At 71.3% G+C, this 57,671-nt stretch carries 33 protein-coding genes (2 of these 33 cut by a window edge); 16 read left to right on the top strand and 17 right to left on the bottom strand.

The window, feature by feature from the left end:
• Positions 1 to 261 carry the 3' end of an NAD(P)/FAD-dependent oxidoreductase gene (locus KYK13_RS28355; RefSeq protein WP_223635819.1) on the top strand. It extends 1,236 nt beyond the left edge of the window, so 261 of the gene's 1,497 nt are visible here — the last part of the coding sequence; its start codon lies beyond the left edge, outside the window; it ends in the stop codon at positions 259 to 261.
• 3 nt (positions 262 to 264) lie between these two features.
• Here the strand turns inward: KYK13_RS28355 and KYK13_RS28350 are convergent, their stop codons facing one another.
• Positions 265 to 804 carry a hypothetical protein gene (locus KYK13_RS28350; RefSeq protein ID WP_223635816.1) on the bottom strand — a complete coding sequence of 180 codons (540 nt, stop codon included), beginning with the start codon at positions 802 to 804 and terminating at the stop codon, positions 265 to 267.
• Between the two features lie 118 nt (positions 805 to 922).
• Here KYK13_RS28350 and KYK13_RS28345 point away from each other — a divergent pair, with 118 nt between their 5' ends.
• Positions 923 to 2,989 (top strand): carbon starvation CstA family protein, encoded by a 2,067-nt coding sequence (locus KYK13_RS28345; protein ID WP_223635813.1) that lies wholly within the window; start codon positions 923 to 925, stop codon positions 2,987 to 2,989.
• A gap of 11 nt (positions 2,990 to 3,000) precedes the next feature.
• Positions 3,001 to 3,192, top strand: coding sequence for a YbdD/YjiX family protein (locus KYK13_RS28340; RefSeq protein WP_223646807.1), 192 nt, complete (start codon positions 3,001 to 3,003; stop codon positions 3,190 to 3,192).
• 40 nt (positions 3,193 to 3,232) lie between these two features.
• On the opposite strand, the gene KYK13_RS28335 is transcribed toward KYK13_RS28340, so the two are convergent.
• From KYK13_RS28335 to KYK13_RS28315, 5 genes are all read right to left on the bottom strand, one after another.
• Entirely contained in the window at positions 3,233 to 13,528 is a 10,296-nt protein-coding gene (locus KYK13_RS28335) for a non-ribosomal peptide synthetase (RefSeq protein ID WP_223635810.1), read from the bottom strand.
• A gap of 12 nt (positions 13,529 to 13,540) precedes the next feature.
• The gene (locus tag KYK13_RS28330; protein WP_223635808.1) at positions 13,541 to 14,779 is read right to left on the bottom strand and encodes an MFS transporter; all 1,239 of its coding nucleotides are present in this window, start codon (positions 14,777 to 14,779) and stop codon (positions 13,541 to 13,543) included.
• 94 nt (positions 14,780 to 14,873) lie between these two features.
• Complete coding sequence (locus tag KYK13_RS28325; RefSeq protein ID WP_223635805.1) at positions 14,874 to 15,953, bottom strand: HAMP domain-containing sensor histidine kinase; 1,080 nt, start codon at positions 15,951 to 15,953, stop codon at positions 14,874 to 14,876.
• A complete protein-coding gene (locus tag KYK13_RS28320; RefSeq protein WP_223635802.1) occupies positions 15,950 to 17,419 on the bottom strand; it encodes an ATPase domain-containing protein in 1,470 nt (489 codons plus the stop codon). Before KYK13_RS28320 ends, KYK13_RS28325 begins: the two co-directional genes overlap by 4 nt.
• Positions 17,420 to 17,645: 226 nt before the next feature.
• Positions 17,646 to 18,986, bottom strand: a complete 1,341-nt coding sequence (locus tag KYK13_RS28315) for an MFS transporter (RefSeq protein WP_223635800.1) — start codon at positions 18,984 to 18,986, stop codon at positions 17,646 to 17,648.
• Between the two features lie 185 nt (positions 18,987 to 19,171).
• Here KYK13_RS28315 and KYK13_RS28310 point away from each other — a divergent pair, with 185 nt between their 5' ends.
• The 4 genes from KYK13_RS28310 to KYK13_RS28295 all read left to right on the top strand — a co-directional run bounded on the left by KYK13_RS28310 (position 19,172) and on the right by KYK13_RS28295 (position 26,759).
• Complete coding sequence (locus KYK13_RS28310; protein ID WP_223635798.1) at positions 19,172 to 20,446, top strand: serine/threonine-protein kinase; 1,275 nt, start codon at positions 19,172 to 19,174, stop codon at positions 20,444 to 20,446.
• Positions 20,447 to 20,489: 43 nt separating this feature from the next.
• Positions 20,490 to 21,575, top strand: coding sequence for a PEGA domain-containing protein (locus KYK13_RS28305; protein WP_223635795.1), 1,086 nt, complete (start codon positions 20,490 to 20,492; stop codon positions 21,573 to 21,575).
• A 170-nt stretch (positions 21,576 to 21,745) separates the two neighbouring features.
• Positions 21,746 to 23,743 (top strand): TonB-dependent siderophore receptor, encoded by a 1,998-nt coding sequence (locus KYK13_RS28300; RefSeq protein WP_223635792.1) that lies wholly within the window; start codon positions 21,746 to 21,748, stop codon positions 23,741 to 23,743.
• A 70-nt stretch (positions 23,744 to 23,813) separates the two neighbouring features.
• The gene (locus KYK13_RS28295; protein WP_223635789.1) at positions 23,814 to 26,759 is read left to right on the top strand and encodes a DEAD/DEAH box helicase; all 2,946 of its coding nucleotides are present in this window, start codon (positions 23,814 to 23,816) and stop codon (positions 26,757 to 26,759) included.
• Positions 26,760 to 26,768: 9 nt separating this feature from the next.
• Here KYK13_RS28295 and KYK13_RS28290 read toward each other — a convergent pair whose 3' ends face one another.
• The 5 genes from KYK13_RS28290 to KYK13_RS28270 all read right to left on the bottom strand — a co-directional run bounded on the left by KYK13_RS28290 (position 26,769) and on the right by KYK13_RS28270 (position 32,657).
• Positions 26,769 to 27,527: an immunity 52 family protein gene (locus tag KYK13_RS28290; RefSeq protein ID WP_223635787.1), complete on the bottom strand. Its 759-nt coding sequence runs from the start codon at positions 27,525 to 27,527 to the stop codon at positions 26,769 to 26,771.
• A 12-nt stretch (positions 27,528 to 27,539) separates the two neighbouring features.
• A complete protein-coding gene (locus KYK13_RS39115; protein WP_223635785.1) occupies positions 27,540 to 29,027 on the bottom strand; it encodes a restriction endonuclease fold toxin 5 domain-containing protein in 1,488 nt (495 codons plus the stop codon).
• 115 nt (positions 29,028 to 29,142) lie between these two features.
• Positions 29,143 to 30,408 (bottom strand): hypothetical protein, encoded by a 1,266-nt coding sequence (locus tag KYK13_RS28280; protein ID WP_223646804.1) that lies wholly within the window; start codon positions 30,406 to 30,408, stop codon positions 29,143 to 29,145.
• A gap of 155 nt (positions 30,409 to 30,563) precedes the next feature.
• Positions 30,564 to 31,670 carry a winged helix DNA-binding domain-containing protein gene (locus tag KYK13_RS28275; RefSeq protein ID WP_223635782.1) on the bottom strand — a complete coding sequence of 369 codons (1,107 nt, stop codon included), beginning with the start codon at positions 31,668 to 31,670 and terminating at the stop codon, positions 30,564 to 30,566.
• Positions 31,671 to 31,694: 24 nt separating this feature from the next.
• A complete protein-coding gene (locus tag KYK13_RS28270; protein ID WP_223635780.1) occupies positions 31,695 to 32,657 on the bottom strand; it encodes a TIGR03885 family FMN-dependent LLM class oxidoreductase in 963 nt (320 codons plus the stop codon).
• 158 nt (positions 32,658 to 32,815) lie between these two features.
• Between KYK13_RS28270 and KYK13_RS28265 the strand changes: the two genes are divergently transcribed.
• Complete coding sequence (locus KYK13_RS28265; RefSeq protein WP_223635778.1) at positions 32,816 to 34,480, top strand: alpha-amylase family protein; 1,665 nt, start codon at positions 32,816 to 32,818, stop codon at positions 34,478 to 34,480.
• 43 nt (positions 34,481 to 34,523) lie between these two features.
• Here KYK13_RS28265 and KYK13_RS28260 read toward each other — a convergent pair whose 3' ends face one another.
• Complete coding sequence (locus KYK13_RS28260) at positions 34,524 to 37,157, bottom strand: M12 family metallopeptidase (RefSeq protein ID WP_223635776.1); 2,634 nt, start codon at positions 37,155 to 37,157, stop codon at positions 34,524 to 34,526.
• A 111-nt stretch (positions 37,158 to 37,268) separates the two neighbouring features.
• Here KYK13_RS28260 and KYK13_RS28255 point away from each other — a divergent pair, with 111 nt between their 5' ends.
• From KYK13_RS28255 to KYK13_RS28225, 7 genes are all read left to right on the top strand, one after another.
• Positions 37,269 to 38,045, top strand: a complete 777-nt coding sequence (locus KYK13_RS28255) for a CPBP family intramembrane glutamic endopeptidase (RefSeq protein ID WP_223635774.1) — start codon at positions 37,269 to 37,271, stop codon at positions 38,043 to 38,045.
• A 50-nt stretch (positions 38,046 to 38,095) separates the two neighbouring features.
• Complete coding sequence (locus KYK13_RS28250; protein ID WP_223635771.1) at positions 38,096 to 39,760, top strand: DUF262 domain-containing protein; 1,665 nt, start codon at positions 38,096 to 38,098, stop codon at positions 39,758 to 39,760.
• Between the two features lies 1 nt (position 39,761).
• Entirely contained in the window at positions 39,762 to 41,759 is a 1,998-nt protein-coding gene (locus KYK13_RS28245; protein ID WP_223635768.1) for a HipA domain-containing protein, read from the top strand.
• 53 nt (positions 41,760 to 41,812) lie between these two features.
• Entirely contained in the window at positions 41,813 to 43,663 is a 1,851-nt protein-coding gene (locus tag KYK13_RS28240; RefSeq protein ID WP_223635765.1) for an OPT family oligopeptide transporter, read from the top strand.
• A gap of 15 nt (positions 43,664 to 43,678) precedes the next feature.
• A complete protein-coding gene (locus KYK13_RS28235) occupies positions 43,679 to 47,485 on the top strand; it encodes a serine/threonine-protein kinase (RefSeq protein ID WP_223635762.1) in 3,807 nt (1,268 codons plus the stop codon).
• 118 nt (positions 47,486 to 47,603) lie between these two features.
• Complete coding sequence (locus KYK13_RS28230) at positions 47,604 to 49,178, top strand: hypothetical protein (protein WP_223635759.1); 1,575 nt, start codon at positions 47,604 to 47,606, stop codon at positions 49,176 to 49,178.
• A 3-nt stretch (positions 49,179 to 49,181) separates the two neighbouring features.
• Positions 49,182 to 50,597, top strand: coding sequence for a serine/threonine-protein kinase (locus KYK13_RS28225; protein ID WP_223635757.1), 1,416 nt, complete (start codon positions 49,182 to 49,184; stop codon positions 50,595 to 50,597).
• Positions 50,598 to 50,613: 16 nt separating this feature from the next.
• Here KYK13_RS28225 and KYK13_RS28220 read toward each other — a convergent pair whose 3' ends face one another.
• Together KYK13_RS28220 and KYK13_RS28215 are read right to left on the bottom strand one after the other, a co-directional pair.
• Entirely contained in the window at positions 50,614 to 52,029 is a 1,416-nt protein-coding gene (locus KYK13_RS28220) for a sigma 54-interacting transcriptional regulator (RefSeq protein ID WP_223635755.1), read from the bottom strand.
• 87 nt (positions 52,030 to 52,116) lie between these two features.
• Positions 52,117 to 52,914, bottom strand: a complete 798-nt coding sequence (locus KYK13_RS28215; protein WP_223635752.1) for a ZIP family metal transporter — start codon at positions 52,912 to 52,914, stop codon at positions 52,117 to 52,119.
• Positions 52,915 to 53,422: 508 nt separating this feature from the next.
• Here KYK13_RS28215 and KYK13_RS28210 point away from each other — a divergent pair.
• Positions 53,423 to 54,853, top strand: coding sequence for a right-handed parallel beta-helix repeat-containing protein (locus KYK13_RS28210; protein WP_223635750.1), 1,431 nt, complete (start codon positions 53,423 to 53,425; stop codon positions 54,851 to 54,853).
• Positions 54,854 to 55,139: 286 nt separating this feature from the next.
• On the opposite strand, the gene KYK13_RS28205 is transcribed toward KYK13_RS28210, so the two are convergent.
• The 3 genes from KYK13_RS28205 to KYK13_RS28195 form a co-directional block, all read right to left on the bottom strand.
• Complete coding sequence (locus KYK13_RS28205) at positions 55,140 to 56,114, bottom strand: HEAT repeat domain-containing protein (protein WP_223635747.1); 975 nt, start codon at positions 56,112 to 56,114, stop codon at positions 55,140 to 55,142.
• Positions 56,114 to 57,280: a HEAT repeat domain-containing protein gene (locus KYK13_RS28200; protein ID WP_223635745.1), complete on the bottom strand. Its 1,167-nt coding sequence runs from the start codon at positions 57,278 to 57,280 to the stop codon at positions 56,114 to 56,116. The genes KYK13_RS28205 and KYK13_RS28200 overlap by 1 nt, the downstream gene beginning before the upstream one ends.
• A 101-nt stretch (positions 57,281 to 57,381) precedes the next feature.
• Positions 57,382 to 57,671 carry the 3' portion of a peptidase M23 gene (locus KYK13_RS28195; protein ID WP_223635743.1) on the bottom strand. It continues 256 nt past the right edge of the window, so the window shows 290 of its 546 coding nt (coding positions 257–546); its start codon lies beyond the right edge, outside the window; the stop codon is at positions 57,382 to 57,384.

Here is a 57,671-nt window from a genome sequence, read left to right as displayed (position 1 = left end):
TACCTGGAGGCCCGGGGTGCCGCCGCCGTGGAGCCGGATCCGAAGGCACAGGACGCCTTCGTGCGGGACCTGGACGCGCGCCTGTCCCGCACGGTGTGGAACCAGGGCGGATGCCGGAGCTGGTACATGGACGCCACGGGGCGCAACTCCGCCCTCTGGCCCGGCACCACCGCGGCCTTTCGTCACCGGGTGGAGCGCTTCGAACCGTCGGACTACGTCACGCTTCCCCGGCCGGCCGCGACCCGCACGCTCCGGCCGTGAGGCTCAGGACTTCTTCGTGCGCTTCCGGGCCGCGGTCTTCCTCGCGGTCGAGGACGTGCGCTGTCTCGTCGTGGCGCGGTGGGCCGCCGCTGGGGGCCGCGTCTTCTTCGTGCCGGAGCGCTTGGCGGGGCGGGCTCCTCTGGACGGCGCTGGAGGCTTCCGGTGGAGCGGTAGGTCCGCGCGTCCGGAAAGGCGCGGCGTGACAGACCACCTGCTTCCCATGGCGCGGGTTTCGCCACCGCGGGTTCCAGTGAATCCGCCAGCGCACGGATTGCGCGCGTGGGAGTGCCAGAGGTCCTTGCCGTCGCCGAAGACGTCCAGGGGCCGTCGTGGCGGCAGGCCCCGGGCCTCGAAGTCCTGGCCCCACGCGTCGGCGTAGTGCTCGTTCGACAGGCGCACCGGCCACACGTTGGGCAGCGGCTTGACGAGCAGCCAGCCGTAGCCGCGCGAGCGCCACATGCCGTACGCGTCCGAGGTGCTGGCCTTCGACGTGGCGCGCGGCGTGGTGCGCGCGGCGAGCACGCCCGCGAGGACGAGGCGCATGGCCTTGCTCCGGCTTCTTCCACGGGGCAGTTCCCCGCGAGCGGGCCGGGGAGGCGGGGACCGTGCGCTATAAATGGCGCACGGGGTAGGGGTGGCCTGCCCGCTGATGGGAGACATCATGGGTGGAGTCGCTCGGAAGTTGGGCTGGGTCGCCCTGGCGCTGGTGGGGGCCTTCTGCCTGGGCGTGGTGGCGCTGCACCGGGGAGAGTCCATCAGCGCCATCTGGCTGGTGGTCGCCTCGGTCGCGGTCTTCATTCTGGGATATCGTTTCTACGGCCGTTTCATTGCCGAAAAGGCGCTCCAGGTAGACCCCACCCGAGCCACCCCCGCCGAACTCCGCAACGACGGCCTGGACTACGTGCCCACGGACCGGTGGGTCGTGTTCGGCCACCACTTCGCGGCCATCGCGGGCGCGGGACCGCTGGTGGGCCCGGTGCTTGCCGCGCAGATGGGCTACCTGCCCGGCACGCTGTGGATCCTCGCGGGTGTGGTGGTGGCCGGCGCGGTGCAGGACTTCGTGACGCTGTTCCTGTCCGTGCGCCGCGACGGCAAGTCGCTGGGCGACATGGTGCGCATGGAGCTGGGGCCCGCGGCCGGCGTGACGGCCATGGTGGGCGTGCTGATGATCATGATGATCATCCTCGCGGTGCTGGCGCTGGTGGTGGTGAAGGCGCTGACGCACAGCCCTTGGGGCACCTTCACCGTGGCGATGACCATCCCCATCGCGGTGGCCATGGGCCTGTATCTGCGCTACGTGCGGCCGGGCAAGGTGCTGGAGGTGTCCATCGTCGGCTTCGTGCTCCTGATGCTCAGCATCTGGCTGGGCGGTCAGGTCTCCGAGTCCGCCACCTGGGGACCCTGGTTCACCTTCGACAGCCGTGCGCTGGCGTGGCTGCTCATCGGCTACGGGTTCTGCGCGGCGGTGCTGCCGGTGTGGCTGTTGCTCGCGCCGCGCGACTACCTGTCCACCTTCCTCAAGATTGGCACCGTGCTGCTGCTGGCGGTGGGCATCGTGCTGGCGGCGCCGCACATGCGCCTGCCCGCGGTGACCCGGTTCGTGGACGGAACCGGGCCCGTGTTCTCCGGCACCCTGTTCCCGTTCCTCTTCATCACCATCGCGTGCGGCGCGGTGTCCGGGTGGCACTCGCTCATCGCGTCCGGCACCACGCCGAAGATGCTGGCCACGGAAGGGGACGCGCGGCTCGTGGGCTATGGCGCCATGCTGATGGAGGCCTTCGTGGCCATCATGGCGCTCATCGCCGCGACGGTGCTGGAGCCGGGCGTGTACTTCGCGATGAACTCGCCCGCGGCGCTCATCGGCACGGACGCGGTGAAGGCGGCGACGACGCTCAGCCAGTGGGGCTTCGTCATCACCCCGGAGGTGCTGGAGCAGACGGCGCGCGACATCGGTGAGACGACCATCCTGTCCCGCGCGGGCGGCGCGCCCACCCTGGCGGTGGGCATGGCGCAGATCCTCCACGGGCTGGTGTCCGGGCAGGGGATGATGGCCTTCTGGTACCACTACGCCATCCTCTTCGAGGCGCTCTTCATCCTCACCACCGTGGACGCCGGCACGCGCGTGGGGCGCTTCATGATCCAGGAGCTGGCGGGCCTGGTGTACGCGCCGCTCAAGCGCACGGAGTCCTGGGGCGCGAACCTGCTGGCCACCGCGCTGTGCGTGGCCGCCTGGGGCTACTTCCTCTACCAGGGCGTGGTGGATCCGCTGGGCGGCATCAACACGCTGTGGCCGCTGTTCGGCATCGCCAACCAGATGCTCGCCGCGGTGGCGCTGACACTGGGCTGCGTGACGCTGGTGAAGATGAAGCGCGAGCGCTACGTCTGGGTGCCCGGCATCCCCGCCGCGTGGCTGGTGTTGTGCACCCTCACCGCCGGCTTCCAGAAGGTGCTCGGTGGAGACGTGCGCGTGAGCTTCGTGGCCCACGCGCGGGCCTTCTCCCAGGCGGTGGCGGAAGGGCGCCTCATCGCTCCCGCGAAGTCGGTGGAGGAGATGGAGGCCATCATCCGCAATGACTACCTGGATGCGGGCCTCACCGTGTTCTTCATGGGGGTCGTCGTGGCGACGGTGCTCTTCGGTGTGCGCGCCGCGCTCCGGGCTCGGAGTTCGCCGGTGCCCACCTCGCACGAGACACCCTACGTGGCCGCCGACCTCGCGGTGAAGCCGTGAGGCGCGCATTCATCCATGTGCTCCGGAACGGCTGGCGCGAGGCCGTGCGCACCGCGCGGTCGATGATTGGCGTACCGGACTACGACACCTATGTCGCTCACATGCGTCGGCATCATCCGGACCGGCCGGTGATGACCTACGCGGAGTTCTTCAACGACCGCCTCCAGGCCCGCTACCGCGCCGGAGGCGGCCGGTGCTGCTGAAGCGCTGGGGAGGGCGGAGCCGGCGCGTGCCGGCCCATGGTCACTCGGGCACGGCCTTCGCGATGGCCTCCCGCAGCTTCGCGGCCAGCACCTGGAGGTGCGGGGGCTTGAGGAAGGAATAGTGGTCTCCAGGCACTGTGTGCGCGTCCAGTCCGCCGGGGGGCGCGTAGGCGGCCCAGCCGTGGTCCCAGCGTGAGCCCTCCGCTTCGAAGCTCGTGAACGGGCCGCTGGCCGGCGGCGGTTCGTAGACCCAGCCCGCGTTCAGGTGGACCTCGAACGCGTGGCGCAGGTGGTGCAACGACTGCTCCGCGGCGAACAGGGGCCGGCTCGCTTCTTCCAGCACCTCCTTCCACCGGCTGGAGGAGAGGCCTTCGCTCGGAGGCAGCGGCTGTCCCGAGGCTCGCAGCAGATCCTCCAGGAAGTTCGCGCTCAGCCGTGCCTTCGCGTTCAGGTCGTCCGGGTTGCCGAAGTGCAGGCTCGCGGACGAGTCGAGCAGCGCGAGCAGCGCCACCGGCTCTCCCTCGCGCCGCAGTTGGTGGGCCATCTCCCACGCGACGGCGCCTCCCAGGGACCAGCCGCCCAGCAGGTACGGGCCGTGGGGTTGGACCTCGCGCACGGCGCGCACGTACAGCGCCGCCATCTCCTCGATGGATTCACACGGTGGAGACTCACCATCCAGGCCGCTGGCCTGGAGCCCGTAGAAGGGCTGAGCCGGTCCCAGCGCACGCGCCAGCTCCGCGTAGGGCACGACGCTGCCTCCCACCGCGTGGACGCAGAAGAAGGGACGCACGTCCGCGCGGCCTTCCTGAAGCGCGACCAGGGGTGTCCAGGGCGCGGCATCCCGGAGCGTGTCCGCGAGGTGCTCCACGGTGGCGTTCTGGAACAGCGCCGCCACCGGCAGCGTCCGGCCCAGCCGGGCATGAATGGCGGACTGCACACGCAGCGTCAGCAGCGAGTGTCCGCCCAACTCGAAGAAGTTGTCGCGCACGCCAATGGGATGCACGCCCAGCACCTCTTCCCAGATGCGCACGAGCTGCAGCTCCAGGGGCGTCCGCGGGCCCACCAGCGTCCGTGTGGGCTCGCGGCCTCCCTGCGGTGCGGGCAGCGCCTTGCGGTTCACCTTGCCCGAGGGCGTCAGCGGGAACTTCTCCATCGCCACCCAGCGCGCGGGCACCATGTGTTCCGGCAGCCGCTGCTGGAGGAAGCCTCGCAGCGCGCCGACGTCTGGCGCCTTCCCGCCGGTGCCCACCACCCAGGCCACCAGTCGCTTCTGGCCGCTTCCGTCGTCCCTCGCGTCGACGATGCAGTCCCGCACCGACGGGTGCTGCGCCAGCGCTGCTTCGATTTCTCCCAGCTCGATGCGGAAGCCTCGCACCTTCACCTGCGCGTCGCGCCGGCCGAGGAACTCCAGCGTGCCGTCCGGCAGGTACCGGGCCCAGTCGCCCGTGCGGTACAGGCGGCCTCCGGGCGTGGGGCTGCGCGGATCCGGGAGGAAGCGGTCGGCCGTGAGGCCTGGCTGATCCAGGTAGCCGCGTCCGACCTGGACGCCGCCCACGTACAGCTCGCCCGTGACGCCCCGGGGCACCGGCTGGAGGTTCGCGTCCAGCACATGCACGGCCACGTTGAGCAGCGGCCGGCCGATGGAGGGCAGCGCGGGCCACGCGTCCGGGTCTCCCTTCAGCGACAGCGACGTCACCGCGTGCGCTTCGGAGGGGCCGTAGTGGTTGTGCAGCACCGCGCCCACGCGCTTGATGAAGCGGCGGATCGCCGGAGTCATTCGCAACGGCTCTCCCGCCACCATGATCTCCCGGACGCGGCTGGGAGCGCGGCCCTCGCGCTCAGCGACCTCCGCCAGGTTCTGGAGCACGACGAAGGGCATGAAGAATCGCTCGATGCGCGCGCCCTCCAGCAGGGCGAGCAGCTGGCTGGCGTCGCGGCGGAGTTCCTCGGTCAGGAGCACCAGCTCACCGCCCGCGGCCCAGGTCGCGAAGAGCTCCTGGAAGGACACGTCGAAGCTCAGCGCGGAGAACTGGAGCGTGCGCGCCCGGGGCGCCACCGAGTCCCCCAACTGCCAGTGCAGCAGGTTCACCAGCGCCTCGTGGTGCATCGCGATGCCCTTCGGCGTCCCCGTGGAGCCGGAGGTGAAGATGACGTAGGCGAGCGCCTGCGCGGTGCCCCTGGGCTCGGGGCGCGTGTCGGGTTCGCGGGCCAGCACGTCCACCTGCGTGTCCAACTCCAACACCCGGGCCGCGCTGGACCCCAGGACATCGCGCAGCTCGCGAGTGGTGAGCAGCACCGCCGCACCCGAGGCCTGGAGCATCGCGGTCAGCCGCTCTGGTGGATAGGCCGGGTCGAGCGGCACGTAGGCGCCTCCCGCCTTGAGCGTGCCCAGCACCGCCACGGGCAGCTCCAGCGAGCGCCGCAGGTGGATGCCCACGCGGACATCCGTCCCCACGCCCAGCTCGCGCAGATGGTGCGCGAGCTGGTTCGCGCGCCGCTCCAGCTCCCCGTAGGTCAGCGTCGCACCCCCGAAGCGCACCGCGACGGCGTCGGGCGTACGCGTGGCGGTGGCCTCGAAGAACGCGTGGATGCTCGGCACCGCGGGAAAGGCCGCGGGCTGGAGCGCCCATGCCGCGAGCTGCCGCCGCTCCGCGTCCGCGAGCATGGGCAGGGTGCCCAGGGGCGCGTCCGGTGCCGCGAGCGCTCCTTCGAGCAGCCGTGTGTAGTGGTCCGCGAACCGCGCCACCGTGGCCTCGTCGAAGAGGGCGGTGTTGTACTCCCAGAGGGTCCCCCAGCCCTCCGGCGTCTCGCGCACGAAGAGGGTGAGGTCGAACTTCGCCATGCCCGGATCGAAGTCCACGGCGCTGACACGCAGGCCGGGCAGCTCCCACGACGCGCCGCCGCTCTGGAAGACGAACATCACCTGGAACAGCGGTGTGCGGCCCGGGTCGCGCGTGGGGACCAGCGCGTCCACGAGCTGCTCGAAGGGCATGTCCTGGTGGGCATAGGCGCCCAGGCAGGCCTCCCGCACACGGCCCAGGAGCGCCCGGAAGCTCTCCATGCCGGAGGCGTCCACGCGCAGGGCCAGGGTGTTGGTGAAGAAGCCGATGAGGTTCTCCACCTCGCGCTGGCCACGCCCGGCGATGGGCGTTCCAATGACGACGTCGTCCTGACCGCTGTGCCGCGCGAGCAGCGCGTGGAAGCCCGCGAGCAGCACCATGAACGGCGTGACGCCCGCGTCGCGCGCCAGGGCCTGCACGGCGCCGGGGAACGAGGCGGGCAGGGGACGCGGAAGCTGGAGGCCCTGGTAGGTCTGCACGGGCGGCCGCGGCCGGTCCGTGGGCAGCTCCAGCATCGGCGGCGCTCCCTCCAGGTGCTGCTTCCACCACGCGCGCTGGGCCTCCAGGGCCTCCCCAGTCATCACCTGACGCTGCCAACCGGCGAAGTCCGGGTACTGGATGGGCAGGGGCTCCAGGTCCAACGGCTCGCCCTGGTGCCGTGCCGTGTAGAAGGCCTTCAGCTCGCGCACCAGGATGGGGATGGACCCGAAGTCACACACGATGTGGTGCATGCCGAGCAGCAGCGCGTGCCGCTCCGGCGCCGTGCGGATCAGCGTCGCGCGCACCATGGGGCCGCGCTCCAGGTCGAAGGGCTTCTTCACCTCCGCCTCCGCGCGAGCGCGCAGCTGCGCGTCCCCGTCCAGCGACTCCAGGGCGAGCGTGAACGGCCGGTGCTCCACGACGTGCTGCACCGGCTGGCCCCCGTCCTCGCTGAAGGTGAGCCTCAGGACATCGTGCCGTTGGATGAGCGCATCCAGCGCGCCCTCCAGCGCCGGGATGTCCAGGGGACCGTCGAGGTGGAAGAAGAAGGGCACGTTGTACGCGCTGCCTCGCGGATCCAACCGCGCGAGGAACCACAGGCGCTGCTGCGCGAAGGACAGGGGCCGCAGCTTGTCCCGCGCCGCCGCGACGATGGGCGGCACCGGCGCGCCGAGGCCCCCCTTCTGGAGGGCCTCCAGCCGCTGCGCGAACCGGGCCACCGTCGGGGCCTCCAGGAGCAGGCGCAGGGGCACGTCGCGCTGGAGCACGTCCCGCAGCCGCGACACCACCCGCGTGGCGAGGAGCGAGTGGCCTCCCAGCTCGAAGAAGTGGTCGTGCGCTCCCACGCGGGCCACGCCCAGCAGCGGCGCCCACAGCTCCGCCACCAGCGTCTCCCAGCCCTCGCGCGGCGCCACGTAGGTGTCAAAGCCCGCCTGCGTGTCCGGTGCGGGCAGGGCCTTGCGGTCCACCTTCCCTGACGGGCTCAGCGGCAGCCGCTCGAGCTTCACGAACGCGGAGGGCACCATGTGCGCAGGCAGCCGCGCGGTCAGGTGCGCCCGTAGCACGCCCGCGTCCATGCGCGCGCCGACGACGTAGGCCACGAGCCGCTTGTCCCCGGGAGTGTCCTCGCGCACGACGACGCCCGCGTCCTCCACGCCCGGTGAGGCCTTGAGCGCGGCCTCGATCTCGCCCGGCTCGATGCGGAAGCCGCGCACCTTCACCTGCGAGTCGGTGCGGCCGAGGAAGTCGAGCACGCCATCCGGCCGCCACCGGACCCGGTCTCCCGTGCGGTACAGGCGCGCGCCAGGCGTCGTGCTGAACGGGTGCGGCACGAAGCGCTCCGCGGTCTGCGCGGGCTGGCGCAGGTAGCCCCAGGCGAGACCGTCTCCGCCCAGGTACAGCTCGCCCGCCACGCCCACCGGCACCGGTGCGCCCAGGGCGTCCAGCACGTAGGCCTGCGTATTCGTGATGGGCCGGCCGATGGGCACGGGGCGTCCGTCGTCCACCGTGCCCTCCAGGGGATGGGCGGTGGAGTAGGTGGTGTTCTCCGTGGGGCCGTAGACGTTGATGACGTCCCGGCCCGCCTCGCGCACCTGTCGCGCGGCCAGCAGGGACATCGCCTCGCCGCCCGTCATCACCTGCCGCACGTGCGCGAGTGCCCGGGGCTGGAACATCGCCATCTGGTTGAAGAGGGCCGTGGTGATGAACAGCGTGGTGATGCCCTGGTGCTCCAACACCCGGGCCAGCTCCTCCAGCGAGGGCGGCTGCGGCGGGAGGACCACGAGCTTCGAGCCGTGCAGGAGCGCGCCCCACAGCTCCAGCGTCGATGCGTCGAAGGAGATGGGCGCCAGTTGGAGGAGGACCTCCTCCGGGCCGAAGCGCGCGTACGTCGTCCCCTTCACCAGCCGCACCACGCCCCGGTGCGGGATGCACACGCCCTTGGGCCGGCCGGTGCTGCCGGACGTGTACATGACATACGCCAGCGCATCCGCGGACACGTTGACGCGCGGCGCTCGCGCAGGCTCGCGCGCGAAGGCATCCCATGACGGCTCCAGGGACACCACGCGTGCCTCCAGCTCCGCGAGCTTCGCCTCCTGGCCGGGCTGGGCCAGCAGCACCGGCAGGCGCGTGTCCCGGGCCATGAAGAGGAGGCGCTCGGTGGGGTAGGCGGGATCCAACGGGACGTAGGCCCCTCCCGCCTTGAGGATGGCCAATGTGGCCACGACCATCTCCAGCGAGCGGCCGGTGCACAGGCCCACCGGCGTGCCCACGTCCACGCCCAGCGCACGCAGGTGGTGCGCGAGCTGGTTCGCGCGCGCGTCGAGTTCCCCGTACGTCAGTTGGCGGCCCTCGAACTCCACCGCGATGGCGCTGGGCGCTCGCCGGACCTGTTCCTCGAAGAGCGCGGGCAGCGACGCCTCGCGGGGATAATCGCCATGCGTGTCGTTCCAGGTGAACAGCAGCCGCTGACGCTCCTCCTCGGAGAGCAGCGGGAGCCTGGCCACGGGCTCATCCAGCCGGGCGACGGCGGCCGCGAGCAGGCGCGTGTAGTGCTCGGCCATGCGCGAGAGGGTCGCTTCTTCGAAGAGCGCGGTGTTGTACTCCCAGACGAAGTCCAGGCCCTCGGCGGACGGCTGGGCGAAGAGGGTGAGGTCGAACTTCGCCATCCCCGTCTCGACGTCCAGCGGCGCCACGGACACGTCCGGCAGGGGGCTCGCGGCCGGGCCTCCGGCGTTCTGGAGCACGAACATCACCTGGAACAGCGGCGCGCGGCTGGGGTCGCGCTCGGGCTGGAGCGCGTGCACCAACTGCTCGAAGGGCATGTCCTGGTGGGCGATGGATTCCAGCGTGAGGTCGCGCACGCGGCCCACGAGCTCGCGGAAGCTCGCGTCCCGGGGCGCGGTGATGCGCAGCGGCACCGTGTTGATGAAGAAGCCGACCAGCCCCTCCAGCTCCTGGCGCTCACGTCCTGCGAGGGGCGCGCCGATGACGACGTCGTCCTGGCCGCTGTAGCGGGCGAGCAGGGCATGGAAGCCCGCCAGCAGCACCATGAAGGGCGTGGCGCCCTCCTGCTGGGCCATCGCCTCCAGGGCCCGCGACAACGCGGGGGATGCCCTGCGGGACAGGTGCGCGCCCTCGAAGGTCTGCACCGCCGGGCGCGGCCGATCCGTGGGCAGGTCGAGGAAGGCCGGCGCGTCCTGGAGCCGGTCCTTCCACCATCCGAGTCGAGCCTCCAGCGCCGCGCCCACCCAGGACTGTTGCTGCCAGCGGGCGAAGTCCGCGGGCTGGAGGGACAGAGGCGGAAGCGCCGCCGCGGCGCCGCCCGTGGCCTCGCGGTAGAGCGCCGTCAGCTCGCGCTCGAACACGCCCAGGGACCAGCCATCACAGATGATGTGGTGGAAGGTGACGAGCAGGGCGTGCTCCCCATCCCCCACGTGCACCAGCGTCGCGCGCACGAGCGGCCCGCGGGCCAGATCGAAGGGGCGGCGCACCTCCGCCTCCGCGCGCCGCGACAGCTCGGCCTCCGAGGACACGCGTTCGCGTCGCAGCGGCACGTGCAGCGTCAGCGCGATTCGCTGCACCGGCTGCCCCTGTTGTTCCACGAAGGTGGTGCGCAGCGCCTCGTGGCGCTGAACGAGCGTCTGGAGGCTCCGCTCCAACGCATCGTCATCCAGCGGCCCGCTCCAGCGGGTGAACCAGGGCAGGTTGTACGAGAAGCCGTCCGGATCCATCCGGGTGAGGAACCAGAGCCGCGCCTGGGCCGAGGACAGCGGCGGCGCTTCATCGCGCGGGCGTGGCGCGAGCACCAGCGCCTGCGCGTCCGCCTTCGTCCTCAGTGATGCCAGGTGGGCGGCCAGCTCCTCCACGGTGGGGTGTTCGAACAGGGCGCGGACGGGCAGTTCCACCTGGAGCCGGTCGCGCAGCCGCGCGGTGACCTGGGTCGCCAGCAGCGAGTGGCCACCGCGTTCAAAGAAGTGATCATGCGCCCCCGCGCGCGGCAGGCGAAGCAGCGCGGCGAAGATCTCCGCCACCTCCGTCTCCAGGGGCGTGCGCGGGGCCACGAAGGCCTGGGCCGTGTCCGCGTCGTCGTTCGGAGCGGGCAGTGCTCGCCGGTCCAGCTTGCCGCTGGGAGTGAGGGGGAACGCCTCCAGCAACACGAAGGCCGAGGGCACCATGTACTCCGGCAGCCGGTCGCGGAGCGTCGCCTTGAGTCCGCCCGCGTCCACGTCCGCCCCGGGCTGCGTCACCACGTAGGCCACCAGGTGCTTGCCCCGAGCCGCATCCTCCCGCGCGACCACCGCGACGTCCTTCACGCCCGGCAGCTTCGCCACCGCCGCCTCCACTTCCGGCAGCTCGATGCGGTAGCCGCGGATCTTCACCTGGGCGTCGCGCCGTCCCAGGAACTCCAGGGTGCCGTCCGGCAGGTACCGCGCGAAGTCACCCGTGCGGTACATCCGTGCGCCCGGATGCGGGCTCAGCGGATCCGGCACGAAGCGCTCCGCCGTGAGGTCCGGCCGGTGCAGGTAGCCGCGCGCCAGCCCCGCGCCGCCGATGTAGAGCTCCCCCGCGACGCCCACGGGCACCGGCTCCCCCCGGACATCCAGCAGGTAGGTGCGCGCGTTGGTGATGGTGCGGCCGATGGGCGGCAGATCCGGCCACGCGTCCGGGTTCCCCTTCAGCACATGGGCCGTGGCCGCGTGTGTCTCCGTGGGGCCGTAGTGGTTGTCCAGCACGCACCCGTCCAGCGCGTGGAGCAGCCGCCGCAGCGCGGGCGTCATCCGGAGTTGCTCGCCCGCGGTGTTGATCTCCTTGAGTGACGTGGGCAGCAGCCCCTCCGCGTCCGCTACCTCCGCCAGGTGCTGCAAGGCGACGAACGGGAGGAAGATGCGCTCCACGCCCTGGTCCCGCATCAGCGTGAGCAGGGCCCGGCCGTCCCGCCGCGTGTCCTCCGACACGAGCACCAACTCGCCGCCCGCGGCGAACGTGGGCAGCATCTCCTGGAAGCACACGTCGAAGCTCAGCGCGGAGAACTGGAGCGTGCGTCCCCGGGGGGCGGCGGAGCGGCGCACCTGCCACTGGATGAGGTTGAAGAGCGGGCGGTGCGGCATCGCCACGCCCTTGGGCACGCCCGTGGAGCCGGACGTGAAGATGACGTAGGCCAGCGTGTCCGGACCGCCCACGGGCTCCGGCGCGGTGTCCGGCGTGGTCAGGTCGTCCTCCAGGAACAACCGCTCCGCGCCACCCTCCGGGAGCCCCGACGCCAGCGCGCGCCGCGTGACGAGCACCTTCGCGCGTGATGTCTCCAGCATCAGCGCCAGCCGCTCCGGCGGATAGGCCGGATCCAACGGACAATAGGCCGCGCCCGACTTGAGGATGCCCAGCACGCCCACCGCCAGCTCCAGCGAGCGGTCCACGCACAGCCCCACCGCCGTGTCCGGCGCCACACCGCGCTGGCGCAGCGCATGGGCGACGCGGTTGGCCCTCCGGTCCAGCTCCGCGTAGGTGAGGCGCTCATCCCCGAACCGCACCGCGATGGCGTCCGGACTGCGGCGCACGGTGGCCTCGAAGAGGGCATGCACGCCGGGGTGCACCGGAACGTCCGCGCCGGTGTCGTTCCAGTCCACCACCGCGCGCTCCCGCTCGCGCGCGGTCAGCAGCGGCAGCGCGGACACCGGAGCGTCAGGCTTCGCGACGGCGCCCTCCAGCAGGCGCGCGTAGTGCGCGGCCATGCGCGCCATCGTCGCCTCGTCGAAGAGGTCGGCGTTGTACTCCCAGCGCGCCTCCAGGCCGCTGGGGTCGTCATAGAGGAAGAGGGTGATGTCGAAGCGCGCGACGCCGGGCTCGAAGTCCAGCTCCGTCACGGTGAGGCCGGGCCACTTCAGCGCGGCCCACGGCGAGTTCACATGCACGAACATCGCCTGGAACAGCTGTGAACGGCTGGGGTCGCGCTGTGGCACGAGCAGGTCCACCAGCTGCTCGAAGGGCATGTCCGGGTGCGCGTATGCGCCCAGGCACACGTCGCGCACGCGGCCCAGCAGCGCGAGGAAGGCCGGGTCGCCAGACGTGTCCAGCCGCAGCGCCAGCGTGTTGGCGAAGAAGCCGATGAGCCGCTCCACCTCGCGCCGCCCGCGCCCCGCCACGGGCGTGCCCACCACCAGGTCCTCCTGGCCGCTGTAGCGGGACAGCAGCACCTGGAACGCCGCCAGCAGCGTCATGTACGGCGTGACGGCCGCCTTGCGGCTCAGCTCGCGGATGCCCGTGGCCAGCGCCCGCGGCATGGGCAGGCGGTACACCGCGCCCCGGGATGTCTGACGCGGTGGGCGCGGCCGGTCCGTGGGCAGCTCCAGCGCGGGCGGCGCTCCCGTGAGCCGCTCCTTCCACCACGCGCGCTCGGCCGCCAGGAAGTCGCCGGTGAGCGTCTGCCGCTGCCAGTGCGCGAAGTCCGCGTACTGCGCCGTCAGCTCCGGCAGCTTGGGCGGCTCGTTCCGCGTGAAGGCGGAGTAGAGCGCGCTCAGCTCGTTCGCCATCCACCCCAGCGACACCGCGTCGCAGACGATGTGGTGCGTGACGAAGAGCAGCGCGTGCTCCTCCGGAGACAGGCGCACCAGCGTGGCCCGCACCAGCGGCCCGCGCGCCAGGTCGAACGGCGTGCGCGCCTCCGCCTCCGCGTGCGCCTTCAGGGCGTGCTCGCGGCCGGTCAGGTCCTCCCGGCGGAGCGTCAGCGTCAGCGTGGGCGCGATGCGCTGCACCGGCTGGCCGTCCACGGCGGCGAACGTGGTGCGCAGGGATTCGTGCCGGTCCACCACGGCCTGGAGGGCCCGCTCCAGCGCGCCCGCGTCCAGCGCGCCCGTGAGCCGCACGAAGAAGTAGACGTTGTACGTGGCGCTCGTGCCCTCCATCTGCGCCAGGAACCACAGGCGCTGCTGCATGAAGGACAGCGGCAGCGCCTCCGTCCTGGAGACGAGGGGCAGCGGGAGGCGCTTCTTGCCCGGAGCAACCGGCGTGGTGGTCGTCATCGTGTGATTCCGTCAGGTCTCGTAGGCAGCGAAGCCGCGCGAGCGCACCGTGCGCAGCAGGACGGTGAAGAGGAGGAACCCGAACGCCGCGCCCCCCATGACGGCGCGCACGCCCAGCCGGTCCGCGAGCGCGCCCTGCGACCACACGCCCACCGTGAAGCCGACGAAGAGCAGCATGGAGTTGAGGCTGGCGATGCGCGCCTGGAGCTCTCCGGACACCCGCGCCTGGCACACCGTGGCCAGCCCCGTGAGCGTCAGCATGTAGAGCGACCCCAACAGCAGCACCGCCACCGTCGCGAACCCCAGCGACGGGGACAGCCAGTACGCCGCCGCCACCGGACCGATGAGCAGCAGGCTCACCTCCAACAGCCGCCCCCGTCCCAGCCGGTCCGCGAGCGTGCCCGCGCCCAGCGCCGCCAGGAATGCACCCGTCCCCTGCGCCGTCACCAGCATCGACGTGGCGCCCGCGTCCTGGCCGAACACCCGGATGGCCATCACCGGCGCCAGCGCCGTGAACGGCGCGATGCACACCGCGATGGCCAGCGTCCCGCCCATCGCCATGAGCAGCGCTTCATCCGCCCGAGCCACCTGGAGGCCTCGCGCGATGCCCGCCCACACCCCCTCGGGCAGGGACGGCTTCGCGCGGGCCTGCGCCCCGCGCACACCCCACAGCGACAGCACCACCGCGCCGAAAGACAGCGTGTTGAGCAGCAGCACCCAGCCGATGTCCGCGTGCGCGATGAGCAGCGCCGCCAGCGCGGGGCCGCAGATGCGCCCCAGGTTGGCCTGGGCCGAGTTGAGGCTGAGCGCGCTGTGCAGATCCTCCTTCGGCACCGATACGGCAATGAGCGCGGAGAACGCGGGCATGAACAGCGTCACCGCGCAGCCATTGAGAAAGGAGATGACCGCCACCCACCGCACCGTCAGCCCGCCCGTGAAGGCCAGCGCCGCCAGCGTGCCCGCGAGCACCATCTGCACCAGCGCCCCCAACCCCACCGCGCGCCGCCGGTCGAACCGGTCCCCCAGCGCGCCCCCCAGCGGCGACAACAGGATGGACGGCAGCCACGTCAGCGCCGCCACACCCCCCGTCCACTCCGCCCGGCCCGTGACCTTCGTCACGTACACGCCCAGCGCCAGCACCTCCATCCACGTGCCGATGTTGGACAGCGCCGCGCCCCCCCACAGAAAGGCGAAGTCGCGGTGCTTCAGCGCGCGCAGCGAGGACAGCCGGGACGAAGAAGGCGTGGACACACTCGCTTTCTAATTCACCGAGAGCGCAGGGTGTTCGCGGACTTCTATTTTAGACGGTCTAGGAGGAATTGCGGCGGAAACGTGCAGTGTTGCTTCAGTTCCTCCGGGGCAGGCGCAGGGTGAAGGTGGAGCCCTCACCCAGGGCGGAGCGGACGGAGAGCGAGCCGCCGTGCAGCTTCGCGAGCGCGGCGGCGATGAAGAGGCCCAGGCCGTGGCCGCGGTCCCGGTCCGTGTCCGCGCGCTGGAAGCGGTCGAAGACGTGGGGCAGGGCGCTGGCCGGGATGCCCACGCCCCAGTCGCGCACGTGGATGAGGACGAGGCCCGGGTTGAGCGTCAGCCCCACCTCGATGTGGCGCGACGTGCCGCTGTACTTCACCGCGTTGGACAGCAGGTTGTTGAGCACCTGGCGCAGCCGCTCCGCGTCCAGCAGCAAGGGCTCCACCGGCTCCCCGGCCTGGAGGGAGAAGTCCATCTCCGGTTGCAGCTCGCGCCACTCCTGGACGAGCTCCTCCAGGAAGGGCGCCAGCGCGGTGGGCTGAAGCTTCAGCTCCAGCTTCCCGTCCGCCAGGCGCGACGCATCCAGGATGGAGGTGACCAGACCGTTCATCCGGTCCAATTGGCGCAGCACGGCCTCCGCGGAGCGGCGCTCGTCCTCGATGCCGCGCTTCTGGACCTTGCGCAAGAGCAGTTGGGTGTTGAGGCGCGCGGAGCTCAGCGGCGTCTTCAGCTCGTGCGCCACCCAGTTGAGCATCTCCTCGCGCGCCAGGCTCATCGCGGTGGAGGCCGCCTCGCGTGCCGTTGGGGCGGCGTCCTCGCGGGTGGTCGCGCGCTGCTGGAGCGCGCTGCTCACCGCCTGCTCGAAGGTGGCCAGGTCCACCGGCTTCGCGAGGAAGGTCTGGGCCGCCTCACGCCCCTGGGGGCGCGCCGCGCTCAAGAGCAGGAAGGGGACGTCAGACAGGGTGGGTTCGGAGCGCATCGCGTGCAGCAGCTGCATGCCGGTGCGCCGGGGCATCATGTGGTCACTGACCACCAGGTCCGGCGTCTCCGTGCGCGCCAGCATCAGCGCCTCTTCGCCGTTGTGCGCGCGGACCACGCGGTGGCCCAGGTCCTCCACCACCTCCGAAAAGACCTCCAGGAGCGCCTCTTCATCCTCCGCGATGAGGACCAGGCTCATTCACCCACTCCTCCAATGGTGGTGCCCAGCGGGCGGGCCTGGCCGGTCAGCAGGCCCACGGCGGAGCGGATGGGCGCGAGCACCTTCACGCCTGCGTCCGTGATGACGAACTCGCGCAGGTCCGCCACGTATTCGCTGTCCCGCATCTTGAGCACGGACAGGAGCCGGTGCACCTGGCCGTGCAGCTCCACGTAGCGCAGGAGCAGCACGTTCTCACCCAGGCTGGCGACCGGCGCGTCGTTGAAGTCCAGCTCCGTGCCCACGACCTTCGACACCTCGCGGGTGAACAGGGTGGTGACGCCCCGCATGCGCAGGCGCATCGCCAGCGACGCGAGGAAGGTGCGCCGGCGCGCGGGATCCAGGATGGCCATCTCCAGCTCGGTGAGCCCGTCCAGCACCAGCCGCTTGACGCCGAGCGCGTCCACCTCCGCCAGGAGGTCCTGCACGAGCACGTCCGCCTCGGTCTCCATGGGCGGCACGTACCGCATCACCAGCCGCCCCGCGCGCAGGTCCGGGTCCACGTCCAGGCCCACGCGCCGGGCACGCGCGGTGAGCATGGAGGGCGCGTCGAAGAACGACACGAAGAGCGCCCTCTCCCCGTGGCGCGCGCCGTCCGCGGCGAAGTGCAGGGCCACCAGCGTCTTGCCAATGCCCATGCTCCCCGCGAGCATCGTGGTGCCGAGCTCCGGAATCCCGCCGTGCATCAGCGCGTCCAGCTCCGGCAGCCCGAAGCTCTTGCGCGTCAGCGTGGGGGGCTCGTCCCGGTACTCCAGGCGCGTGGACTCCAGGCGCGGGATGGTCACCACGCCCTCCTCGCGGATGAGCAGGGTGTGCTCACCGCTCAGGTGGGGCCGGCCCCGCAGCTTCACCACCTCCACCCGCCGCACCCGGCGCGAGCCCTGGGGCTGGATGGACAGCGCCACGATGCCGTCCACCGTGGTGGCCTCCGGCAGCGCCATCAGCCGGTCCAGCGGGTACTCGGTGGTGAACAGGCCGATGCAGTTGATGGCCGCGAGGCTGATGCCCAGCTCGTAGAGGAACTCGCGCAGCCGCGCCTCGTCCTGCCAGAGGTCGCGGATGGAGCGCAGCCCGTCGATGAAGAGCATCCCCGCGCCGTGCTCCCGCACCGTCTGCAGGAGCAGGTCCCGGGCCTCCTTCGCGCCCCGCTTGAGCGCCGAGTAGGCGCTGATGAAGAAGAGCTTCTCGCCCAGCAGCTCCGGCTGGAAGAAGTCGAAGCTGGAAAGCGCCCCCATCAGCTTGTCGTGGGGCTCCGACGTGACGGTGGCCACCACCACGGGGACGCCGCGCGCCGCGGCCGCGAAGGCAATCTGGCTGCACATCACCGTCTTGCCCGACCCGGGCGTGCCGGTGACGATGATGGCCTGTCGTGAGGGGATGCCACCCCCCAGGAGGATGTCGAAGCTGGGGATGCCGCTCTGGAAGAGGGCGGGCTCGCTGCTGGGCATTCCAGGGTCCATCGGACGGCGAGGGGTCATCGCGCGGGTTTCCGCCGCTCGAAAGCGCGCGCCGGGACAAGATGCGCATGGGGAGCAGGGCACGCCCGACGCAGCCGCCGAGTCACTGCCGCTTAGCCGACAGTTCCGGTGGCAGCTACCCTCGTGTGCCCACACCCCTCGTGGAATGGCGGCGGGTCAACACCTCTGGCCGTGGGGCAGTCCGCCAGGCCGGGGCTCAGCGCGACGGCGCGGGATGTTCGTCCGCCGCGCGGGCGCGAGCGCTCGAGCCCCGGAACAGCAGGAGCGACACGCCAAGCCCTACCGCGCACACCGACGACACGTAGTACGCGGGCGCGAGCGGGCTCTCCTTCAACGCGACCGTGACGGCGAGCGGGGTGAGGCCGCCGAAGAGCGCGTACGCGACGTTGTAGGAGAACGACAGGCCGGAGAAGCGCACCGCCGGAGGGAAGGCCCGCACCATCACCGCGGGCACCACGCCGGCGACGCCCACGCAGAACCCCACGCCCGCGTAGAGCGGCACCAGGTGCTCCGGTGCGCTCGCCACGCCCCGGTAGAACAGCTGCGCGGCCACGAGCAGCAGCCCCGAGCCGACGGCCATGGCCCGCGTGGGCCCCAGCCGGTCCGCGAGCAGCCCGAAGCAGATGCACCCCGCGGTGAGCGTGAGCGTGGCCACGCTGTTGGCCGCCAGCGCCTTCGCGGGCGGGATGCCGTGCAGCTGCTGCATCAGCGTGGGCGTCATCAGGATGACCACCACGATGCCCGCGGTGAGCACCCAGGTGAACAGCATGGAGACGACGACGGCGGGCGCGTGGCCCTTCAGCGCGGCCTTGAGCGGCAGCTCGCGCACCAGCGCCTTCTTCTGGCGCAGCTCCTCGAAGACGGGCGTCTCGTGGAGCCAGCGGCGCAGGAACACGGCGAGGAAGCCGAACACGCCGCCCACCACGAAGGGCACGCGCCAGCCGTACGCCAGCACCTGCTCCGGCGTGAAGGCGGTGTTGACCGCCGTGGCCACCAGCGAGCCCAGGAGGATGCCCAGCGTGAGCCCGGAGGTGAGCGTCCCGCACGCCAGCCCCACGCGGCGCTCCGGCACGTGCTCGGAGACGAACACCCACGCGCCCGGCACCTCGCCGCCCACCGCCGCGCCCTGGAGCAGCCGCAGCATGAGGAGCAGGAGCGGCGCCGCGTACCCGGCCGAGGCGAACGTGGGCAAAAGGCCCATGCACAGCGTGGGCACCGACATCAGCAAGACGCTCAACGTGAACATCCGCTTGCGCCCGGTCCGGTCCCCGAAGTGCGCCATCACGATGCCGCCCAGCGGCCGCGCCAGGTAGCCCGCCGCGAACAGCCCGAACGTCTGCAACTGCCGCAGCCAGTCCGCCGTCTCCGGCGGGAAGAACAGCTTCCCCATCACCGCCGTGAAGAACACAAAGATGATGAAGTCATAGAACTCCAGCGCGCCCCCCAGCGCCGCAAGCCCCAGGGTGCGGATGTCCTGGGCGGACAGCGGTCGGGGAGCGGCCAGCGGAGAGGAGGCGTCGGAGGGGGAGGTCGCCATGCGCACGAGGACCGGGAGGATATGCCGGGACCCCGCCCTGATCCCCATCCGTCACGTTGTTAAAGTGTATTCACCGTAAAACCAGTTGACACGGTGTGCGAAACTTGTGGGGAGGTCTCGGCATCGGTATCTTCCAGGAATTACGAGTTCCGTCCTGGGAGTACAATTTGGACAGGGTTGATACCGTGACGCCTTCGCCGGCCGCACCCGGGGTGGAAATCCGCTTCGGGAAGTACCGCATGGTGCAGCGGCTCGCCACGGGCGGGATGGCGCACCTGTTCCTGGCGACCATCGACGGACCGGACGGCTTCTCCAAGGCGTGCGTCATCAAGCGCATCCTGCCGGAGTACGCGAACCTGGAGCCCTTCGCGCGGATGTTCGCGGACGAGGCGAAGGTGGCGGCGCTGCTGACGCACCCGAACATCGTGCAGGTGTTCGACTTCGGGAAGATTGAAGGCCAGTACTACCTGGCGATGGAGTGGATTCAGGGCCAGTCGCTGGACCGCATCATGCGGCACGCGGCGGCGGCGAACATCCCGCTGGGGCCCCGGGTGACGGTGGACGTGGGCCTGGCGATGTCGGACGCGCTCACGTACGCGCACGCGAAGACGCTGTCGGACGGGACGCCGCTGAAGCTGGTGCACCGGGACATCACGCCGGGCAACGTGCTGGTGTCGCGCGACGGCATCGTGAAGCTGGCGGACTTCGGCATCGTGAAGAGCTCCGTGAACCTGGAGCGCACGGTGGCCGGGGTGGTGAAGGGCAAGTACGCGTACATGTCCCCGGAGCAGATCACCAACCGGGAGCTGGACCACCGCTCGGACCTGTATTCGCTGGGCATCGTCCTCTACGAGGCGTCCACGGGGCGCCGCCTGTTCAAGCGCGAGACGATGGAGGCCACCATCCTGGCCGCGTCGCAGGGGGACGTGCCGCCGCCGTCGCACGTGGCGCCGGGCTTCCCGCCGGAGCTGGAGCGCATCCTGCTCAAGTGCCTGGCGAAGGAGCCCGCGCAGCGCTACCAGACCGCGCGCGAGCTGCACGACGACCTGGAGCGCTACCGCACGGCGCAGCACTGGACGTCCGGCGGCCGGGAGCTGGCCACGCTGATGACCACGCTGTTCCCCCCGGATGCGACGGGCCGGGTGTCCACCGCGGTGCCGATGCCGGAGCCCCTGCAGGGGGCGTCGCCCACCGGGTCGGGCGTGGGCTCCACGCGCACTCCCACGGGCATCTCCGGCCCGTCACCCTTCGGAGCGCCCGGGCACGGGGGGGACCCGCACGAGCCCAGCGCGCTGGTGCCCACGGGCGTGCTGCTCCATCGCGGCGGGACGGGCTCCACGACGGGCGTCGTCCCGTCGCCGGAACAGACGGCCGGGGCCGGGACGTTCCCCTGGGCGCTGGCGGCCGCGGCGGGCGTCGCGTTGGTGGGCAGCGCGGTGTTCTGGCTGTTCATCGCATGAGGGGCGGGCGCACCGTGTCGTCGTGGGAAGTGGGACATCCATCGTGAAGAATCAGAAGACCTGGGTCGCCGTCATCCTGCTGGGCACCGTGGCCGTGAACGCCGGGGCGTACCTGGTGGTCCGCTCGCGCAAGGCCGCGCCGCCCGAGCCTGTCGTCACGCGGAACCCCGCCCCCGCGACCGTCCAGCCCCCGCCTCCGACGGTGGCGTCCGTGGCCCCGCAGGCGGAGGCCGCGAACGCCGGGCTCGTGCGCGCGCTGCGAGCCTCCGGTCTGGCCGCGCTGGAGGACCGCGACTACGAGCGCGCGGTCGCGCAGTTCACCGAGGCGCTCAAGCTGCGCCCGGATGACAAGGACAGCGACCTGACCCGGCTGTTGGGCATCGCCACCGACCTGCGCTCGCGCGACCTGTCGCGGACCGCGCACGGGGCCCCGGGGCATGAGCCGGCGCCCTCCCGCGCGCCGCCCCGCTCGCGCGCCGCGAAGCTCGCCGCGGCGCGGGCCGCCCGCGAGCAGCAGTCCGCGCAGCCCGCCTCGCACGAAGAGGAGCCGAAGGGCGGGCTCCTCCTGGTGACGTCCACGCCGCCGGGCCTGGTGGTCATGGTGGACGGCAAGGCCCTGGACCTGACGCCGGCGCGGCTGCCGGTGTCCGCGGGCATGCACCGCGTGGTGCTCGCGCAGGGGGACCGCCACCTGCACGAGGAGACGGTGGAGGTGGACGCGGACGCGGTGCGCTCACTCAACCGCGACCTCACCGCGGAGCTCACGCCGCCCGCGTCGAAGCCGGCCGCGGTGCCCGTGGCGGCCGTCGCCCCTGCTTCGCCCCCGGCGCCGAACGCGGTACCGGCGGGTGGACCCGGGGTGGCGCCTCGCGCCGCGGAGCCCGCGACACCGTCGGAGCCCTCCGTGGCGAACGCCGCCGTGGCCCAGCGGGGCGACCTGGAGGTGACGTCGCCGGGGCTCTACGGCGAGGTGTGGATCAACGGCCGGCCCTATGGCTTTCCGCCCATCTCCGCGCAGGCCCTGCCTTCCGGGCCCGCGAAGGTGGAGGTCCGCGTCAACGGCGAGGTGAAGCGGCGCATGACCGTGGAGGTCGAGCCGGGCCGCAGCACTCGCGTGCGCGTGAAGTGAAACATCCCGCGCACCCCCGCATTCGACGCGGTGCGTGTATTCCCAGAACTTTCGGATGGTGCTGAAGCCGGTAGGATTGGTTTCACGCGGAGTCGGTCTCCCCCGGGGCCGCTCGGCGTTCACCTTCGAGAGGCTTGTTTCGCATGGGTTTCACCAGGCATGGGCGTCGTGTGTGTGTTTGGCTGGCGTTGCTGGGCGCGGGGACTGGCTTCGCGCAGACGGGGCAGGAGCCCGACCTGGAGCAGCGCGCGGCCCCGCTCGAGGATGAGCCGGAGGTGCACAGCCAGGTGGCGTCGTTCGCCATCACGAAGCTGCACGACTCTCCGGCCGTGGTGACGGCCATCACCGCGGATGAAATCAAGGCCTCCGGCGCGCGCGACCTGATGGACGTGCTGCTGCAGGTGCCCGGCTTCTTCTTCGGCGTGGACGTGCAGGGCACCGTGGGGCCGGGCTTCCGGGGCCTGTGGGGCCAGGAAGGCAAGGTGCTGCTCATCATCGACGGCAAGGAGATGAACGAGCAGCTCTACTCCACGATACAGCTGGGGCATGAGTTCCCGGTGGAGCTGATTGAGCGCGTCGAGGTCGTGCGGGGCCCCGGCTCCGTCATCTACGGCGGCAACGCGGAGCTGGCCGTCATCAACGTCATCACCCGGGGCATCCAGGGCAGCACGGACGCGCTGGTGGTGGGCACCTACGGGCAGCTGGAGCACGGCCTGGGCCGTCGCAGCCTCACGCTGTCGGGCCGCAAGGTGTTCGAGAGCGTGCCGGGCCTGAGCGCCTTCGCGTCCGCGTCGCTGGGGCAGGGGCAGCGCAGCGACGCCGTGTTCAACGACTTCTACGGCAACTCCGCGAGCATGAACGGCGCGTCGCGGATGGACCCCACGGTGGTGCAGGCCGGTGTGGGCTACCGCGACCTCCAGTTGAGCCTGCTGTATCAGCGCCAGGACACCACGTCCGTGGTGTCCGTGGACGAGGTGCTGCCCACGCCCGCGAGCACCGACTTCGAGTCGTTCCACGCCGAGCTGAGCGACCGCTTCCGCCCCACGGACCGGCTTGAGATCATCCCCCGGCTGAACTTCACGCTGGGCGAGTCCTACCGGGACTCGGATGAGTCGTCGGACTTCTTCTACGACAAGCGCTACCGCCGCCTCCGGGGCCGGGCCCTGGCGCGCTGGGCGGCGTTCGACTCCCTCCAGCTCACGGGCGGCGTGGACCTGGCGTTCGACCAGGGGCAGCTCCGGGGGCCCGCGGGGATCGGCCTGCAGCAGCCCTTCAACGGCGATGAGGACGTCGTCTCCTACCGCAACGTGGCGGGCTTCGTGGAGGTGTACTCGGACAACCCCATCGCCACGGTGGTGGCGGGCGCGCGCTTCGAGGACCACAGCGCCTTCGGCAGCTCGTTCGTGCCGCGCCTGGTGTTGCTCAAGTCCTTCGGGCCGGTGAGCGGCAAGGCGCTCTACAGCCGCGCCTTCCGCGCGCCGGGCATCGAGAACATCTCCCTGGGTGACGACGTCCGGCCGGAGCGCACCACGGTGTACGAGCTGGAGGCCACGCTGCGCCTGGGCGAGGGCCAGAGCCTGAGCGCCAACGCCTTCGACGTGGGCGTGACGGATCCCATCATCTACTCCTACGACCCGGTCACGGCGTCGGAGGCGTACCGGAACCGGGGCCGCCTGGGCAGCCGGGGCATCGAACTGGACTACCGGCTGCGCGGAACGTGGGGCCGCGCGGAGGCGGGCTACTCGTTCTACCGGCCGGGCGGCCGCAACGACGTGGAGGACTACCTGGTGCCCGGGCGGCCCAACGCCTTCACGGGCCTGCCCACGCACAAGGTGACGCTGACGGGCACGGCGCGGGTGCTGCCGTGGCTGTCCATCAGCCCCACCGCCGTGCTGGTGGGCCAGCGCTTCGCCGTGGGGGCGCCGGACGAGGAGGGCGTGTCGGAGGTCCAGACGCTCCAGCCCCGCCTCTTGCTCAACCTCTTCGTGCGCGCGGAGAACGTGGGGACCCAGGGCCTGGAGATTGGCGCGGGCGTCTACAACCTGCTGGGCAGTGACTTCCGGGTGGCCCAGCCGTACAACGGCGGACACGCGCCCCTGCCGGTGTTCAGCCGCGAGTTCCTGGTGAAGCTGACCTGGCTCTTCGAGCCGTCCTACGACGACGAGTAGCCTGGCCGTCAGCCAGGGATGCATCCGACGTTGCGGAAGGGCGTGGCGGGGCGTAGGGAAGCCGCCTGCCATGTCCGAGAACAGCCAGCTCCTCGAAGCCGTCCGGAAAGAAGCCAAGCCGGGCCTCTGGTCCAAGGGCGTCAGCCTCGCGCGCGACGGGGCGGTGGCGCTCCAGTCGCGCTCGGGGTCGGAGGTCGAGCTGCGCGTGAAGGTGGCCGGCCGGGCCGTGGCCTTCACCGTCGTCCTCTATCCGGGCGACGAGGCGTGGGAGTGTGACTGCCCCAGCCCGGTGGACCCGTGCGAGCACGTCGTCGCTGCGGCCATCTCCCTGGACAAGGCGGAGAAGCAGGACGCGCCGCTGGAGGCGGTGGCGGAGCGCTGGTCGCGCGTGGTGTACCGCTTCACGCGCGTGGAGGGCGGGCTGCAGCTGCACCGGGTCCTCGCGCACGCGGACGGCACGGAGGAGCCCCTGGAGGACCTCACCGGCCGCCTCGCGAAGCCGCAGGGCGGGGCCACGCTCCAGGTGGAGCAGGTGGACCTGGTGATGGAGCGCCTGCTGGAGCGGCGCACCCGGGGGCCGCTCCTGGCGGAGAAGCTGGATGCGCTGCTGCGCGCCCTGGAGCCCGCGCGCAACGTGCTGTTGGACGGCCGGCCGGTGGCGGTGTCCAGCGAGGTGCTGCCCCCGCGCGCGAAGGTGGAGGACAAGGGCCAGCAGTGGGTCATCACCATCACGCGGGATCCGCGCATCACGGAGGTGGTGAGCCCCGGCGTGGGCCTCACGGCCGAGTCCCTGGTGCGCCTGGGCGAGACGGGGATGACGGGCGCGTGGCTCCAGAACCTGCCCATCGTGCGCACGTATTCGCCGGAGCAGCTGGGGGAGTTGTCCGCGAAGATCCTCCCCGAGCTGGGGCGGCGCATGCCGGTGGACATGCGCAGCCGCCGGTTGCCGGCGCTGGACCGGGACCTCAAGCCGCGCATCCTCCTGGAGCTGAACCAGCTCACGCAGGGGCTGTCGGTGCTGCCCACGCTGGTGTACGGCGCGCCGCCGACGGTGCGCATCGACAACGGGCGCATGGTGTACCTGCGCGGCGCGGTGCCGCTGCGCGACGAGGCCGCGGAGCAGAAGCTGCTCCACCAGCTGCGCGATGAGTTGAACCTGGTGCCCGGCCGCCGGCTCACGGTGCAGGGCCCGGAGATGATGCGCTTCGCGGACAAGCTGCGGAAGTTCCGCGGCGACCTGGGCGGCGACGCGGCGGGCATCGTCAGCCCGGACATGCGCCTCAAGCCGTCCCTGCGCGTGGAGGGTGGGGCGACGGTGTCGGGCGTGCCGGACGTGCGCTTCACGCTGGAGTTCGAGGTCGAGGGCGGCAAGGGCGGCGCGCGCACGGTGGACGCGGCGGCGGTGGTGCGGGCGTGGACGGAGGGCTTGGGGCTGGTGCCGCTGGATGGGGGTGGCTGGGCGCCCCTGCCGCGGGCGTGGCTGGACAAGAACGGGCAGCGCGTGGCGGACCTCCTGGCCGCGCGTCAGGCGGACGGCCGCGTCGCGAACCACGCGTTGCCGGAGCTGACCCAGTTGTGCGAGTCGCTGGAACAGCCGCCGCCTCCTGGGTTGGACAAGCTGGCCCCGCTGGTGGAGGGCTTCGAGAAGCTGCCGCCGCCGGTGCTGCCCGCGGAGCTCAACGCCACGCTGCGCGCGTATCAGCAGCAGGGCGTGAGCTGGCTGTCGTTCCTCAAGGGCGCGGGGCTGGGCGGCATCCTCGCGGACGACATGGGTCTGGGAAAGACGCTCCAGACCCTCTGCATCCTGGGCCCGAAGTCGCTGGTGGTGTGCCCCACGAGCGTGCTGCCCAACTGGGTGGCGGAGCTCCAGCGCTTCCGGCCGTCGTTGAAGGTCTGCGTGTATCACGGGCCTGGCCGCAAGCTGGACCCCACGGCGGACATCACGCTGACCACGTACGCGCTGTTGCGCCTGGACGCGCCGGTGCTGGGCGCGCCCACGTGGGAGGCGGTGGTGTTGGACGAGGCCCAGGCCATCAAGAACCCGGAGAGCCAGGTGTCGCGCGCGGCGTTCGGGCTCAAGGCGAACCTGCGGCTGGCGCTCAGCGGCACGCCGCTGGAGAACCGCCTGGACGAGCTGTGGAGCCTGATGCACTTCACCAACCCGGGCCTGTTGGGTGGGCGCCGCCAGTTCGAGGAGAAGACGGCGCAGCCCATCGCGGACGGCAAGCCGGGCGCGGCGGAGTCGCTGCGCCGCCGCATCCGGCCGTTCATCCTGCGCCGCCTCAAGCGGGACGTGGCGCCGGAGCTGCCGCCGCGCACGGACTCCGTGATGCACGTGCAGCTGGATGAGCGCGAGCGCTCCGTCTACGACGCGGTGATGGCCGCGACGCGCGCGGAGGTGGTCGCGCTGCTCAACGAGGGCGGCAGCGTGCTCAAGGCGCTGGAGGCGCTCTTGCGGCTGCGGCAGGCGGCCTGCCATTCCGCGCTGGTGCCGGGGCAGGTGGCGAAGACGTCCTCCAAGGTGCAGACGCTGGTGGACGCGCTGGAGACGGCGGTGGCGGAGGGCCACAAGGCGCTGGTGTTCTCGCAGTGGACGTCGCTGTTGGACCTCATCGAGCCGGGCCTCAAGGGTGCGGGCATCGGCTTCGAGCGGCTGGACGGCGCGACGGCGAACCGGGGCGAGGTGACGGCCCGCTTCCAGGGCCAGGACGGCGCGCCGGTGCTGCTCATGTCGCTGAAGGCCGGCGGCACGGGTTTGAACCTCACGGCGGCGGACCACGTGTTCCTGATGGATCCGTGGTGGAACCCGGCGGTGGAGGCGCAGGCGGCGGACCGCGCGCACCGCATCGGGCAGGAGCGGCCGGTGATGGTCTACCGGCTGGTGTCCCAGGGCACGGTGGAGGAGAAGATCCTGGGCCTCCAGGAGAAGAAGCGCGCCCTGTTCGAGGCCGCGCTCAGCGAGGCCGGGGGCGCTGCTGCGATTACCCGCGAGGATCTGCTCCAGTTGTTCGCGTGAGCCCGGCTGTCACGATGTCGCGGCCGGCATGAGCCCGGCTTGGGCCAGCAGACCCCGCACGCTTCGCGCCAACGCGATGTGTTCGGGGTTTGCCACCGTGAAGCGCTCAGGCGTGAGAACCATCAGCGTTCCTCTGCCCTCGACCTGCTCGACGTGGACAGGCTCGGGCAGTGGCGGCACCGTTCCGATGCGGCGCGAGAGGTACGTGATCCAGCCCAAGGAAAAGGGCGCCGAGACAGGCTCCCGGTATTGCCGCTCATATGCGTTCGACGTAGCCAGCGCCCAATCCGGGTCCCATGAAAGCACCATGGCCCTCACGGCTTTCGTCAGGACCGACACGGTGAGCACCCTGTCCGCATTGGGTCCACGCCAGGGGACCGTCAACACACAGTGGTTTGGAACCGCTGCCGAGTCCATGCCGCCATTGATGCGCATCGTTGCGCAGTCTCCAGCAGCCCCTCCATTATCGAACGAAAAGCGGAAGCCCAGCTCTTCAATGGGGGGCCCTCCAGGTTCGCGGTTCACACCGCGCTGGAACAACCCAGTGAGGGTGGGCACATCGGGCGGCATCAGCGGATGCTTGCGCGCATCCTTGCGGGACCTGGCGGGCTTGTACCAGTGCGAGAGGAATGGGTCGCACTCGGCCAGAAGCTCGAGAAGGCCTGCTGTGCGCCGGGCGCAGTCCTCGGGCGATTCCTTCCGAGCGCCCCAATACGCACCCGCGTAGTAGGTCTCAGGATAGCTCTCCGGTGCGGAGGTAGCGGTCACAGGTAATGCTCCTCACAGCGCTGGAGTATGCACGACTTCAATTTCCTTGATCCCCGCTCCATCGAGCAACTGTCGAATGGCGTCCGCGGCACGCTTCTCCGCGACATGCCATCGGATGGGGATGCCCGTACCGCGAACCCTGCCGAGCTGCCTCTGGGCCTGGTCAATGAGTCCCTGTGCTCCGGAGTGCCTGAACCAATCCTTGGGCTCCAGCCCATCGAAGAACTTCGCGTAACCGGGCCCCTTGGCTTCCAGCAACACGCCTTCCTTGAAGCCGTCGAACTTCACGCCTCCCACTTTCGTGCTCGTGCCTCCAACCCAGAACGCTTCGTCGGCCGGGTGCCCTGTAATCTGCTCCTGGTAGCGGCGCGCAGGGGGCTTCAGGGACTCGCTGGTTGGCCCCCACTGCCCGGGTCCATTGGAAGGCGGCGAACCCTGGGAGGCCGCGTTGGACCGCTGGAGGATGATGGCCGCCCCAGGGCCGCCGCTGAGCGCCGTCACTGCGCGCCCTGCTGGCACCGCGACTCGCTCGATTGCCAGCGCGCCCTCCGCCGACAGCGAAAGCACAGGCACCGAGATGTCCGCCCCCACCGCCATCCCCTTCAAGGTCCGCGTCGTGGCCGAGGCCGCGCCCCCGGTGATGAGCAGGCCCGTCATCAGCCGAGACACTTCGCGGATCTGCTCGCCACGGGTCATGGACCGGAAGCGCTCCCAGTACTCGGGCGATGACACGATGAGGGCCGTCACGCCCGCCGGCAGGTGGCTCAACCCCGCGATGCTGTCCACGGGACGGGTGAGCAACTGGCCCAGCGCGTGGTACAGCTCCACCAACGCATCCTCGGCTCCATCCAGGGTGCGGCTGATGACGTCCGCGTCGTCGTACACCTCCGCCAGCGGGCGCCAGTCCGAAGCCTGGAGCTGCGCGTCCACGGCGCGGAAGACACCGCCCTTGCCGCTATAGAAGCGGCCCAGCTCGAAGCCATGCGCGCGGAAGGCGCCGTCCTTCCACTCAACCGTTGCCACCTTCTGCTGAGTGCGCCCGGTGAGGGCCCACGCGAGGTAGCCGTCCGGTCGCAGCACCGCGATCCGCGCGCGGGAGAAGCGCTCCACCCGCCGCAGGAGCTCCTGCCGCGTGACTTCGCTTCCTTCCATTACCTCGCGAAGGATGAAGCCCGCTGCCATCCGAGGCGGGATGGTGCTCAACGTGACAGGCTTGCTCAGCAGCGCGTCCAGCAGTCGCGCCGCTTGCGTGGGCGTCAGCGAGGCCCCGACGGGACGCTCGTCCCTTGTCTCCAGCCCCGCGTTTGTCAGCAACTGCTCCCAGGTGTCCGGTTGCACGACTTCGGGAACGGTGACGCCCGCCATGACCGCTGTGCGAACGGGGCTTGCTCCCGTCACCACTTCGCGCACGGCCTTGCGGCGGTACAGGGGCGGTGCTTCCTCTGGGGACGTGACGCTCGGCACCGCAGCGGCCTCAAGCGGCGCCTCGTCGCTCGACATGCGCGCCGCAGGAGCATCCGCGGCTGCACGGGACGCGTAGCTCAGCGTTCTTCCGGGCCTGGGAGGCAACGAAGCACAGCCGGCGAAGAGGAGGGCCACGCACCCGAGCAGGACGTCAGCGCGCATTGTCCACCCCCAGCCCCACCGACGCGAAGACACCCGGACGCAGCGTCCCGTCACCTTCGGGGAACAGGAGCGTGCCTCCCGTGGCGACCGCGTAGAGCTTCCCTTCCATGATTCGCCAGCGCGCTTCCGCCGCGCCCAGATAGCGGGCTCCGGCCTGGCCCATGCCCACGCCCAACCCCTTCACCGCCAACTCCAGGCTGCGCTCCAGGAGCTGCACCGCCACGCGCCCGTCCCCATCCAGGCGGCCCCAGGAGAAGGACTCCACGCTCAGCGACAGCATCAGGTGCCGTTGCAGTCCGCGATAGCCCACGGCATCCCAGCCCACTCGCGCCTCGGTCTGGAGCGAGTACCCGTTCGGGAAGCGCGAGGAGGCCAGTGGCACGCCTTCCGAGCCCACGGGCTGGAACCTTGCGAGTTCATAGTCCGGGCCGAAGAAGCCTTGCCGGAAGCCACCGTGCTGTCTGCGTAACTCCAGGCGCAGTGACACATCCCACGTGGGGGCCACCGCATCCGCTCCCGCACCCAGCACCGCGCCCCAAGCGCCTCCAATGCCCGGCCGTCCTCCCCACCCCGCAAGCAGGTGCGCTTCCAGGCCCGGCCGCCTCAGCACCACCGCAGTCCCGTCCAGGTGCGCCAGCGTCACGGACGGCGCGCTTCCTCCAGCCCGTCCCCAATCACGCATGGCGGAGACTGCGAACGTGTAACGCCCCCGCGGATGACCGGCGCCAAAGACAACGCGCCCCACATCCAGCGCGACCTCCGCGCCCATCAATCGCGCGCCCAGGACATCCGAGGCGAAGGCCTCCGTGTAGAGCGGACCCGCGGTGCCCGTGAGGAAACCACCCGCCGGGTGGTAGTCCGGATTCGTCCGGTTGGAGTAGCGGCGCACCAGATGCGCCGACAGCAGGCTGTAGTCCTCCAGTGCGCCCAGCCACACGCCCACCGGTGTCGCGTCCGAACCCAGCTTGAGGCCGCGCACCCACTGGCCCCAGTCAGAGAGACTGTCCCAGTCCTCGCGCCGCACGCGGTTTGCGCCGTCCCACGCCCGCAGTCGGACAGGGGCACCCAGGTTGAGTCCGAGTTCCGGGCCGCCATCCAGGATGAGCGTGGGCTCCAGTTGAACGAAGCCTTCAGCCTCAGTGCCGTCCGAGCGTGGCAGAAACGCGAGCGTCGCCACCTCGAGCCTTGCCAGTGGAGACCAGGAACTGGAGGCAGAGGCTTCGGAGTCTGTCGACGCCGTGGCATCCCCTCGCATGGGAAGAAGCCATAGCCACAGCACCACCCACCAGCGGTGCTTCATCGCTCGCGCCTCCTGGCCGCACTCCGGTGTGGTGTGCAGAACCCGGTCATACCCGCCGGGTCCGACACATGCCTCCGAGGGCGCCTCAGGTGTCGAGAGGTTGCCCGGCGCTACTGCGTGGCGAACGTCACCGCCACCTTCGCGGCGTCCGGATCGCTGAAGCGCAGGAGGTCCTCTCCCTCCTGTACCAGCGCGTCGCGGTCGGCCTTCTTCACGGGCTCAAAGGGCTTGCACACCAGCGTCACGGTGCCCTTCTTGCGCTCGGTGCTCCACGAGCCCGCGACGTGTCCGTCCACCAGGAACACGTTGAGGACTCGCAGGTTCTTCGTGGACAGCTTCTCGCGGTGCTCCTCCGGGACCACGCGCGTGCGGTCCGCGTGGGACAGGATGAGGTTGTCGAAGTCCGGCAGGAAGCGCACCGGCGCGGGCGTGTCCTCGGGCGGGCGCGGGGCCTTGGGCAAATCGAAGAGGACGCGCTTCTTCGCGTCGCGGAACTCCACCAGCTTGCCGCGCACCTTCTCGAACGCGTCCTTCAGCGGCTTGATGCCGGACCAGGCCTGCATGTCCGCCACGGTGGCGGGGCCGAAGGCCGCCAGGTAGCGAAGCACCAACGGCGACGCGTCGTCGTCCGTGGAGAGCTTCTCGCCCAGCCAGGACTCCGCCAGCGTGAAGCCGGCGTTGCCGGGCCAGCCCCACTCCAGCCCCTCCTCGGGCACCTGCACGAGCGGCAACCCCAGCCGCGTGGCGAAGCCCATGGCCCGCTCGTCGCCGTCCACGTGGTGCTTCATCAGGTGCTCGCGCACCTCCTCGAAGGTTCGGGGCTCCTCCTGGAGGAAAGGCCTCGCCGTGGCCAGCAGTGCGGGCAGGTCCAGCGCCTCGGCGCGCTCCTTCAGCACCGAGCGCATCGCGGCGTTGAGCATGGGCTGGAAGAGGCCGCGGTAGCGCAGGTAGTCCTTCGCGGTCATCAGGTGCAGCGTGCCGCGCATCATCGTGCCGCGCGCCAGCTCGCGCTTCAGCGCCAGCTTCGTGAGCGTGTCGCGCTGGAAGCCCTGGAGGCGCGACCAGAGGGCCAGGTACGGCGGACGCGCGAGCTGGGCCTGCAGGCCCACCAGGTGCTCGATGGCGCGTGGCACGGTCATCTCCTCGCGCGTGAGCAGCAACTGGCGCGCGAGCGTGGCGCGGTTGAGGGCTCGGGTGGACAGGACTTCGTCGGGCATGCGCCCGAGCATACCCAGCGGCGTTCAGCGCGTGAGCGCGGGAATCACCTTCTCGCCGAAGGCCTCGATGAACCCGTCCTGCTCCCGCGTGACGTTGTGCAGGTAGAGCCGGTCGAAGCCCAGGCGCAGGTCCTCGCCCAGCCAGTCCACGTGCTGCTGGAGGCTGCTGGAGACGCGCAGCGGGCCGTCCAGGTCGTGCGGCTGCACCACGTCCGCGGCCTCCTGGAACTGCGCGGGCGTGCGCAGGTCCGTGAGCACGCTGTTGGCGAAGATGTTGGACGCCCACTGGTTGTACGCGCCTTCACGGGCGAGCTCTTCGTCCCTCGCGTACGACAGCTGCACCTTCAGGAACAGGGGCTTGCCCTCGCCGCCGCCTTCGCGGAACGCGTCCACCACCTGGCGCAGCTGCTCCGGCGGCCGCGCGGTGGTGATGAGCCCGTCCGCCCAGCTGGCCACCCAGCGGGCCGTCTTCGCCGTGACGGCGGCGCCCAGCAACAGGGGCATGTCCTTCGGGCGCGTGTAGAGCTTCGCCTCCTCCACGGTGACCAGCCCCCGGTGCGTCACCGTCTCGCCGCGGAAGAGGGCGCGCATGATGTCCACGCACTCCTTCAGGCGCGCGTTGCGCAGGTCCTTGGCGGGCCAGCCCGTGCCGGTGATGGCCTCGTTGAGGTACTGGCCGCTGCCGAGCGCCATCCAGGCCCGGCCGGGATACATCTCGTTCAGCGTGCCCAGCGCCTGCGCGACGATGGCCGGGTGGTAGCGCTGGCCCGGCGCCGTGACGGAGCCGAAGGACAGACCCGTGGTCGCGAGCGCCGCGCCCATGAACGCCCAGGCGAAGCCGCTCTGTCCCTGCGCCTCCGTCCACGGGTGGAAGTGGTCGGAGTTGAGCGCGGCCTGGAAGCCCACGGCCTCCGCCTTCTGGCAGAGGCGCAGGAGTTCACTGGGCGCGAACTGTTCGTGTGACGCGTGGTAGCCGATGAGGGGCATGGGTGCGTCCACCCTGAAGCCGGCGCGGCCCGCCCGGGAGGCTGGTCCTCGCGCGAGTGTTCGCTGAACGAAGCCCGCCTGCCCTCGGGTGTGGGGTTCCGCACGGCGCGCGGACGGCACCGGATGCCTCCTGGGAGCGGAGGGCTCATGGAAACGGGATGATTGAAGACCTCTGGTACAAGAACGCGATCGTCTACTGCCTCGACGTCGAGACGTTCATGGACGGCAACGGCGACGGCGTGGGGGACTTCAAGGGCCTCAAGCGCAAGCTGGACTACCTGGCGGGCCTGGGCATCACCTGCCTGTGGCTGTTGCCCTTCCAGCCCACGCCCAACCGCGACAACGGCTACGACATCCTCGACTACTACGGCGTGGATCCGCGCCTGGGGGACCTGGGTGACTTCGTGGCCTTCACCCACGAGGCCCGGCTGCACGGCATCCGCGTCATCATCGACCTGGTGGTGAACCACACGTCGGATCAGCACCCGTGGTTCCAGGCCGCGCGCAAGGACCCCCACAGCCGCTACCGCGACTACTACGTCTGGTCGAAGAAGCGGCCCAGGGACGCCAACAAGGGCATGGTCTTCCCGGGCGTGCAGCCCTCCACCTGGACGTACGACAAGGAGGCACGCCTCTGGTACTTCCACCGCTTCTTCGACTTCCAGCCCGACCTCAACGTGGCGAACCCGGAGGTGCGCGAGCAGATCCTCAAGATCATGGGGTTCTGGCTGGAGCTGGGCGTGTCCGGCTTCCGCGTGGACGCGGTGCCCTTCCTGGTGGAGCTGAAGGGCCTGAAGAACCCGGGCGTGAAGAACCCCTACAAGCTGCTGGAGGAGATGCGCGAGTTCCTGTCGTGGCGAAGGGGCGACGCCATCCTGCTCGCGGAGGCCAACGTCACCATGGACGAGGTGATGGAGTTCTTCGGCGACAACGACCGAATGCAGCTGGTGTTCAACTTCCTGGCGAACCAGAACTTCTACCTGGCGCTCACGAAAGGCGACGTCACGCCGCTGGTGCAGGCGCTGAAGTCCGCGCCCAAGCTGCCGCATACGGCGCAATGGGCGAACTTCCTGCGCAACCACGATGAGCTGGACCTGGGCCGGCTGTCGGACGCGGACCGGCAGGCGGTGTTCCAGGCGCTGGGGCCCGACAAGGACATGCAGCTGTATGACCGCGGCCTGCGCCGGAGGCTCGCGCCGATGCTGGACGGGGACCGCCGCCGCATCGAGCTGGCGTACAGCCTGATGTTCTCACTGCCGGGGACGCCGGTGGTCTGGTACGGCGACGAGCTGGGCATGGGGGAGAACCTGGCGCTGGCGGAGCGGCAGGCGGTGCGCACGCCCATGCAGTGGAGCCCGGAGCCGCACGGCGGCTTCACCCTGGCCGAGACGCCGGTCAAGCCCCTGGTGTCGGACGGCCCGTTCGGCTTCCGGCAGGTGAATGTGGCGCAGCAGCGCCGCAACCCGGGCTCGCAGCTCAACTGGACGGAGCGCATCATCCGCGCGCGCAAGGAGTGCCCGGAGCTGGGGTGGGGCGCGTGGAAGGTGCTGCGCACGGGCAACAAGGGCGTGCTGGCCATCCGGTACGACTGGAAGGGCAACGCGATGGTGGTGCTGCACAACCTGTCGTCCAAGCCCTGCACGGTGAAGCTGGACCCCGGCGGCGGCGAGCCCTGCACGCTGTTCAACGTGCTGACCGAGGCCCACTCCGAGCCCGTGGACGGCCAGCGCCACGTGCTCATGCTGGAGGGCTACGGCTACCACTGGTACCGCGTGGGACACGAGAACCCGGCGCGCAAGCACCGGACGGAGCCGCTGCCCTGAAGTGGAGGGGAGCGGCTCCGCCGGTGTCACCGGGACCGCGGCCTCAGTTCAGCTCCACCTTCTGGAAGAGCCGCTCCGGCGGGGCGACGCCGTCGGAGAAGTCCAGGATGATGGTGGCGTAGGAGGGGTCGTACCAGCCGCCGTAGAGCACCTGGTCGTGGCCCAGGCCGCGGAAGTCACCCACCAGCATCCGGTTGGCCAGCAGCGCCGGGTAGTAGCTCACGCCCTGCGCCTCGCTGTAGCGCACCTCGGCGGGCGCGACGCCGTCGAGGAAGTCCGCGATGAGCATGGCCGTGCCCGTGGTGCCGTTGTTCACCAGCAGCAGCTGGTCGTAGCCCAGGCCGCGGAAGTCACCTGCCGCCTGGTTGTCGTCCGCGTCCATCAGGCCGTCCAGCAAGGGGAAGGCGCCGGACGCCTCCTCGTAGCGCACCTGTGCCGGGCCCACGCCCGCGCTGAAGTCGAGGATCTTCACCCGCGCCCCCGTGCCGGAGCGGTTGAGGCAGAGCACCTGGTCGTAGCCCCGGTGCTGGAAGTCACCGACGTAGAGCTTGTCGTCCGGCTCGGAGCAGTCCTCGAAGGAGTTCGGCGCGGTCCAGGACTCCTGGTAGCCGACCTCCGCGGGAGCCACGCCGTCGCTGAAGTCGGCGATCATCACGCGCCCACCCGTGCCGGAGCGGTTGAAGAACAGCACCTGATCATGGCCCCGGTGGAGGAAGTCGCCCGCGAGCTGGAGGTCCTCCGGATCATGCCAGCCGTCGAGCAGGCCGCTCAGGCCCCAGGGCTCGAGGTAGCGCACCTCCGCGGGGGCGACGCCGTCGCGGAAGTCGGCGACCATCACCCGGCCGTTCAGGCCGTCGGTGTTGATGAAGAGCATCTGATCGTAGCCCAGGCCGCGGAAGTCACCCACCAGCTTGATGTCGCTGGGGTTGTGCCAGCCGTTGAGCAGGCCGGACGCGTTCCAGGCCTCCTGGTAGTGGGTGTTGGGGAAGCCGTTGGCGTTGACGTAGCCGGAGACGCTCACGCGCGGGCCGTAGCCCGAGCCGTCAATGGCGATGAGCTGATCCGCGCTGCCCGTGCCCGCGAAGACGCCCGCCTTGTAGACGGAGGGCATGGCCAGCCGGAACGTCTTGGGCGCGTTGACGAGCAGCGGGCTGTTGCGGCCCTGCTGATCCAACGCGTAGATGCGCAGCGTGTGCTCCTGGCCGTCCACGTAGACGTCCGGGATGCGGAAGGAGAAGCCGTTCGCGCCGGACGCCATGGGGTAGGCGGTCTTCACGTCGGAGCGGTAGAGGTTGGCCACCACGTTGCCCACGGAGGCCGGGTTGCCGTCGATGGAGTAGTAGACAGGGATGGACACCGCGGGCGAGTCCAGGTCCAGCGCCCAGCCCGTCACCGTGCCGTCATTCGAGATGTTGTCGAGCGTGCCGAACGCGCCCGGCAGGTTGAACGTGCGCGGCGAGCCCGTGAGCAGCGGGTTGTACTGGCCCTGCACGTCAATGCCGTAGACGTAGAGCGTGTGGTTCTGGCCGTCGCGGTAGTACGCGGGCATGGGGAAGTAGAACCCGTGGTTGCCCAGGATGCCGTCATACGCGGTGTTGACGTCCGGGCGCGCGACGTTGGCCACCGCGGAGCCGCCGTACGTGCCGCCGGAGCCCGCGGGCCCGTCGATGTAGATGTGCACGGTCGCGGAGACTTCCGGTGACGCGGTGTCGAAGGTCCAGCCCTTCACGTAGCCGGTGGAGGTGATCTCCTCGAAGTTGCCCTTCATCTCGCCGGGATACATGGACGCGGCGGATGCGACGTCACCCGTGCTCAGGCCGCTGCGCTGGCCAATGGACTGTCCGCCCTTGGTGCGGATGGTCTGCATGGGGGCACCGGTGACGGGGTCGGGCCTGCCGAACGCCGTGGTGCCGTAGTGCATGATGGACCCGAAGTCATAGGCCCCGAAGTCGTCGCCGTTGCTGATCTGCTGCTCGAAGTTGTGCTCCTTGCCGGACTCGATGTTGTCCCAGAGGATGTCGATGAAGTCGTTGCGGTCCTCGCGGCTCTGCTCGTGCCAGAAGCCGATGGCGTGGCCCAGTTCGTGGATGACGGCGCCCAGCCCGCACGCGCCCTCCAGCGTGATGAACTGCCGGCCGCCCTGGCGTCCCACGGCCGACGTGCAGCCCTGGCCCTTCACGAAGTAGACGTGGTCGGTGGAGGAGGGCGTGGAGGCGGAGATGGGGACGAAGCGCAGGCCCGTCTTGCGCTGCCAGTGCCGGATGGCGTCGTTGACGACGTAGTTGTCGTCCAGCGAGCCGTAGACGTGGACGTACGGGACGACGCCGTTGGGCCAGCGCTTGCTGCTGCCGGTGACCTGGATGCTCTCCGCGGAGACGCGGTTGGCGGCCTGGGCCTTCACCTTCGGTGACTCGCGCTCCACGTCCTCGACGGTGCCGAGGACGATGTCTCCTTCGAAGATGGCGAGGCCGTTGACGGCTTCGTATTTCACCTCGCGTGCTTCGGCCTTGGGGCCGATGCGGACCCACGCGGAGCGTACGCCGGAGATGGCGGGCGCCTGCGGGGCGGGCGTGGGTGGGGTGGCGGGGCCGGCGGCGTCATCCGGGCGGCAGGCGGTGCCAAGGCAAGCCACGGCCGTGAGCGCCCGGATCCACCGGGCGTGCTGGTTGCTGCGCATGTGGGAATCCCCCTCGTCGGGAGTCGTGGTGACTCGCGGTGCAATACGCAGGGACCCGTGGAAGTTGGTCGTGCGGTGGAGAAGATTCCTGCGCTAAGGGGAGCCTCCGCCATGAGTCCCGCGCCTTCCGAGTCACTGTCTCCTCCGCGTGCCGCGCCGCGCTGCGCGCTCGCGTTCGCCGTGCTGTACGCCTGCTACGAAGCGCCGGAGGGCATCGGCGGCCGGCTGCTGGGGAGCTTCGTGGTGGCGGCGGTGCTGATGACGCTCTTCCACGCGGTGGCCTGGGGCGTGGGACGGTGGCTGGGCTACCGCAATGGCTTTCATGCGTATGCGCTGGAATGGAGGGGCTCCGCGCTCGCGCGGGCGCTGGCGGTGATGCTGGTGCTCAAGCCGCTGTCCGTGCTGGCGGGCGTGGCGCTGGGCGTGATGCGCGTGCAGCCGCTGGCGAATCCCCAGTCGGGGACGGCGCTGCTGGTGGCGGCGCTGGGCGTGCTGGTGTCCACGTTCATCCCGTCGGTGGCGGAGGACATCGTGGCGCGGGGCTTCTGGTACCGCGCGTGGCCGGTGGCGGGGCAGGGCGCGGGCTACGTGGCCCTGTCCGCGGGCGTATTCGTCCTCACGCACGTGTACCGGCTGGGCAACGGTCCGCTGGAGTGGCTGATGTTGTTCTGCACGGGCCTGGCGTACGCGGCGGCGGTGGCCCGCACGGGCTCGCTGTGGGGCGCCGTGGGCCTGCACTGGGGATGGAACCTGGCGAACAGCCTGCTGGACCTGCAACTGGACGTCACGGCGGTGGGGCAGGGCGGACGCGTGCTGTCCACGGTGACGGGGTTGGTGGCGCTGGGGCTGGTGGTGGTGCTGCCGAAGCGACGCAGCCCCGCGGTGTAGGTGGCGGGTTCCCGCGCTTCGGGTTACAGACCCGAGGGAGGAGGCTCGCGATGCCCGCTCCCCTGACGCGGCGGCCGGAGACGAAGTCGTTCAGCATCGAGGACCTGCTCGACCGCGTGCGGCGGGGCGAGGTGCGCATCCCCGACTTCCAGCGCCCCCTCCGGTGGACCGCGGACGACGTGCGCGACCTGCTGGACAGCGTGTACCGGGGCTATCCCATCGGGACGCTGCTGTTCTGGCGCCGGGACGCGCCCGCCGCCAACGTCAGCTTCGGCCCCGTGCGCATCGACGCGCCCTCCACCAGCCAGGGGCTGTGGGCCGTGGATGGACAGCAGCGCGTGACGGCGCTCGCGGGCGTGCTGCTGCATCCGTCCTATGGTGACGAAGCGGGCCGCGACGACTTCCACCTGTACTTCGACCTGGAGACCGGGGAGCTGCACGCGCCTCCGGCCGAGGGCACGGTCTTGCCGCACTGGCTCCCGATGAACGAGGTGCTGGACAGCGAGTCGCTGCTCCACTGGCTCAACCGCTACCCGGGCCGTGAGGCTCACCCGGAGCACCTGCGCGCCGCCATCCGCCTGGGCAAGGCCGTCCGCGAGTACCAGGTGCCCGCCTACGTCGTGGACACGGCGGACGAGAAGGTCCTCCGCGTCATCTTCAAGCGCCTCAACACCGCGGGCCGTCCGCTCACGGATGAAGAGGTCTTCAACGCGCTGTACGTGGGTTCGCGCTCGCTCAGCCTGGAGTCGGTGACGCAGGGGCTGCGGGAGCTGGGCTTCGGGAGCATCCCGGAGTCACTGCTGCTCAGGGCCGTGCTGGCCGTGCGCGGCCTGGACTTCACGCGCGGCTACCAGGAGCAGCTCAACCCGGACGACGAGCTCACGGAGACGGTCCGCCGCACGGACCGGGCGCTCCGGGACGCCATCGTGTTCCTCAAGCGCGATGCGTTCATCCCGCACCTCAAGCTGCTGCCCGCGCCGGAGAACTCGCTGGTCCTGCTGACGCGGTTCTTCCAGCTGCACCCGGAGCCGTCACCGCGTTCGCGCGAGCTGCTGTCGCGCTGGTTCTGGCGCCACATCGTCTTCGGCGGTTGGGAGCTGAAACCCGCGGAGGCCCTCCAGATCTTCTCGGCGATCCGCTCCGATGAAGAGCGCTCCCTCCAGGCGCTGCTGGCCCAGGTGCCGCCTCCGCTCATCCGCTGGTGGATGGAGACCGGCATGCCGGTCATCCCCAACTCCACCGTGCGGCCTCCGCTGGTCCTGCGCATCGCGATGCTGTCCCTCCAGCCGCGCGACCTGCTGACGGGCGCGGTGCTGGACCCGGGAGAATTGCTGGAGCAGCCGGCAGAGGGCTTCCACCCCATTCTTCCCCCGGATGGCGCGTGGTGGACCGGGCCATGGGGCCCCGACCGCCGAACGGCCCGACGCGTGATGGATGGGACCTTCAACTTCCTCTTCCATCCCCACGTGCCGGGGAACTCCTTCATCCGGCTGCTCACCGCGCGGTCCCCTCCAGCCGAGGAGATCCTCCACAGCCATGGGCTCACCGAGCAGGCCCTGGACGCGCTGAGGCGCCAGGAGGGGCTGGGCTTCCTCCACCTGCGCCAGGCCGTGCTGGAGCCGGTCCTGCGCAACTTCATGGAAGCGCGCACGCGCTGGGACGACTCGGACCGGCCTTCGCTCCAGTCGATGATCATCGACGACGATGAGGACTGACATGGACTCCAAGCCCCCCGTGTCCACCACCGGCATCCTCGACGTCCTCCTCGGCGACGTGCACGCCGGCACGCTCACGCTGCTCGCGGACGAGCGCATCGAGTTCAGCCTCTCCGAGGACTACCGCCAGCGCTACCCGCGCCCCGTGCTGGGCCAGTTCTTCGAGGACGACCTGTCGCGCCGCCACACCAGCCGCATGCGGCTGCCGCCGTTCTTCTCCAACCTCCTGCCCGAAGGGCCGCTGCGCGACCTCATCTCCGAGCGCCAGCAGATCGCCCGGCAGCGCGAGTTCTTCTTCATCGCCCACCTGGGCGCGGACCTCTCCGGCGCCGTCATCATCCGCCCCGCGGGCGAGCTCGCCGGCCACGACGCGCCCCTCGTGGACGTCCCCACCGAGCCCGCGTCCGACGGGGAGCCGCTGCGCTTCTCGCTCGCGGGCGTGCAGCTCAAGTTCTCCATGCTCCGGCGCGACCGGGGCATGACGCTGCCCATGGGCGGCCTGGGCGGCGATTGGATCGTCAAGCTCCCGGACAACCGCTACGACCGCGTGCCGGAGAACGAGCTGTCCATGATGACCTGGGCCCGCGCCACCGGCATCGACGTGCCGGAGCTGCAACTGCTCCCGGTCTCCGACCTGCACGGCCTCCCGGAGGGCATCACCCTGCGCGAGGACCTGGCGTACGCCATCCGCCGCTTCGACCGGCCGTCCCCCGGCCGCCGCGTGCACATGGAGGACCTGGCGCAGGTGCTGGGGCTGTACTCCGACGAGAAGTACAAGAAGTACAACTACGAGACCATCGCCAACGTGCTGCTCAAGGTCGCGGGCCTGGACGCGCTCCAGGACTTCCTGCGGCGGCTGGTGTTCATCGTCGCGTGCGGCAACGGCGACGCGCACCACAAGAACTGGTCCCTCTACTACCCGGACGGCACGCACCCCACGCTGTCGCCCGCGTACGACTTCGTCTCCACCATCCAGTACATGCCGCAGGACCAGCTCGCGCTGAACCTGGCGAAGTCCAAGCGCTTCGAGGACGTGTCCCTCCAGAGCTTTGAACGGCTGGCGCGCAAGCTGGGCCTGCCCGACGAGGACGTCCTGCCGGTGGTGAAGGGCGCTGTCGAGGTCGCGCTCGACGCGTGGACCACGCTGCGCGCGGACCTGCCCATGCCGGAGCTGTTCAAGCAGCGCATCGAGGAGCACTGGAAGCGAGTCCCGCTGCTCCAGGGCAACGTGAAGCGCAGCGCGGGCGAGCTGCGCCAGACAGTGAACGCCTTCTTCACCCTCTACAACGAGCTGCCCCGCCTGGGCCCCGGCAGCGACGCCTGCACCCGCGAGGCCCTGCGGCGTTTGTCTCCGCTGCCTCCCTCGCCGCGCGTGCTGGACCTGGGCGCGGGCACCGGACGGCAGTCGCTGGTGCTCGCGAAGGAGCTGGGCACCCGCGTCACCGCCGTCGACCTGCACCGGCCCTACCTGGACCGGCTGGAGCGCGAGGCCCGCGAGCAGGGGCTGTCGGACGCCATCGTCACGCGCCAGGAGGACATGAGCGCGCTGTCGCTGCCGCCCGGCTCCGTGGACCTGCTCTGGTCCGAGGGCGCCATCTACGTGGTGGGCTTCGAGCAGGGCCTGCGCCAGTGGCGGCCGTTGCTCGCCCCCGGCGGGTTGGTGGCCGTCACCGAGTGCACCTGGCTCACCGACGTCCGTCCCCCGGAAGCCGTGCGCTTCTGGTCCGCCGGGTACCCGTCCATGGGCAGCATCGCCCAGAACCGCGCCACGGCCGAAGCCGCGGGCTTCACGGTGCTGGACACCTTCGCGCTGCCCGCGTCCGCGTGGTGGGACGACTACTACACGCCGCTCCTCCAGCGCATCGACCGGCTGCGCCCCACCGCGGACGCGGCCCTGCGGGAGGTCATCGCGGCGGCGGAGCAGGAGGTGAACCTGTACCGCCGCCACGGGGACAGCTATGGCTACGTCTTCTACCTGCTGCGTTCGCGCGAGTCCTGACGCCACGGACCCAGGTGGCGCGGAAGGGGACGAACGGGGAGGATGGGGCGCCCATGCCGGCCTCCGCCCCCCGCGCCGTCCCTGATGAGGCCGCGCCCACCGACGCCTCGCTGACGTTGCTGAGCATCCCCGGCACGACGCAGGCGGAGGTGGACACCTACTGGCTGAAGCACGTGTATCAGGGCGACCGGCTGCCCCAGCTCACCCTGCGCGCGGTGGTCCTGGGCGCGGGGCTGGGAGTGCTCACCTGCGCCACCAACCTCTACGCGGGCCTGAAGACAGGCGTGGCGTTCGGCGTGGCCGTCACCGCCGCGCTGCTCGCGTCCGCGGCGCATGGGGCACTCCGGCGCTTGAGTCCCCGCGTCGCCGGAGCTCCGCTGTCGCTGCTGGAGCTGGGGTGCGCGCAGACGGTGGCGTCGTCGGCGGGGTACGCGACGGGCGGCGCGCTCGTGTCGGTGCAGGGGGCGTGGCTGCTGACGACGGGGCACCACCTGCCCGGCGTGACGCTGCTCGCGTGGACGTTCCTTTTGTCCGCGCTGGGCGTCCTGTTCGCGGTGCCGCTCAAGCGGCAGCTGGTGGACCGGGAGCAGCTGCCGTTTGCGTCCGGGACGGCCGCGGCGGCGACGGCTCGCGCGCTGCACTCGGGCGGTGAGGCGGCGGGGCCCCGGCTGCGGATGCTGGGCGTGGGAGGGCTGTTGGCGGGGGCGTTGACGCTCGCGCGCGATGGCTTCGGGCGCGTGCCGTATGCGTATGCGTTTCCCGGGACGCTGGGCGGCGTGTCGCTGGAGCGGCTGGGGTTCGCGCTGGAGACCGGGTTGATGCCGGTGGGCGGAGGCGCGCTCCTGGGAGTGCGTGTCACCGCGTCCATGTGGCTGGGGGCGCTCGTCGTCCACGCCGTCGTCGCGCCTCGGCTGATGGCGGCGGGCGTGGTGGCTCCGGATGGGGACTTCCTCGCGTGGGCGCTGTGGCCCGGGGCGGCGGCGCTCACCACCGCATCGCTGTTGCAGTTCGCGCTCCAGGCCCGCGTCTGGGGACGTGCGCTGCGAGGCCTGCGCGGGCCGCGTCAGGCGCCGCATCCCATTGAAGCGCTCCAGGTGCCCGGGCGGTGGTGGGCCGCGGGGATGCTGGTGCTGACGCCCGCGACGGTGGCGCTGGCGCGCGTGGGGTTCGATGTGCCGGTGCCGCACGCGCTGCTCGCGGTGGCGCTGTCGTTCGTGCTGTGCCTCATCTCCTGTCGCGTCACGGGCGAGACGGACGTGAGCCCCGTGGGCGCGCTGGGGCAGGTGACGCAGCTCACGTATGGCGTGCTGCTGCCCGGGGACATCCGCGCGAACCTGGCGACGGCGGGCATCACCGTCAACGCGGCGTCTTCGTCCGCGGATCTGCTCACGGACCTGAAGGCAGGGCACCTGCTGGGTGCCCACCCGCGCCGGGTGTTCCTGGCGCAGCTGTTGGGATGTGTCGTGGGCGCGCTGGTGGTGGTGCCGCTGTTCTACCTGTTGGTGCCGGAGCCGTCCGTGCTTGGCTCGGAGCGCTTTCCGGCGCCGGCCGCGACGGTGACGGCGGGCGTGGCGCGAGTGCTGGCGTCGGGGCTGGAGGCCGTCTCCGCGGACCTGCGGATCGCCATGGCCTGGGCCGCGGGGGCGGCGGCCGCCCTGACGCTGGGCGAGCAGGCGTTGCCGGAGCGCTTCCGCCGATGGATGCCGTCCGCCGTGGGGATGGGGCTCGCGTGCCTGCTGCCTGCCTCCACGTGCCTGGGGTTCTTCCTGGGCGGGCTGGGGTGGGAGCTGGCCCGGCGGTGGCGGCCCGCGTCTGAAGGGGCGGGTGTGACGCTGGCGGCCGGGCTCATCGCGGGCGAGGGCCTGGTGGGGGTGGGCATCGTGCTGGCGCGGGCGCTCTGGTAGCCTGCGGGCGTCCCCATGCGCTGTCCGGTCTGCCACCGCCGCCTCGCTCCCGGCGCGGCGTGTCCCGTGAATGGCGTCGTCGCCGCGTCCGGTCTTCCCCTGGAGCCGCTGGCGTTCCCAGACGCCCCCGGCCTGTCCGGTGCCACCCTGTTGGGCGTGGGGGGCTTCGCCCACGTCTTCACCGCGGTGCGCGAGGCGGATGGCCGAGAGGTGGCCCTCAAGGTGGGCCTGGGGCCGCACCACGCGCGCTTCGCCCACGAGGCGGAGGCGCTCCGGCGCGTGGGGCCGCCCACGGTGCCCGAGGTGCTCGAAGTAGGGCGGGTCGGGGGACGGCCATTCCTCGTGCAGGAGCTGTTGCGAGGACAGACGCTCGCGGCGTGGATGGCGGCGCTGCCCGGGACTGGCGCTGCGTCCGTGGCGCGGGTGCGCGAGCTGCTGACGGGGCTGTGCCTGGCGGTGGCGCGCGTGCACGCGGCCGGCGTGGCGCACCGGGACCTCAAGCCGGAGAACATCTTCCTGCGCGAAGGTGGCGCGCTGAGCCTCCTGGACTTCGGCCTCGCGCGATGGGCGGGCGAGGGGCCCGCGGAGGAGGCGGGGAACCGCGCGGGCACGACGGTCTACATGGCGCCGGAGCAGTGCCTCGACGCACGCGAGGCGGGCACGGCGGCGGACATCTACGCGTTGGGCGTCCTGCTCTTCGAACTGCTCACGGGCACTCCGCCGTTTCATGGCACACCGGACGAGGTGCGCGAAGGCCACGTGAGTCAGCGTCCTTCGCGTGTGTCGGAGCGGGCCTCCGTCCCGGGGGCGTTGGACGCGGTGGTGGCGCGGTGTCTGGCCAAGGCGCCAGCGGAGCGGTTCGCGAGCGCCGAGGAGGTGCTCTCCGCGTTCGAGGCCGCGTGCGCGGAAGGGGCCGCGCTGCCTGGGGTGGCCAGGGGGAACGACGCGCGACCGGCGCAGGCGCTGGCGACGTTCTCGGGAGCGCGGCCGGTGGCGATGCTGGGGTTGCGCACGGCCGCGTCGGTGGAAGGGCTGACGGCCTCGCTGGAGCCGTTCGGAGGCGTGCTGGCGCGGGTCGCGGCGGGGGGCTACCTGATCGTCTTCTGCGAGTCATTGTCGGCGGAGGCGAACGTGCGCGCGGGCGCGCTCGCGGCGCGGCGGCTGGTCGAGTCCGGTGAGGCCTCGGCGGTCCTGCACGCCGCGGTGCTGTACGTGCATCCAGGCACCACGCTGCCGCGCATCGCCGGTGCGGCGCTGGAGCGGCCGGAGACAGGGTGGGCCCGGATGGCTGCGCCGGGCGAAGTGCGGGTGACGCCGGAGGCGGTCGCGCGGATGGAGCCGGGTTGGCTCGAGCCCGTCACGAGCCATGCGGACGGCGAAGCAGGGCCCGCGACCGCGCCTGAGGAAGGTGCGGCCTTCCGTCTGCGGCTCCACGATGAAGAGGGCGCGCGCGTCGATGGAGAACCTCCTCCGTTCGTGGGCCGCGACGCGTTGCTGGACGCGCTGGCCTCGGACGCGGAGCGGAGCCTGTCGTCCTCGCTGCCGGGTCTGGGGGTGCTCACCGGCGAGGTGGGCCATGGCAAGACGCGGCTCTTCAAGGCGCTCGCGTTCCGGCTGGAGTCCGCGGGCCACGCGCGGGTCATCCGCCTGCGCGCGCCGCCTCCGGACGCGTCGGTGTCCAACTCCCTGCTGGATGCACTGCGCGCCGTCGTGGGGCGCCCCTCCGCGGAGCCTCGCGTCCTGGCCGACGCGTTGCTCGCCCAGGCCCGTGAAGCACCGCTCGCGCTGCTGCTGGATGATGCGCACCTCGCGGATCCGCAGAGCCTGGATGTGGTGGAGCGCGCCACGCTCGACGGGAACCAGGCGCCCCTGTGGATTGGCCTCGCCGGACGTCCTTCGCTGCTGGGCCTGCGCCCGCACCTGGGCGAGCGCAGCGCCCGCCCCTCGCACCATCCGCTGCCGCCGCTGCCGCCAGAAGCCAGCCGCGCGGTGCTGCTCCACCTGCTGCGCCCGGCCGAGCACATCCCCGAGCCCGTGCTCGCGCGCCTGGAGCAACTGGCGCAGGGCGTGCCCCTGTCCCTCGTCGAACTCGCGCGCGCACTCCGCGCCGCCGGGGCCCTGCGTTCGGCGCCGGGGGGCGGGTGGTACGTCGCCCCGGATGCGCTGCTGGACGTCTCCGTCACGCCCCTGTTCGAACGGCTGGCCCCGCGCGTGCTCGCGGCCCTCCCCGAAGCCCACCGCGTGCTCGCGCGGCTGTGCGCGGTGCTCGGCACGGAGGTGGACGTCGCGCGGGTGGACGCGGCCCTGCGCCACCTGGCCTCCGGTCCGGAGCTGTCGCGTGCCGCGGTCCTGGACGCGGGCGCAGGCCTGCAACGGCTGGCGCGCGCGGGCCTCCTGCGCCCCATGAGCCCGGGCCGCTTCGCCTTCCGCCACCCCCTGCTGCGCGAGGCATTGGAAGCGCTGCTGCCTCCCGCCCCCCGCCGCGCGCTGCACGCCGCCGCGCTCAAGGCCAGCGTGGGCGACGACGTGGCCGAGCGCCGCCGCCGTGCACACCATGCCGCCGTCTGCGGCGCCCACCTGGAGGCCGCGCGCGACCACCTGGCCCTGGCGGAGGAGGCCCGCGCCGGACACCTGCCCGTGGAGGCGGAGCAGCACTACACGCGCGCGCTCGCGCTGCTTCCGGAGTCCGACGATGCGCGCCGCGCCCAGGCGCTCGCGGGGCGGGGCAAGGTGCGCCACCGCCTCCAGCGCTTCCGGGAGAGCCTCGCGGACCTCTCCACCGCGCGCGCCCTGGCCCGCACCCGGGGCGACGCGGCGCTCGAGGTGGACCTGCTGCTGGAAGAGGCCACCGCGCGCGACTGGATGGAGGACTCCGAGGGCTCCGCCACCTGCACTCGCGAAGCGCTCGACGCCATCGAGCTCCTGGACGCGCCGCGCCTGTCCCTGCGCTGTGGCCTGGCCCGGGGCCGCATGCACGTGCGCCAGGGCGAGTGGGCCGCCGCGGCCCGCGTGCTCACCTCCACCGCCGAGGGCGCCGAGCGCGCCAGGGACCACGAGACGCTGGTCGTATCGCTGGCGCTGCTGGGCGCGGCGCTCACCTTCCTGGACCGCGCTCCGGAGGCCGCCCAGCGCTTCGACGAAGCCCTGGAGCGCTGCGAGGCCGCGGGCGACGGACTGCACAAGGCCGCCGTGCTGAGCAACCGCGTCCTCCTGTGGCTTCGCCAGGGGGACGTGCCGCAGATGGAAGCGGACCTGCGCCGCGCCATGGCCCTGGGCCGCGAGCTGGCCCACGCGCAGATGGAGCGCTGGTCCACGTTCAACCTCGCGGAGGTCCTCTACATGCAGGGCCGCCTGGACGAAGCGCTGCCCCTCGCGCAGCGCGCGCACGAATTGGGCGTGCGCTTCTTCCGCGAACACCCCGTGCCCGTGGACGCGCTGCTCATCGCCCGCATCCAGGCCGCCTCTGGAGATGAGGCTGCCGCCGCCCGTCAGCTCGCCTGGATAGCGGAGCGCTGTCCGCCGGAATCCCTTCCGCCCACCACCATCATGCGGCGGCTCGTGGAGCTCCAGGTCCGTCAGCAGTCCACCGGCGTCTTCCACGCGATGGATTGGACCGCCCTCCACACGGAAGCAGAGGCGCTGGCGTCACCGGATGAGAAGGCGGAGATCCTCCTGCAGGCCACCGGCATCGCGCGCCGCACGGGCGCGTTGGACGAGGCCCGCGCGTGGCTCGAGCGCGCCGCGCCCGCCGTGGCGGAAGCCCCGCTGTGGGCTGCGCGTTTCCACGCATTGCGTGCCGCGCTCTCACCCGCAGCGCTGTAACGGAAATCGTTACACGGCGCCGCTCCCGTAACCTTTCACGCTACAGGGAGACAAGAAGGCCGCGCCTGGGGTTTCCTTCCCTTCCGTTTCCAATTCCTGCCCAAGGAGTCTTCGCGCGATGGCCTCCTCCGTCCTCCGAGTCCCCTGGTGTTTCCTGTTGCTGGCCCTGACCGGCTGCGAGCCCTCGCTCCCGCAAGGCACCGACGTCAGTCCTGACGCGGCGCTCGGCACGAGCAAGTCGGACATCCGCATCGCCAACTCGCTCACGACGCAGGAGTTGGTGACCAATGCCATCGCCGCGAACCACGACGCGAACGAGGCCCTGGCCACGCACTCGCTGGAGTCCCTCTTCGACCCGAACGTGATGGTCGCAGGTCCGACGAGCGCGCTCGTCAACAACCAGCTGCGCGACCCATATGCGCAGCGCTTCATGGCGTACCTGGTGGGCTGCGCGCTGGGGCAGGGGGAGAAGCTCGCATGGCTCAATCCCTTGCAGCCCACGGGCTCGCAGGCCAGTGAGTGGGCAGGCTCCGCGGGCCTCTGCCCCTGGTGGCGCACGTCCGCGCCCGGGGGCGCGTGCCTCAAGCGCGTGACGGCCTGCCTCCTGGCGCGCAACAACGGCCTGGGCTACCACGTGGAGCTGTCCATGCGTGGTGAGCTCCGCGAGCCGGCGCTCTCCATCGCGCAGCCGTTCACCCTGGACGCGTGGACGACGCCCATCGACTACCTGCCGACCGCGTCCGCGCCGTTGCACAGCGCGGTGCCGTGCGACGAACAGGCGGTGGGCGCGGGCCGGGACTGCGGCTGGACGATGCACTCGGTGGGCTGGTGCCCGGCGGGTCAGACCATCTCCGTGGGCGCGGGCGGCCCGGCAAGCTGCTCCTCCCTGGTGCCGCTGGGCTCCAGCGATGACGCGCGCATGGTGCTGCGCGTGTGCAATGGCATCGCGGGCTGTGACAGCACCGACGCGCGGCTCGTGGCCTCCAGCGAGGGCTGCACGCAGGGCTCCCCGAACCCGAGCCCCAGCGTGACGACGGACCCCTCCGTGCAGTTCACCTGCCCCGCGAACGGCGGCTACTTCTCGGTGATGACCGCGCCCTGGAACAGCGGAGCGCCGGGCACGGCGCACGTGGCCGTCACCCCTGGCGTGCAGTCGCCCCTCTCCGAGCGCGCCGTGTACCGGATCCGCGAGGGCGCCTTCTACGGAAACCTCTTCGGCAAGGACGCGCTCCGCGACGACATCAATGTGACGGTGACGCTGGTGCCGGGCTCGAAGGATCAATACGTCGTCAATCGGCCGCGCTCCCACCAGACGAAGCCGCTCTTCAAGGACCTCTATGCCTGCTACGACCCGGGTTGGGTGTACGGCATGGCGTACGCGACCTACCGCGTGTGCTCGCTGCCGGGCACGCACGAGGACTGCGCGGCCACGGTGACGGGGCCGTGCTGGACGGAGACGCAGTCGGCCTCGCGCCGGTGCGAGACGCAGGACGGCCCGCTGCTGAACGGCGACGGCGACTTCGAGCGGTGCCGGGACAGTTCCAACGCCCTCTGGAAGGAGCCCGTCACCGTCTACCTCAATGGCGCGTGCGACCTGGTGGATGCGCAGCACCTGGACCTGTGCAAGCGCTGGTCGGAGCCCCCGCCGCCCCAGGACGGCACCACCCTCCGGGGTGTTACGGACAAGCGCTAGTCCATGGCGGGCGACGGCGAGGAGGCCCTCTACGGCGAGGAGCTGCGGCCCGGCGCGCTCGTGGGCGAGTGGGTCGTGGACCACGTCCAGGTCCACGGCCCCGTGTCCGCGCTGTACCGGGCGCGGCACGCGCGCTCGGGCATTCCCGCGGCGCTGAAGGTGCTGCACCCGCAGGTGGCCACGGCGGCGGTGGCGCTGCGGCGCTTCCGGCGCGAGGCGGCCACGCTGCAGCGGCTGCGCCACCCGCACATCGTCACGGTGCTGGGCTACGGCGAGCTGGCGGACGGCCGGCCCTTCATCGCCATGGAGTGGCTGGACGGCCAGGACCTGGCCGCGGAGCTGGCCACGCGCGGGCCGCTGCCCCCGCGCGAGGTGCTGGAGGTGATGGAGCAGGTGGGCGCGGCCCTGCGGGTGGCGCACGCGGCGGGCGTGGTCCACCGCGACCTGAAGGTGCAGAACGTGGTGCGGCTCGGGCCCGGCCGGGGCGGTCCCGCCGTGAAGCTGGTGGACTTTGGCGTGGCGAAGGGGCTGGTGCCGGGAGCCCCGGGCAGCTCTTCCCTCACGCACACCGGCGTGGTGCTGGGCACGCCGCTGTCCATGGCGCCGGAGCAGGTCCGCGGCGAGGTGCCGGACGCGCGCACGGACCTGTACGCCGCGGGCGTGCTGCTCTTCCAACTGCTCACGGGCATGCCGCCCTTCCAGGGCTCCACCCGCCACGAGGTGGAGCAACAGCACCTGCACGCACCGCCGCCGCGCCCGGGCGAGCACGCGCCGGTGTCCGCCGCGCTGGACGCGGTGGTGCTCCGCTGCCTGCGCAAGTCACGAGAGGAGCGCTACCCGGACGTGGACGCGCTCCTGGAGGACTTGAGGGGCGCGGTGCTGGGCGGCGCGGCGCCGGTGGAGGTGCCGCGCGCGGTGGGGTTGTACGTGGAGGCGCGGCTGACGGGAGCGCCCGGCCCCGAGGCGATGGAGGACCTGGACGCGGACCTGGAGCGCGCGAGCACCCTGGCGCGCGAGGCCGGGCTGGAGGTGCGGGTGATGGGCGGCGCGTGCCTGCTCGCCGTGGCCAGCCTCCCGGACGACGTGCGCCGGGAACGCGAGCTGCGCGCGCGGGTGCTGGACGTGGGGCTCGCGCTGACGGGGAGGAACGCCTCCGCCGCGCGCCTCCACGTCACCGTGCACGTGGACCGGCTGACGGCGCGGGAGGAGTCCCACGGCTGGCCAGACGGCACGGCCTCCGCATGGGACGCGCAGGGTGGGGAAGGGGGCCTGCTCCACCTGCCCGGCTGGGTGCGCGACGACGAGGAGGACGTCGCACCCGTCGTCACCGGCCCGGCGCTGCGGGGACTGGAGGGGGACTTCGTCGCCAACCCCCTGCCGGATGCTCCGGAGCGCTGGCGGCTCGTCGCCCGTCGCTAGAACCACCGGCGACCGCTCACGGCTTGATGCCGTGCCTGCGCAGCAGCCGGTAGAAGTGGACGCGGTCCATGCCCGCGGTGACGGCGGCCTGGGCCACCTTGCCCTGGTGCTTCTCCAGGAGCGCGCGCAGGTAGCGCCGCTCGAAGTCGTCCACCACGCGCCGGCGCTGCTCGGCGTATGGCCGAGACAGATCCAGCTCCAGGGGGCTGCCCTCCGGGCGCGAGTCCTCCTCCGCCAGGGGCAGCGCGTCCTCGAAGACGAGGCAGCGCTCCAGGTGGTTGCGCAATTCGCGCACGTTGCCCGGCCACGCCGCGTGCATGAGGCGCGACAGGAACTCCGGCGTGCGCAGCGCGCCCGTGCGCTCCGGATCCGCGCCCAGCGACTCCAGGATGCCCGACACCAGCATGGGCAGGTCCTCCGGCCGCTGGCGCAGGGACGGCATGGCGATCCGCAGCACCGCGAGCCGGAAGAACAGATCCGAGCGGAAGCGGCCCGCGTTCACCTCCGCGCGCAGGTCGCGGTGCGTGGCCGCGATGAGCCGCACGTCCACCGGCTGGTACGTGTTGCTGCCCACCCGGCGGATCTCCCGGTTCTCCAGCACGCGCAGCAGCTTGGGCTGCAGCTCCGGGGGCAGCTCGCCAATCTCGTCCAGGAAGACGGTGCCGCCGTCGGCCTCCTCGAAGACGCCCGCGCGCCGGCTCACCGCGCCGGTGAACGAGCCCTTCTCGTGGCCGAACAGCTCGCTCTCCAGGATGTGCGCGGGGATGGCGCCGCAGTCCACCACCAGGAACGCCGCGTCCCTGCGCCGGCTCGCCTGGTGGATGGCGAGCGCCGCCTGGCTCTTGCCCGTGCCCGTCTCTCCCTCCAAGAGCACCGTGACGTCGCGCGCGGAGGCCCGCTCCATCATCGCGAAGCAGCCGCGCATGGCCACGGACGTGCCCACCAGCGTGCCGAAGCGCGTGAGGTCCGACAGCGGCAGCCGGTTGCTCTCCGCGCTGAAGTCGAACCGCAGCACCACGCGGCCCAGGCGCAGCAGGCTGCCGCTGCGCAGGATGCCCTCCACCACCTGCACGCCGTCCACGATGACGCCGTTGAGGCTGTCCAGGTCCTTCACCTGCGGGCCCTTGGGCCCGATCCGCACCTCGCAGTGGAAGCGCGACACGGTGGGGTCCTCCACCGCGAAGTCGTTGAGCGGGTGCGAGCCCACCGAGCAGGTGTCCGCCGTGGACTCCCACGCCGTGCCCGCGCCCGGGCCCTCCACCACGGACAGGCGGAAGCGGCGCACCGTGGGCAGGTCCCCCGGACGGCGGGCCTGCTCGTACGGCAGCGTCACATGGAGCGCGGCCTCCTGCCCCTCTTCGTCCGGGCGGGCGCCCTTGTCCTTCGACTCCCCCGGGGGCCCGTCGACGCGCGTTCGATCCGACACAGACATGCGACGCAAACTACCACGTCCGGGCCCCCCGGGGCTGCGGCAGGCAGGTGTCCGCCAGGCCACAGACGCGGCACGCCAGCGCTCGCGTCAGCTGAGCGTCACGTCCAGGAACATCATCAGCACGAAGCCCACCATCAGCCCGGCGGTGGCCTCCTTCGCGTACTCCTGGCGGTGGCTCTCGGGGATCATCTCGTCGCTGACGACGTACAGCATGGACCCGCCCGCGAACGCGAGCGCCCACGGCAGCACGCCCGAAGCGAACGACGTGGCGAAGAAGCCCACCAGCGCGGCCACCCCCTCCACCAGCCCGGTGTAGAGCGCCACCAGCGCCGCCTGCTTGCGGCTGTACGCCACCCCCATCAGCGCCAGCGCGACGACGAAGCCCTCCGGGATGTCCTGCAGCCCGATGCCCACGAGGATGGGCAGCGCGATGGTCATGGAGCGGCTTCCCACGCCGGTGCCCACGGCCAGCCCCTCCGGGAAGTTGTGCAGCGCGATGGCCAGCACGAACAGCCAGATGCGCTTCATCTGCACCGCCTCCGCGTTGCCCTCCTGGCCCTTGATGAAGTGCTCGTGGGGGATGAAGCGGTTGCACAGGTGCAGGAACAGCCCGCCCACCAGCATGCTGCCCCCCACCACCAGCGCCGGGACGAAGCGCGACGAGGTGCGCGCCTCCGCCAGGTGGATGGCCGGCACGACGAGCGAGAAGGACGTGGCCGCGAGCATCACGCCCGCGCTGAAGCCCATCAGCACGTCCTTGGAGCGCTGGGTGATGTTGCCGGTGGCCAGGGCGGGGAGCGCGCCCAGGCTGGTGGAGAGGACGGTGACGGCGCTGCCAACGAGCGCCAGGGCGAGGGTGGACGAGCCGAAACCGCTGTCGGACATGGCCCCCTCAACCTGTCGCGCTCGCCGCGGCCCGGCCACCTTTTCAGCAGGGCCGGGCGCGCGGGATGCCCGCCAGGGAACAGCGGTCCCTGTCAGGACGCACGCATTGACGGCCCGGACGAAGCCGCCGGGGGACGCGGGTCGAATCCGCATGCGCCGGCTGGCGCTGGGTGAGGGGCAGAGGAGCGAGCTGGAAGCGTGCTTCCTGAAATGAGGGTCCTGCGTGCCTTTCCTCGCGTGCGCATGGGAGCTGCGCGCCCGTGGCTCCGACGGGCCCCGATGCGGGCGCTCCACCTGCGTTCAGACCGCGCCAGGGCCGTCGCGGGGGCAACGCTGGATGGCCCCAGGCGAGTGGGGCGTGTGCCGTTGACGGCATGCCGGCGGGCGTGAGTCCACCGTGAGGGCAGGACTCTTGTGATCCGACTCTTCGATGGAGACGTTTCGCCACCCTCGAATATCGCGAGGGAGGGGGGTCTTCATGACGATGCAGAGAAGAGAGCGTGGGTTCATGCCCGCATTCGGTTCACTCCTGCTCGGCCTGACGCTGGCCTGTGGAGTGGAGACGGCGCACCCTGCCGAGGACGCACTGGACGTCCAGGAGGCCAGGGTCAAGTTCGCGGAACCCGACCCTGGGAGGGATATCTTCCAGGGCCGTTGTCCGATGACGGCGAACGGGCCCACGTTGTACGTCTCGAACACGGGGCCGTGGAGTCCAAGCAGCCCCCTGGGCTCCTCGGCGAACCCGTACCGGACCATTGCCGCGGCGGTGGCGGCGGCGGTGCCGGGAAACATCATCGAGGTGCGTGGAGGCACCTATCCGGAGCGGGTCGTCATCAGTCCAGATACGGCGCGACCAGGCACCTCCATGGCCCCCATCGTCCTCAGGGGGCAGGCGTCAGCGCGACCGCGCATCGTCCCACCGACGGACCGCGCAGTTGGCAGCGTGCTGAATGTGAGCCAGCCCTACTGGATCCTCCAGTTCCTGGAGGTGGACGCCCAGAGCAAGGCCTCGTTCGGCGCGCTCTTCGAGCGCAATACCTATTGTTCGCAGTTGGTTCGCTCGGCGCTGCATCGGGGGACCGCCGGTGGTGGCGTCGTCCTCAGCTACGCTAACAATGTCCTCATCAGCCAGAACGAAATCTATGACTTCTCGAAGTCGGGGGCCGACTCACATGGCGTCGTGATCAAGGACAGCGCGCGGGAGGTCTTCGTTCTGGAGAACCAGATTCATGAGACCTCGGGTGACTCGGTGCAGTGCCAGACCAACACCGGCAGGCCCTCGTATGTCTATATCGAGAACAACGTCATGCACGATGCGGGCGAGAACGGCGTCGACATCAAGGGGTGCGACTCCATCTTCATCCGCAACAACACCATGTTCAACTTCCCCAACCTGACGCTCTACCCCTGGGCGGTGAACAGCTCTGCCGCGGAAGCGGTGGTGCTCCATGTGGACCCCACGAACATCCAGATTGTCTCCAACACCATCTCCCAGGCGGGCCGGGGAGTCTCGGTGGGGAGCATCAGCCCGGGGACTGGACCCGTGGACGTGTTGATCCGCGCCAACACCATCTCGGACATCTACAACTTCCAGAACCGGGGAAACGGACAGGGCATTCGCATCGTGCAGGGCAACCGGATACAGGTCCTCCAGAACCGCGTGCAGCGGACGGTGGACGCCGGGTTGCGGCTGGCGGCGGATGCGCCCCACGTGGTTACCGGGCTCTCCGTGTTCGACAACATCCTCCAGGATATGCAGTTGTTCGTGCGGTTGGGCGATAGTGATGACCGTCGCCTGATGCAGATGGACCGCAACACCTACCAGGGGCCCACCGGCAAATTCACCGCGACGAACCTGGTCTGGAACGTGGATTTCCCCGCGTGGCGTGCCGCGCTGGCCAGTGAGGGCCTCGAGCAGAACTCGGTGCGAATCCCCTGACGAAGGCCACGTGACCGCCGGTTCCAGGCTCGTGCTCACGCAGGTGAACCGGGGAGCTGACGAAGCGCGGGGACCGGCGGGACAGCCGGCGGTCCCCAGCCTCCGATGTGCGAATCACGGGGCGTGGACGAACCTCGGATCCCGCCAGGTTCTGTCACGCCCCGTGTCCTGGATGAGGCCGCGTGCGCGGGCCCTGGTGAACGCGAGCCTCCTCATGGGGGCTCGCGTGCCATCCATGCCCCGTCTCGTCCACGGGGACTCGCGACGGGTTCACCCGGCTGGGGTATCAGGGCGACAGGCGCTGCTTCTCCCTCAGGAGCAGGTGCCACTCCTGGAGGTTCAGCTTGAGCGCGGACAGCCACGCGTCGATCTCCGGATCCAGGCGCTTGTCCACGCCGCGCAGGGACTCCAGCAGCGGCCGGGCGCCGGACTGGCCCAGCCTCGCCAGCCCCTCCAGCGACGCCTTGCGCACCGCCAGGTCGCTGTCGGCGCGGTACAGCGAGGTGAGCGAGCGGCGCGCGCCCGCGGACTCGGAGCCCGGCACGCCGCCCAGCGCCTTCGCCGCCGCCGCGCGCAGGCCCGCGTCCTCCGAGCGCAGCTGCTGGGTGAGCTTGCGCACCACCTCCGGGCTCGCGGCCTCCATGGAGACCTCGCCCAGCAGGCGCTTCGCCAGCGCCGGGTCCTCCGAGGCGACCGCGACCTTGACCGCCGCTTCGGCCAGCTCCGGGTTGTGGCCGAAGTAAATGCCGGCGCTCTCCGTCACCAGGTTCTCCACCACCGCCTGCCGCACCTCCGGAGCGCTGTCGCGCACCAGCTGTTCGTAGGTCACCACGTCGCCGTTCTTCGCCATGAACTCCACGGACGGGGAGCCCTGGAGCGCGCGCACCGCGGCGGCGCGCAGGCCGGGGTCCGCGTCCTGGCTGGCGCGGGAGAGCAGCGGCTGGAGCAGCTCCGGCTTCTGCGCGTTGCTCGCCTTGGTGGCCAGCGCCGCGCCCACGGCCTCCAGCACGGCGGGGTCCCGCTCCTGGCTCACCGCCCGGCCCAGGGCCTCCGGCGGCATCGCGATGGCGGCCTCCTTCAGGCGCAGCCGCGCGTACTTGCGATACGCGGGCGACCCCGTCTTCATGGCCACGCGCACCTCATCCAGCATGCCCTCCACCGTGCAGGCCGTCCGGGTGGGGACGGAGGCGCCCTGCGCCAGGGCCAGCCCCGGCAGGAGCGACAGCCAGAGCAGCCGGGCCTTCATCGTTCGCGAGCCCATCAGTGCGGCGCTCCTTCCTCGACCACGCAGTCGTGGTGTTCCTTCTTGCCCAGCCAGATGCGCGTGAAGTCCGTCGTGCCGGTGGCGTACAGCGCCTTGAAGTCCAGGTAGTCCTGCCGCAGGCGCGGGTCCTTGCGAGCGAAGTCCTCCACCAGGGGCAGGGCGTCCGCGCCGGCCGCGCGCACCGCGAAGCGAAGCAAGGCCCAGCGCACGCACAGGTCGTGCTCTCCGTCGAAGGCGTCGCGGTACGCGGCGAGGGCCTTCTGCGGGTCTTCGGTGACGGCGAGCCGGAAGGCGGCCATCTCCCGCACGTCGCGCTCCCGGTCGGTGCGCATCACCTTGGCCAGCGCGTCGATGGAGCCCGAGTCGATGAGCGGATCGGAGTACGACGGCATCTCCAGCGCGAGCAGCCGCACCGCCGTGTCGTCGGACGTGGTGCCGATGTCCAGCAGGTCCTTCCAGTACGGCGCATACGTGCCGGTGCGCTCGTAGTCCTCCTTCATCACCCGGCCCAGCGTGCGCGTGGCCACCCACGCGGCGGAGTCCGCGGAGTCATCCAGCGCGATGGCCTTGAGCCGGCCCCGCGTCTCCGGCGTGAAGCGGTGCTGCGTCTCCAGCGCGTCCAGCGCGGAGGCGCGGTCCGGCGTGGCCAGCGACCGGTCCTCGGCCACCGACAGCAGCTTCTCCGTGACGCGCGGATGGCGCACGGCGGGCGCGGCCTTGAGGGCCTCCAGGTAGATGGCCGGCTCCGGCGGCGCGGCCTTCACCGCCCACGCCACCAGTTGCAGCGCGCGCTCCGGATCATTTCCCACGAGCTCCGTCAGGCGCTCCTGGAGGTAGGCCACCAGCGCGGTGTCGCGCGCCTGGATGGCGGCGGCCACGGCGGCGTGCAGCGACTCCAGCGTCGCGGACTGGTCCAACGCCGCCAGCCCCTCCCAGCATCCGGGCATGGGGATCTCCTCGCGAGGGCCGGGGCGCGCGGCGGAGGCAGGAGGCACGACCGCGGCGTTCCCGGTGGCGGCCAGGGGCGCGGAGGGCGTCGCCGCGACAGGTGATGGAGGACCGGCGTCATCGGTCGTGGTCGAGCCCCGCCACCACACGACGCCCAGGGCGACGAGGAGGACGAGGCCGGCGAGCGCGACCTTGAAGAGGGGACGGGAGGACATGTCGAAGAGGGCTCACGCGGAAGGGAGAGGACGGGCGCATGCGCGCCGGAAGCCGGGCAGGGGACGCGGGGCCCCTGCCCGGAGACGCACGCACGCGGGAGCTACAGCGTGGGAACGCCCAGCCGGTTGTTGCAGTAGGCGTTGGTGCCGCACGTGGTGCCGACGCTCGTGTACCAGGCCGACATGCGCGTGCCGTACTGCCGGTTGTCCGAGTGCGAGTGTGGACCCGTGGCGCTGCCCGTGCCGCCCACGAGCCCCAGCGCGCAGCGGTCGCACGTCTTCGTGCCGGAGCTGACGTTGGCGTAGAAGTGCAGCTGGCGGAAGTCCCAGCCGTTCGCGCCGGACACCACGTAGTAGTTGCCCGCTCCGCCGTTGCAGGTGGAGCCGTAGC

This window comes from Corallococcus sp. EGB (assembly GCF_019968905.1).
In the GTDB taxonomy this organism is placed as follows: Bacteria; Myxococcota; Myxococcia; order Myxococcales; family Myxococcaceae; genus Corallococcus.
Note: the sequence above shows the minus strand (reverse complement) of the source record. Positions and strands in the feature narration are given on the sequence as shown.

What these genes read in the sequence shown, in the direction of transcription:
- KYK13_RS28350 (WP_223635816.1), bottom strand. Translation starts at nt 804, where the DNA reads ATGCGCCTCGTCCTCGCGGGCGTGCTCGCCGCGCGCACCACGCCGCGC.
- KYK13_RS28345 (WP_223635813.1), top strand. Translation starts at nt 923, where the DNA reads ATGGGTGGAGTCGCTCGGAAGTTGGGCTGGGTCGCCCTGGCGCTGGTG.
- KYK13_RS28335 (WP_223635810.1), bottom strand. Translation starts at nt 13,528, where the DNA reads ATGACGACCACCACGCCGGTTGCTCCGGGCAAGAAGCGCCTCCCGCTG.
- KYK13_RS28325 (WP_223635805.1), bottom strand. Translation starts at nt 15,953, where the DNA reads ATGAGCCTGGTCCTCATCGCGGAGGATGAAGAGGCGCTCCTGGAGGTC.
- KYK13_RS28320 (WP_223635802.1), bottom strand. Translation starts at nt 17,419, where the DNA reads ATGCCCAGCAGCGAGCCCGCCCTCTTCCAGAGCGGCATCCCCAGCTTC.
- KYK13_RS28315 (WP_223635800.1), bottom strand. Translation starts at nt 18,986, where the DNA reads ATGGCGACCTCCCCCTCCGACGCCTCCTCTCCGCTGGCCGCTCCCCGA.
- KYK13_RS28295 (WP_223635789.1), top strand. Translation starts at nt 23,814, where the DNA reads ATGTCCGAGAACAGCCAGCTCCTCGAAGCCGTCCGGAAAGAAGCCAAG.
- KYK13_RS39115 (WP_223635785.1), bottom strand. Translation starts at nt 29,027, where the DNA reads ATGTCGAGCGACGAGGCGCCGCTTGAGGCCGCTGCGGTGCCGAGCGTC.
- KYK13_RS28280 (WP_223646804.1), bottom strand. Translation starts at nt 30,408, where the DNA reads ATGCGAGGGGATGCCACGGCGTCGACAGACTCCGAAGCCTCTGCCTCC.
- KYK13_RS28275 (WP_223635782.1), bottom strand. Translation starts at nt 31,670, where the DNA reads ATGCCCGACGAAGTCCTGTCCACCCGAGCCCTCAACCGCGCCACGCTC.
- KYK13_RS28270 (WP_223635780.1), bottom strand. Translation starts at nt 32,657, where the DNA reads ATGCCCCTCATCGGCTACCACGCGTCACACGAACAGTTCGCGCCCAGT.
- KYK13_RS28265 (WP_223635778.1), top strand. Translation starts at nt 32,816, where the DNA reads ATGATTGAAGACCTCTGGTACAAGAACGCGATCGTCTACTGCCTCGAC.
- KYK13_RS28260 (WP_223635776.1), bottom strand. Translation starts at nt 37,157, where the DNA reads ATGCGCAGCAACCAGCACGCCCGGTGGATCCGGGCGCTCACGGCCGTG.
- KYK13_RS28255 (WP_223635774.1), top strand. Translation starts at nt 37,269, where the DNA reads ATGAGTCCCGCGCCTTCCGAGTCACTGTCTCCTCCGCGTGCCGCGCCG.
- KYK13_RS28250 (WP_223635771.1), top strand. Translation starts at nt 38,096, where the DNA reads ATGCCCGCTCCCCTGACGCGGCGGCCGGAGACGAAGTCGTTCAGCATC.
- KYK13_RS28245 (WP_223635768.1), top strand. Translation starts at nt 39,762, where the DNA reads ATGGACTCCAAGCCCCCCGTGTCCACCACCGGCATCCTCGACGTCCTC.
- KYK13_RS28240 (WP_223635765.1), top strand. Translation starts at nt 41,813, where the DNA reads ATGCCGGCCTCCGCCCCCCGCGCCGTCCCTGATGAGGCCGCGCCCACC.
- KYK13_RS28235 (WP_223635762.1), top strand. Translation starts at nt 43,679, where the DNA reads ATGCGCTGTCCGGTCTGCCACCGCCGCCTCGCTCCCGGCGCGGCGTGT.
- KYK13_RS28230 (WP_223635759.1), top strand. Translation starts at nt 47,604, where the DNA reads ATGGCCTCCTCCGTCCTCCGAGTCCCCTGGTGTTTCCTGTTGCTGGCC.
- KYK13_RS28225 (WP_223635757.1), top strand. Translation starts at nt 49,182, where the DNA reads ATGGCGGGCGACGGCGAGGAGGCCCTCTACGGCGAGGAGCTGCGGCCC.
- KYK13_RS28220 (WP_223635755.1), bottom strand. Translation starts at nt 52,029, where the DNA reads ATGTCTGTGTCGGATCGAACGCGCGTCGACGGGCCCCCGGGGGAGTCG.
- KYK13_RS28215 (WP_223635752.1), bottom strand. Translation starts at nt 52,914, where the DNA reads ATGTCCGACAGCGGTTTCGGCTCGTCCACCCTCGCCCTGGCGCTCGTT.
- KYK13_RS28210 (WP_223635750.1), top strand. Translation starts at nt 53,423, where the DNA reads ATGCCCGCATTCGGTTCACTCCTGCTCGGCCTGACGCTGGCCTGTGGA.
- KYK13_RS28205 (WP_223635747.1), bottom strand. Translation starts at nt 56,114, where the DNA reads ATGGGCTCGCGAACGATGAAGGCCCGGCTGCTCTGGCTGTCGCTCCTG.
- KYK13_RS28200 (WP_223635745.1), bottom strand. Translation starts at nt 57,280, where the DNA reads ATGTCCTCCCGTCCCCTCTTCAAGGTCGCGCTCGCCGGCCTCGTCCTC.